Below are 57,671 nucleotides of genomic sequence, written 5' to 3'. Positions count from 1 at the left end.
TTAAAAACAGAATTGCTCGTTTATGTTTCACGTGAAACAAAACGAGCGGTTTCTTCTTTATATAAAGGAGATTCACAGCTATGACCAGAGAAGAAAACGAGAAAAGATTAGCCCGTTTGAAGAATATTGTGCTCAATATGCCCGACAAACCTGGCAGCTATCAGTTCTATGACGAGCAGCATACCATTATATATATAGGAAAAGCCAAGCGACTCAAGGCACGGGTATCTTCCTATTTTCACAAGGAAGTGGATCGCTATAAAACAAAAGTTCTTGTTTCCAAGATACAAGACATTAGCTACACGGTTGTTAATAGCGAAGAGGATGCCCTCCTATTAGAGAACAATCTCATCAAGAAATATAACCCAAGGTACAACGTTCTGCTTAAAGATGGGAAGACCTATCCCAGCATTTGTATCACAAATGAGCACTTTCCACGTATCTTCAAAACGCGTACTATCAACAAACATGCTGGTACTTTTTATGGTCCCTACCCCCATGTTGGGAGCATGAATGCCATCCTCAATATCATCAAACGACTGTATAAACCACGCACTTGCCATCTACTTTTAACCAAAGAAAGCATTCAGCAAGGCCGGTTTAAGCCCTGTTTAGAATATCATCTCCACAATTGTAATGCCCCATGCATCAACAAACAAAGCTACGAAGACTATCAAGAGAATATGAAACAAGCTCGTGAAATTCTCAAAGGCAATAATAGAGCAGTGGCTATGCACTTAGAGAAGCTCATGCTGAAAAATGCAGAACTCCTCAAATTCGAAGCTGCACAAGACTACAAAGAGAAACTCATCTTGTTACAAGATTTCGTCACCAAGAGCGAAGTTGTTAGTCATACCATTGACGATGTAGATGTGTTCTCGATTATAGATGATGACAACAGAAAGAATGCTTACATCAATTACATTCACGTACGCCAAGGAATGATCAACCAAAGTTTCACCTATGAATACAAAAGAAAGTTAGAAGAGAGCGATGAAGAATTGCTTCTCATGGCCATTACCGATATTCGTTCACGCTTCAACAGCCAAGCAAAAGAAATTATTGTGCCTTTTGAAATGAGTTGGAATATCAAAGAAGCCTCCTTCACTATACCGCAAAAAGGTGATAAAAGACATCTCTTAGATCTCTCGGAGATGAATGCCAAACAATATAAATTCGACAGGTTGAAACAAGCAGAGAAGCTCAATCCCGAACAAAAGCAAACGCGATTGATGAAAGAATTACAGAACAAATTGCAATTAGAAAAACTTCCTTTTCACATCGAATGCTTTGATAACAGCAACATTTCTGGCACAGATGCAGTAGCAGGCTGCATTGTTTACAAGCGGATGAAGCCCTCTCGCAAAGATTATCGCAAGTACAACATCAAAACAGTGGTTGGTTCCGACGATTATGCCTCGATGCAAGAGGTCGTCAGACGGCGCTATTCACGCATGATAGAAGAACAAACGCCCCTACCCGACCTCATCATTACCGATGGTGGTAAAGGGCAAATGGAAGTCGTTAGAGCAGTAGTTGAAGACGAACTCCATCTTCATATTCCCATTGCTGGCCTTGCAAAAGACAACCATCACCGCACCAATGAGTTACTCTTTGGCAACCCTCCCGTGGTTGTTGGCTTAGATATCAAGAGTGAACTCTTTCATGTGCTCACCCAAATACAAGACGAAGTGCACCGCTATGCCATCACCTTCCACCGCAACAAACGCTCTAAGCACGCACTACACAGCGAACTTGATGATATTAAAGGACTCGGTCCGAAAGGAAAAGAAGCACTGCTGAAGCAATTAAAAACCATAAACGCGATAAAAGAAGCTGATAATCAAGAGATTAACAAGATATTAGGTAAAGCAAAAGGCAATCTCGTTTACAAACATTTTCATCCTGAAGCCACAGACAATTCATAATAAATTTGTAAATTTGTTGCATGAGAATTGTGATACAACGCTGTGCACAAGCCTCCGTAACCATCCACCATCAAGTTGAGGCTACTATTGAAAAAGGGCTTGTTATCCTATTAGGTATCGAAGAAAGTGACACCCAAGAAGATGCCAACTGGCTGATACACAAAGTTATAAACCTACGTATCTTCGATGATGAGCAAGGTGTTATGAACCGCTCCATACAAGATATTCAAGGCGAAATGCTCGTTGTTTCGCAATTTACACTCTTTGCAAGCTACAAAAAGGGCAACCGTCCGTCGTGGCTTCGCGCCGCCAAACATGAGACAGCCATCCCGCTCTACCAGTACTTTTGCGACGAACTGTCGCTCCAGTTGGGCCAAAAAGTGCAAACAGGCACGTTTGGTGCCGACATGAAAGTGGCACTCATCAACGATGGCCCCATAACGATTTGCATGGATAGCAAGGCAAAAGAATGAACCAAGACGTGCACCTGCCACCGCAACCCACCCTATAATGCAATTTAAAAGCATACAGATTAGTCAACAATACAGCACACTTTCGTGCACAATATAGTGCATTTTACATTACAATATAACCCACTTTTGTAAACTATAAAATGGTGGTGATGAAACAAGACCAAAGCTCTCCCCCTCACAACAACAAGGCATTGAAAGCATTAGTCATCTACCTGCTTGCATTAGCAGCGCTCACTTTGCTCTTCGGTATTGTCTTTGGCTTGCTTTTTCCCCTAAAAACTTTTACATAATGAACGAAGAAATCACCCTCAAAGCGCTGCAAACAGCAGTCGACGAATGGATAAAAACCTATGGCGTTCGCTATTTTAACGAGCTCACCAACATGGCTTGTCTCACCGAAGAAGTGGGTGAACTGGCCCGTGTTATTGCCCGAACCTATGGCGAACAGAGCTTCAAACCGGGCGAAAAGCCCAACCTTGGTGAGGAGATGGCCGATGTGTTGTGGGTGCTTGTGTGCTTAGCCAATCAAACAGGCATCGATCTTTCGGCCGAAATACGCAAGAGTTTTGCCAAAAAGACGCAACGCGACCACGACAGACACCAGCAAAATGAGAAATTAAAATGATAAATATCCACCCAAAAATCAATTTATTAAAATGAAAACAATCCTTCCTATCAGCGAGTCAACTCGCAGTGACGACACACAAAGCAAATATGAAGAGATGCTCAAGTTGTACGACACTCAAGTTAACGATGCCGATGTTCAGGCCGCCGTTGCACAGATTGTGGCCGAGAAAGTGCCACAAAACAACACGCACGAGGTAAAGAAATTCCTCTTGGGCAGTATCGAACTCACCACCCTTAGCACCACCGACACCGAAGAAAAGGTGCTTCAAATGGTCGAAAAAGTTAATCAATTCGACCGCGATTACCCCGATCTTCCCCATGTAGCCGCGATCTGCGTCTATCCTGTTTTCACCGAATTGGTGAGCAATAGCCTCGAAGTCGACGGCGTAGCTATCACCAATGTCTCGGGCAACTTCCCCTCATCGCAAGCCCGAATGGAAGTGAAAGTGGCTGAAACGCAATTAGCCATTGCCGATGGGGCTACCGAAATTGACATTGTTATGCCTGTAGGTAAGTTCTTAAGTGAAGATTATGAGGGCGTTTGCGATGATATTAACGAACTCAAACAAGCGTGTGGCGACGTACCCATGAAAGTGATTTTGGAGACAGGCGACTTAGAAAATGACAGCAACATCATGAAGGCTGCGCTGCTTTCGATGTATGCCGGTGCCGATTATATCAAGACTTCTACGGGTAAAGAGAAGGTAAGTGCCACGCCAGAAGCGGCGTATGTGATGTGTCAAGCCATCAAAGCCTACTACGAAAAAACAGGCATACAGATAGGTTTTAAGCCCGCTGGCGGCATTAACTCGGTCATGGACGCCATCGCCTACTACACGATTGTAAAAGAGGTTCTGGGCGAAAAATGGCTCACCAATCAATGGTTTCGCATGGGAACCAGCCGTTTGACCAACTTGTTGCTCAGTGAAATCCTCGGCAAAGAAACCAAATTCTTCTAAAAAACAACGCGAAACGCTCCGCTTTCTTATCATAGAGAGGCGGGCGTTTCTGCTATATACAACCATGCTCTCCCCCACCCTTCAACCCAATCCACTACAATGAAGAAGAAGGTCTATATAACATCGTTAATCTAAATAACGGAATTGGTATCGATGAATGATGATTTGCATTATAGATACCGATGATGATTGCATAGAACCCATCAACATTACAACGTTTCAAACCATTAAGAAATTGGACTATAACTTCAAAGAAATCAAATAAAAATGATACATCATAAAACATATAAACGTATGAAAAAGATTGCAATCCTCCTGCTCATCATGGCATGTGCAACAATAAGTGTCTATGCACAAGACATTCAAATCACTATAAAATTCATAGCAACAACCAACATCCGCCAACAAAACAATGGCAAACTCAGCCTGGACGATGCCCAAAATAGGCCCATTATCACCGATATTGACTCTATTTTCCCAACCCGTAATGTTTTCTATCACGTCATCAAGAACGGCAAACATGGCATCTATTACAAAAGCGGAAAGCAATGTATTCCCATAGAATATGATGAGATAGACGAGATAAAAGCAAGCTACTACGCCTCCCAAAACGACTATTGGCTTGTAAGAAAAGGAAAGAATGTAGGTCTTTACAGCCATGATGGCAATCAAATCCTCCCTCCAATCTACCTATATATTGAACAGAAAAGAGTAGATACATCACAAGAGACAGATTATTTCATTGTCAAAAAAGAACACTACGGAATCTGTGATGCAAAAGGAAATATCGTTGTAGCACCCATATATGCGTATATCACTTATACGAATGGATTCTGGACACTTAGAAAAGAAACACCCTGTGACTATATATTCAACGATAAAGACATTGTAAAAGGAATCACCATCAATCAAACTAAGGGTCCCATCTACTACGACTACAAACACTCAGCCTCAGATTATAGCTTCGAAAAGGATGGATTATGGGGAGTTATTAATAGTAAAGGACTGACTATTATTAAGCCACAATACGAAAAAGAACTGCTAATTATGAATAATCTTAACAATAATCGACAAGTTTATTTCATTGCCTGTCAAAACAGATGTTACGGTATGATAGACATTGATAACAACATCATTCTGCCTTTTTCATATAAAAGTATAAAACAAATCGACGATAACGGCATCGTTAAATTAGACGATATACAAGGCAAGCAAAAGCTGTTCAGCATGAAGAAAATGCAGATGCTTACCAACTCTTCCTACGACAAAGTCCAGGTGTTCCCTTCTTATTGTATCCTCGAAAAGGATGGATTAAAAGCCTTCTTTGATGCGGATGAAGAAAAAATTTTACTTCCATTAGCATACGAATCAATAACGACCAACATGTATAAAAGCACCTTTATTGTTTCAAAAGGGAAGAAATTTGGTATTGTTAACCGTGAAAATAAAACCCTTGTTCCTTTTGAATATGATAACATTTCCTCAACACCAAACGACAGTCTATTTATTGTCGAAAAGGAAAATGAGCAAGGTGTTATCGATTTGAATAACGACATACGCATCAAATTAAAGCCATGCAAAATTAAGACGTTCTTTAATCGCCTTGAAATCAGAGAGCTAACTACCGATACCATCATCCAGAAATTGGATTATAACCTCAAAGAAATCAAATAAAAAATTAGGCGTTTGGAAATTAACTCGGTACGGGCTATGCCCCAATATGCATCACTTTACACACTAATATGATGCAAATTACAAGGTAATTTGGTGCACTTTATAAACTAATTCAGCACATATTACCAAGCAATATGTGCTGAAGGGGGTATCCATTCACACCAAATATGGGTTAAACTACTATGAATTAAGGGGTTGAGAAACTAACTTTTGCGCGCAATGACATAATCCAAATAGGCAGTTAATGCGGTTTTAATGGCTGCATCCCCTACCCTTTCGTCAATAAACTGCATGCAGGCTGCATGGCGTTTAGCCATCTGTTGTTCGGCATATTCAATGCCCCCATGCGCCTTTGTGAACGCCACTAACGAGGCAATTTCAGCTGCATTCACCTCTTGTTGTTTCACTTTATGCGCTAAAGCCAACATCGCTTCGTCGCCAGTCGACTGCAAAGCATAGATAACGGGCAAAGTTAGCTTACCTTCAAGCATATCGTTTCCCGTGGGTTTCCCCACCTCTGTCTCATCATAATAATCAAAAATATCATCGCGAATCTGAAAAATTATGCCCAAGTCCTGCCCAAATTGTCGCGCAGCAACCACTTCATCGTCAGACGCTCCAGCACTCACAGCACCGATAACAGCACACATTTCAAACAAAACGGCCGTCTTTTTCTTAATAATTTCATAGTAGGCTTCCTCGCTGATTTGCGTGTTATCGATGTTGCTCAACTGCAAAATTTCACCATCAGAAAGCGTCCTTCCTAACTCAGAAAGATAGCGAACAATCAACTCGGAATGCGTATAAGAAACAGAAAGCAAGGCTGTTGACAGGATATAATCGCCTACTAACACACTCACTTTATTGTCGAAAAGCGCGTTTACACTGGCTTGTCCGCGCCGTTTATTGCTCTCATCAACGACATCATCGTGCACCAAACTGGCCGTATGTAACAGCTCTAAACCGACCGCAGCATACTGTGTTACTTCGGAAACCATGCCGAAGTTCTTTGCCATCAATAAGGTAAGCATCGGGCGCATACGCTTTCCACCGCGCTGACGAATATGCTCTAACACACGTGACAATAGGTCATTATCATGTGATAGTGACCGATTAAAGAGTGTTACAAAATCATTTAATTCCTCGTGGATGGGGCTTTTAATGAGCGATAAATAGTCCATGCGTTCATTTCTTTGTTACAAAAATACGCATTTTCTGCGGGAATAGCGCGCGTCTTAAGGGATAAATGCGTTTTTTTTCGTAATTTTACACCAAATAAGACAGCAATGAATAAATTATTTTTAATCGATGCCTACGCCCTGATTTTCAGGTCCTACTATGCACTTATACGTGCACCGCGCATCAATTCTAAAGGACTCAATACCTCGGCTATATTAGGATTTGTCAACACCCTGCACGAGATTATCACCAAAGAGCAACCCACTCATCTTGGCGTGGCATTCGATTTGGGCAAGACTTTCCGCCATGAAGCCTACCCACCCTATAAGGCACAACGTGAAGAAACGCCCGAAGCCATCCGACAAAGTGTGCCCATCATTCAAGAAATCCTACATGCATTCCACATCCCCATCCTACAAAAGGAGGGATTTGAAGCCGATGATGTCATTGGCACATTGGCCACAAAAGCCGGTCAGGAAGGCGTGGAAACCTACATGCTTACGCCCGATAAGGACTATGGACAGTTGGTAAGAGATAACGTTTTTATGTATAAACCTCGCCATGGTGGCGGTTATGACATCATCGGTCCACAACAAATTCAAGCAAAATATGGTGTCGAACACCCCGAACAAGTCATCGACTTGCTCGCACTTATGGGTGATGCTGTCGACAATTTTCCTGGTTGCCCCGGCGTTGGAGAGAAGACAGCAGTGAAACTTATCAATGCGTTTGGTTCAGTTGAAGGTCTACTCTCAAACACAACTCAACTAAAAGGTAAGATGCGATTGAATGTAGAAGCTGCCACCGAAGATATTAAAATGTCGAAATTTCTGGCAACGATTAAAACCGATGTACCCATCGAACTACAACTCGATGTTTTGGAAATTCAAAAACCAGATGAAGCAAAACTGCGCGAAATTTTTGCCGAATTAGAATTTAAGACCTTAGCGAATAAAATTTTAAACGGTAGCGCTGAAAAAGCGAAAAACAGCACTTTGCAACCCGATTTATTCTCAAGTATTCCGAACAATCCATCAGAAAGCTTAGAAAAATCGAATTTTGAAAGCATAAAGTCTATAAAACACAATTACAAACTTATTGATAATCAAGAAGAAGCAAAAAAACTTTGTGATTTTCTTAGGACAAAATCATTTGTTAGTTTAGATACAGAAACAACCTCAACCCACGCAATTGATGCCGAATTAGTAGGCTTATCGTTTTCCAACGCCGAACATGAAGCCTACTATGTAGCCATTCCTTCCGATCGTAAAGAGGCCTTACAATATGTTAATATCTTTAAACCTCTTTACGAAGACCCTGCGATTCTTAAAATTGGTCAGAACATAAAGTATGATTATGAGGTGCTACAAAATTATGGCATCACACTAAAAGGCAAAATGTTTGATACGATGTTGGCTCACTATGTAGTACAGCCCGAATTGCGTCATAACATGGATTACATGGCCGAAACGCTTTTAAACTACAAGACTATCCACATTGATGAGCTGATAGGTGCACCAGGAAAAGGGCAAAAGTCTATGCGAATGCTCGCCCCCAAGGATGTCTTTGAATATGCATGTGAAGATGCTGACATCACCCTTCAACTGAAAAATGTACTCGAACCACAGCTCAAAGCCACTGAGACAGAGGCTCTTTTCTGGAATATTGAGATGCCCTTAGTGCCTGTTTTAGCTGAAATGGAGAGAACAGGTGTGAGACTTGACACAAAAGCATTAAGTGAAACATCGGTTGCTTACACCGAGAGAATGCAGCAAATTGAACAGCAAATCTACGAGATAGCAGGCGAATCGTTCAATATTTCAAGCCCAAAACAAGTAGGCGACATCCTCTTTGGCAAGCTCAACATCATGGAAAAGCCCAAAAAGACAAAGACTGGCCAGTATGTTACCAATGAAGAGGTGTTACAATCGCTAAGCAATAAGAACCCCATCGTGGCGCTTATCTTGGACTATCGCGGCTTAAAGAAGCTCCTAAGCACCTATATTGATGCGCTCCCAAAGCTCATTAATCCACGTACAGGCCACATCCATACCTCTTTTAATCAAGCGCTTACGGCCACAGGCCGCCTCTCTTCGAGCGACCCTAACCTGCAAAATATCCCCGTGAGAAGTGAAGATGGCAAAGAGATTCGAAAATGCTTCATTCCCGAACCCGGCTGCTTGTTCTTTTCAGCCGACTATTCTCAAATCGAACTTCGCATCATGGCGCATCTCAGTGGCGACGAAAACATGCAAGAATCGTTCAGAGAAGGCGTAGACATTCATGCGGCTACAGCAGCAAAAATAGCCCATAAACCCGTCGAAGAGGTAACCCCTTTAGAGCGAAAAAAGGCCAAACAAGCCAATTTTGGCATTATCTATGGCATCACAACCTTTGGGCTTTCACAACGCATGGGCATTGACAACAAGGAGGCAAAACAACTCATTGAGGGTTATTTTGCAACCTATCCCAAAGTGAAATCCTACATGGATCAGGCCATCGAAGAGGCCAAAAAGACAGGTTATGCCGTGACATTATTCGGTCGGAAACGCTACCTCCCTGATATCAATTCGCGCAACAACACCGTGCGAGGTTTTGCCGAACGCAATGCCATCAATGCCCCTATTCAGGGCTCTGAAGCCGACATCATCAAAATAGCGATGATTCATATTGCGGAAAGATTTAAGCAAGAAGGCATCCGTTCGAAGATGATTCTCCAGGTACACGATGAACTTAACTTCTCGGTGTTGCCCGAAGAGAAAGAGAAAGTGGAACGCATTGTGCTCGAAGAGATGCAAAATGCCTACCCCCTCAGTGTGCCCTTGCTGGCCGATGCGGGCTGGGGTGCCAACTGGTTGGAGGCACACTAAGGTGCAACATGTCAAGAAATGGTGCCCAAAAGCTGGCAGCATGCCTATTTCTAAGCGCCCTCTCCCACTCGATTTTACAGGCACCCAACAGACAAAAGCACATCCATCTCACCACAGCCCACCATCATAAAAGGGCTTATGGCTGCACGATGCCGCAAAAGAGGATAAGTTATCTTCGCCCGACTACGATGTGATGGCCACAATAAGTCGGCTACAAACACAAATAAAATGGCATAGATTTCCCTGTAATCTATGCCTTTTTGCTTGACAATATGCACCTTTTTATGCAGTAATCTCTATCATTTTATTTGATGATACAGAACATGCGATAAGATAACAGAAAAGATAGGGGGCGCCAATCCATATCCTATGTGCGAAAAACGCGATGCCTTTGCAACCATCAAGCAGGCAAACCACGCCGTAACAAACGGTCTCACGCCCTAAACCTGATGGTAGAATGTCTCAAAAGGCAGGCGGAACCGCTCACCCCAGACACCATCTTCAACTCTCTTTCCGCAAGCAATCACCATGCAAACTTGGCTTCCGCGTGGCAATTTTAACGCCTTCTTCACCAACTTGTTATCAAAACCTCCGAGCGGACAGGTGTCATATCCCACTTCGGCCATGGCCAAAAGAAACGTTTGTATAACCAAAGAGCAACTCTGATGCACCGTCACACGCATGTCGGTTTCGCTCACATCGCGCAAAATTGGCCGCCTTAGACCGATGCAAAAGGCAAGCAGCTTGCGCACCATACCCCACACCCGACAACCACGTGAATAGAGAAACGGCGCGAGTTTCGTGTAATATTGCGTCACTTTTTGGATACGCTTCTCCTGTTTTTCGGCCGGTGCGGTGCGCCTAATATGCTCAACCTCGTGTTCCAGAATGGCCTTAGCATGCGCCTTATAATGGTCTTGCCGCGTGACAAACACCACAAACTGGTCGGCCGACTGTGCCGCAAGCTGATCCAAACAAGCATGCGCCAACTGGCCTTTCAAGGCGCTATCTGTAACATGATAGGCTTCCCAAAGCTGCATATTAGAACTCGTTGGCGCCAATGTGGCCAACTTCACACACGCTTCCACGCGCGAAGGATCAAGAGATTGCGTTTCGTCAAAATGACGAACAGCACGCCGATAATTCAAAAGTTCTACTAAACTCATACCCAATAGAATGATAAATTAATGCTATTTATAGTCATCTCGTGCACCATTTAGGATACAACAAAATAACTCCTCTCGTGCAAAAGTAGGTAATAAATCATAAAAAGCACCTTTTTCTACAATTTTTAGACTAAAAATTAGGAAGCAATTGATATTTTTGGTAGGTTTGTATCACAATAAAAACTGCTATATATAAAAAGAGAACTATGTTGACGTAAATAGTTGCCTTGTCACTTTGTGGTGAGAATAGAGAATGGGCAACCATCCACTGCATCTTGAATGGGCTACAACTTCAGGGGATTAGCACAAAGAAAGATAAGTGCATGCTGCTCCACGGAAGCAACAACAGAACAGGTGTTAGCACAAATTTTATAGGTAAAAAGAAGTTGGATGCGGGAGAAAAGAACCTCGAAGCAAGCCTACAAACTTGTTTCGGGGTATCTGATAATATCATGTTTAAAGCCTTTTTCTACAAGCTTTTTATGCTGCTAATCGTGTATTACTGTGCAAAGCTGCGCCACCAGTTTTTCGAAATTGTCTTTATCGAAAGCCTTTGCCCGCATTGCCGAACGATAGTTGTAAATGGTTTGTGGTGAATAGAATAACAGGTTGGCTATCTCTGAGCTCTCGGTTACCCCCAAACGCACTAAAGCCATGATACGTTGTTCAGTAGTCATGGTTAGCTTGTCTGGCTGTAAAATTTGATCTCCAGGACGCAGAAGAGCATTCAATTCGGCAGGGAAAGTAGGGTAGAGGTCAAGGAAGGCCTTGTCAAAACGTAAAAGGAAAGTCGCTGCATCCTCTTCAGAAAGTCGATCTGAAGAGAGCTGTGTGAGGAGTTCCTGCGCTTGATTGGCTTTAATCTTACGCTTTACTAAAGTTTGTTGTTTCTTTAATCGGTTGATGAAACGTGAACAAAGATCTATATAAAGCTTCACTAATCCCTCACGTTTCTTGTTTGTGACCACCAGCTTCTCATTTAATTCATACAATTGTTCGTTAAGCAAGCTCTGACGTTCATTCATCTCTGAAAGCCGATGATTGGACTCTTGTAGCTTTCTTCGGCTATGCGTGAGCCGATTATTTTGCTTGAAAATGAAGCCAATAGAAATAAACAGGAAAATGGCAAAGACAGAAATAACCAACAAACTATTACGGAAGAAGCTATTGGTTTGCTGTAACTGGCGCTGATAACTATTGACAATAATGGGCAGACGATTAGATACTTCTATGATGCGTAAACGACTATTATAAAACTTTGCATTGTTAAGTGATATATTAATGTAGCGCTGTGCGTCTTCAATAGCCAACGTTCCTTCGCCATGTTCGAGCGTGTACATCGCCAAGTTTTGCAAGGCCATGTTCTCCATTGTGAGACTCTTTGCATCGCTGATACACGCCATAAGAAGATAGTTTTCATAATCATCTGTGTCGCCGGCAGCATTATAATTGCAAGCTAAAGCAAAGCAAGCCATGGCATGAATGCGTGTATCTTCGGGCATCGTAGCAACGCTTTGCAGATAATATTTCCGTGCCTCTAAGGGATTGTTGAGAATATACCCGCTATATTCGCCCATGTAATAGCTGTAGCGTTTATCACGCTTATTCAAAAAAGGCATTGCTGAAACCAAATTTTGTCGTCCTATCTCACGATATCGAGGTGCGTAAATGGCATCACTACAATAGTCAGCCCAATAAACATAAGTATGAAAAAGTGTCAGATAATAATTAAACTTCAGTGTATCGGGAAGCGCGGAGGGCTTGAGCAAACTGAGGCTTTCAAGTGCCTGACTATACAATCCACCAATAGAAAGTAAGTCGGCTTTTTGAATGACATTCTGTGCATAATAGCTTGTTTGGCCAGTCTTCACAGCATATTCAATGCTCTCATTGATATACTTCATAGCCGAATCAAACTGAAATACATAATAATTTTGATAGATTTCATTATAGAGCCGCAAGCGTTGCTGCACACGTTGTTCATGCTGAAGGTGTATTTTTAACTGTTCAATGTGTTGCTCACGCACTTTCAAATAATAGGGTTGACGTGCCAAAACACTATCTAAGCGGGCTAATTCTGCCGAGCGATTATTAGCATTAGCCACAAAAGTAAGACCTAAAAAGAAACCTATAAAGAACTTCCTAATCATTGATTTTCCCTTGATTAAATGCAAAGATAATCAATTATAACGAATAGATATATCTACTTATATAGATTTTTAAAATACTTTTTTAGTTTGGTAATCAGTAATTTATAGCAGATAAAAGATACTATACATCTACTTTCATACTACTTGTAGGCATAAAGCGGTAAAAAAAACATTATCTTTGTCTCAAATTTATTAAAAAGTAAGACCTAAATTTACAATTATGCCAAATTCAACTATTCGGCTGACAAGATTGTATCTTGTTATTCTTTTTGCGCTATGCATGCCGCTTTATGGCTTTGCACAAGGCGTATTTAACGTAGAAGGCGTGGTTAAAGATGCGGCTGGGGAGCCCATTATCGGCGCAAATGTTGTCGAGAATGGAACGCAAAACGGAACCGTATCAGATATTAATGGTGTCTTTACGCTCAAAGTAAAAAATGGTAATGCTGTGTTGAAAGTATCCTATATAGGATATGTGACACAGACGATTAACATTAAAAGTCAAAGTAAAGTTAATGTGACATTAAAGGAAGACGCAGCTAATTTGGGCGAAGTTGTGGTCATTGGTTATGGCACAATGGACAAAAAAGAATTGACTTCTGCCATCTCACACGTGTCATCTAAAGACTTTACTAAGGTTGCAACAGTAGACCCTTCAATGATGATTCAAGGCAAAGTCCCTGGTGTAAGCATCACGAATACGGGGGCAGGTGACCCCAATAATCAGGCTAGTATCCAGGTGAGAGGAGTCTCTTCACGCGCTGCAGGCTTAGGCCCTTTGATTGTAATCGATGGTATTCCTGGTGGCAATTTAACCAACATCAACCCCAATGATATTGAGAGTTTCGATATCTTAAAGGATGGAGCAGCCAGTGCTATCTATGGAACACGCGGCTCAAATGGCGTTGTTTTGGTAACGACAAAGAAAGGATCGCGCGATGGAAACTTGCACACGAGTTACAATGGAACAATTTCCTTTGATGCCATAAAGAAAGAGTTGGACATGCTTGATGCCGATGAATATCGCGCTAATCGCATTGCTTCTGGCACAGGTTATGACCTCGGAGGATCAACAGATTGGATGAAAGAGATTAGTCGTGTGGGCGTTCGTACACAACATACACTAACACTTAGCGGAGGAAATGCCAAGTCAAACTACCGCGCTTCTGTGGATTATCGCGATGCAAAGGGTATCGACAAATACTCTGGTCGACAGGAATATGGTGGGCGTATTGCACTGAACCACACTACAAAGAGTGGGCTATTTACATTCAATTTGAATATCGCTCCACGCATAGCTTATCGCAAAAATGCACAATGGGACGTGTTCCGCAATGCCGTAGAAGCCAATCCTACGACCCCAATTCGTGATCTTCAGAATCCCTATTTATACTATAACTTTAAGGGACAAACTGCAAGTTATAACCCTCTTGAGATGCTTAACCTTGAGAAGCATACTGGTACAACGAAATTGTTGGATTGGGATGGAACGGTGAAATTAAATCTTTTCCCACTCCTTCTAACGAATCCAGGCAAACAAGTGCTTACAACTCAGCTAACATTTGCCGATCACCAATATGACAATTACAACCAATGGTTTCGCCCATCAACTAGCACATTGGCCATCAATGGTGGTCATTTGGGGGAAGCAAGTCAGGACTATTCAAAGTCATCTCTACATAGTTTAGAGTGGATCACTAACTATAGTAACTCTTTTGGCGACCACAATATTAAAGCTATGGTGGGCTATTCCTATCAATATGATAAATATTCGGGCTTAAATGCTGCAAACAAAGACTTCCCAAACAATGCGCTACAAGACAACAATCTCGGCACAGGTACCTATGCAAAAGAAGAAGGTGAGGTTGGAATGGGTAGCTATATGAACGATGCTAAGCTGATAGCTTTCTTCGGACGTGTTAGCTATGACTGGAAAGGGCGCTACATGTTGACCGCTTCTTTGCGCCATGAAGGGTCGTCAAAGTTTGGTAAAAACCACAAATGGGGTAACTTCCCTGCTGTTAGTTTGGGCTGGAGAATCTCTGATGAACCCTTTATGAAGGATACAAAGAGTTGGTTAACTGACTTGAAGTTGCGTGCGGACTTTGGTGTAACGGGCAATCAAAACTTTGATAGTTACAAATCACTGAACACCATGTCGGGCTTTGGTTATTACATGTACAATGGCAAATATTATCAAGTTTGGGGCCCAGGAAAGAATGTAAACCCTGATCTTCGTTGGGAAAAAGGAAAGAACTGGAACATTGGTTTGGACTGGACCTTGCTGCAAGGTGCCCTCTTTGGCTCATTCAATTATTATAATAGACGACAACAAGACCTGTTAGGTGATTACAATGTATCCGTTCCTCCTTACTTGTTTACATCTACATTTGTCAACGTAGGAACGATGCGTAATAGTGGATTTGAGTTCGATATTACTTGGAATGCCATCAAGACTAAAGACTTTAATTACACGATTAATGTCATAGGTTCTACCATGAGCAACAAGTTTGTGGACTTTAGTAACTCACAGTTTGTTGGTCAAAACTACTATGATGTGGTTAGTCCTGAAGATCCATACCCATTCCATACACTGCAAAGAATCGAGAAAGGAAAACGCATTGGCAACTTCTACATGCTCAAATATGCAGGCGTTAATCCACAAGGACAATGGATTGTTTATGACAAAAACGGCGACCTTGTCTTAGCAGATAACGCTACTGATGACGACAGACAGTATGTAGGCAATGGACTTCCACGTTTTACGGGCTCTATGACACATACTTTCCGCTACAAAAACTGGGATGCTTCGTTCTTCTTCCAAACAGCTTTAGGCTTCAAAATTTTCAACATTCATGATTTTTATTATGGAACAAAGAGCTTCCAAGGCAACGTGATGGACAAAGCATACAGCAAGAACTTGATTATTTCTCAGAACCCTATTGTCTGTGATTATTTCTTAGAACCAGGCGATTATCTCAAGCTTTCGTCTATTAATTTAGGCTATACGCTGAATCTAAATAAGAAGTATATCGATGCTATTCGCATCTTTGCAACAGCGGGTAACTTATTTACTATCACAAAGTTCTCGGGCATTGACCCATCAAACTATCAGGTAAATGGGTTAAATCCAGGCGCAACTGGATCACGTACTTACTATCCCTCGACCCGTCAATTTATGTTAGGTGTGCAGATAGATTTCTAAGATCAATCAACGATTAATAAACGATTATGAAAAAGACTATAAAATATGTAGCGTCAATGCTGCTGGCTTTCAGCCTTGTTGGGTGCACCGATTTAGGCGAAACACTCTATGATCAGATTGACTCTAACAACTATTATAACACCAAAGAAGACGTCATTCGCTCCGTCTTCCGCCCCTTTGAACATGGATTTTGGAGCGTTCAAAGCCGCCATGTACTCAATGAGGAGACCGCAGACCAATTAATTACGCCCACAAGAGAAGACTGGTGGGACGATGGAGGACGCTGGGCTCGCCTGCATAGACACAAATGGTTGGTAACAAATGGTGAGGCACAAACCGAATATAATGGTTGCTTCCAAGGCATTATGCAAGCAAACTTGGTCATAGAGGACCTCAATAGGCTCAGCGCTTCACAATTTGGTTTCTCTGAAACAGAGTTTAATAACCTCAAAGCACAGAACAAAGTGTTGCGTGCTTGGTTCTATTTACGCCTCTTAGATGCCTTCCGCAACATCCCATTTGCTACGAGTTATTATGATTTAAGCAAGAATATTCAAACACAAGTTCCACCCAAACAAATCTATGATTTTATTGAAAAGGAACTGAAAGATGCCATCCCTCTATTGGCTAAAAAAACCACATTGGGCGGCAATCAAGGCCATCAAGGCTCGTGGACACAAGCTGCAGCAGCTGCTTTGTTAGTGAGGTTGTATCTCAATGCTAAGATCTATATCAACGAAGACCATTTCAATGATTGTGCAAATGTAGCACAAGACATCCTCAATGGCACTTATGGCACCTATCAGATAGGTAGCCGTTGGGATGAAGCCTTCGATTGGAACAACCAAACCAGCGATGAGGTTATCTTCGCATTCCCCGGTTCTGAAGGCTATTCTCATTGGCACTATGGTGGTGATATGTATTGGTGGTCGGTACCTTCTAAGGCGAGTGACTGGCTGAAAGATACTAAGAACAAGCAAGGTTCACACAACATTAAGTATTCGGCATCGCCCAGTTTGCGTCCCAATGGCACTGCTTACACCTTCGAACTCGGCCGTCCGATTGCCCGTTTCAAACAATATCCCTCAGACTATCGTTTGCAGAAATACACCAATTTGGGCAACAACAAGCGCGAAGGTATGTTTGTCTATGGCAAGATTGCCTACCAAGATGCCAACGGAAACACCGTTTATTTGAAAGATCACAACGGCAAATTCACGCTCGATTTGCGCGATGCTGTCGGCAAGTTTGGCGCAACAGACGGTTCGCAATGGCTATCAACCAGCGAAAGTTCTTTAGAGAATGGCGACGACAATTCGGGATGGATGTTTGCGAAATATCCCCTCTATTCCGACCAAGAGAAAGGCATGTTGGAGGCCGATTACTGCGAAATCCGTCTGCCCGAAATCATCTATAGCTTGGCCGAATGCAAGCTCCGCGCAGGCGATACCACAGGTGCTGCGCAACTGTTGAATTCCGTTCGCAAGCGCAACTATCCTGCTTCCGACTGGTCAACCGTGCTTTATGCACCCACAGGTAGTGCCACACTCGACATGAACGAGATGCTCTTTGAATGGGGACGCGAATTCTTTGCCGAAGGACGCCGCCGTGTTGACCTCATCCGCTTTGGCAAATTCCAAGATGCTTGGTGGGATAAGGAAGCCGATTCTGACAAGCATACCGAGATATTCCCCTTCCATACGGACATCATTGGGGCTGCACGGGGCAACATAAAGCAGAACCCCGGCTACGGAGAATAAAATTAATTCAACAGCACAAAAGGTCTTATGCAACAATGGTTCAGAAGAAAGTCAACCGCGAAGGAGAGGGTACAAGCAACCCTTTCCTAAGCCGTTGAGCAGCAACGCAATAAAGATTGGAAAATAAAAGCATGCAGATTGTCGCGCAAAATGGTGCAGTTTCACACGCAATATGCACGCTATTACAGCCCAAAATGCTATCTTTTGCAAATCCTTTCCGCGCCATTTGCCATTCTGCTTCAACCGCTTTAAGCAATCATGGATGCAAAGACCCTCATAAAAAAATATTGATGATATGAAGAAACTATTTCAATATGCAGCCTATGCACTGCTTGCCTTGGTTGCACCCACGGTACTTCAATCGTGCAACGACGACAAAGATATTGTCGTTATCGAAGGCGAATTGCCTTTAAAGTTAAATCATCTCTACATGGTTGGCGATGCAACTCCGGCCGGATGGAACATTGGTGCGCCAACAGAAATGACGCTATCGCCCAACGACAAATTCATTTTCACCTACGAAGGCAAGCTCAAAGTGGGCGAAATGAAATTGCCTTTAACCAAAGGAGACTGGGGTGGAACCTTCATTTTTGCGCCCGAAAGCGGCACCGAAATCAATGAAAATGGTGTGGCAAAAGATGGTATTGAGGTGCGCAAAGAGAATGGAAACGATGCCAAATGGAAGGTGACAAAGGCGGGCATGTATAAGGTTTTAATCAACCTTCGCAACTATAAAATTCAAGTAACCTATAATGGTCCCGAGCCCGTTACGCCCATCGTCTCTACAAAATTAGGTATGATTGGCAGTGCAGCTCCTTGCGGATGGACCGACAATGAAAGCAATGTTACGATGTTTACTAAGACATCTGACACGCCACTTCAATACACTTACACCGGCCATCTCAACACAGGCGAATTGAAATTGGTGTACAGTGGCACCACAGTTGCAGGCTATGCTGGTCCTTATCTGCAAGCACCCGATGCCGGTGTAACACTCAATCACACGGGTGTTTCGAAGCAAGGCATGGAAATAGGTGGTGCCGATAACAAGTGGAATGTGACCGAAGCGGGAACCTATAAGGTGGTATTCGACCTCACCAAACGTGAAATCAAGGTTGAATCGTTCCAACCCTAAGTGCAATTCAACAAACAGAATAGGGGAGGGGAGACCCACTTTATAATAAGGTGTAAGGGCTTTCGCCACCCTCCCCACCCAACATCAACCAAAAATGAAGAAAACATTTATACTCTACATGGCAGCAATCTGTCTCTTGACAAGCTGCAACAGCAACGAATGGGATGTGACAAGCGACCTTAGTGTCGACAAAGTTGATCCCACAATAGGACTTACTCCGCTTGCAGAAGCACCCAATATGGATCATGCTCCCTTATATTGGAGCGTGTATGGTGCGCTGCGTCAGCAAGAGAAAGATAATTCTTTTCCCAACATCTTCACCGAAACCGATTGGGATAACGCCATTGATTATGTGGCCAACAACTTGAAATCCCACGGCTATGACATGCTCGTGACCGACGGATTTGCCTCTATGAGTGGCGATAACGGCTATATGACGCGCTACAGTCACACGCAAAAAAGCGACAATTCTCCCGAGGTACAACTATCAACTATCATTAGCAAACTCCATGCAAAAGGGTTGAAATTGGGAGTCTATGACAGCCCCTTTTGGCTGCATTATACCAATGCCGATGCCATAATTCCCGGCACAGACAACATCACTGTGGGCAGTTTGCGCTACGATCCCAAGAAAGATAAAGACGTAAAGCACCCTGCAAAGAACGATTATTTCAGCTGGGTGGTGACCGATCATCCCGGTGCTGAGCAATATTTTGAAGGCTTCTTCAAACATTATTCGGATATGGGTGTGAAGTTTATCCGCATGGATTTCCTCTCATGGTATGAGGATGGCATGAACTATACCGACATCATTGATAAAGGTTATGGCCGCGAACGCTATGTGAAGGGCATGCAATGGATTAACAAATATGCACAGAAATATGGCATATACGTGTCGCTTGTGATGCCACATCTCAAGAATAATGCCATCATTGAGAAGTATGCGGGCAACATGATTCGCATTGATGCCGACGCATTGGAAGGCGGATGGTATCGCTTTTCCGAAAACAATCGCGGCAGTTTGCGTGGCGGATGGCCCAATTCCGAGAATGCTTTCGATGGCTTTATCAACTGGTCTAAGATTTCAGGTCGCAAGAAAGTGCGTCTCGATGGTGACTTCATTCGTATTGGAAGCTATGCCGATGACAATGAAAAGATGAGCGTAGTGTCGCTGCCTTTGATGGCAGGTGGCCCCATTTCCGTCACCGATATGCCCACAGGACACGACTTAACGTTCTTCCAAAACGACGAGATGCTCGCTCTACAAAAAGATGGTTTCGTTGGAAAACCATTGAAAAGGAACCTTTGGTCGGTAGATGGTGAGCTGTGGTATGGCTCAATGAAGGACGGATCTTGGGTCATTGGACTCTTCAATCGAGAGAAGAATGCCGACACACGCAAGCTCGATTTAAACCAAATCGGTTTGCATGACACTTACAATGTACGCGACTTATGGGAACATAGCAATAAGGGAACGGTCAAAGGTACTATCGAAGCAAACGTTCCTGCACATGGTTGTAAGATTTATAAACTTACAAAAGCCAACTAATGTTTAAATAGAAAAGCAACCTATAAGATATGAAAAAGAAAGCATTTAGCGCTGCACTCGCAGCCATTTTCCTGTCACTTCCCGCATCACTCGGTGCACAAACAGTGACATCGCCTAATGGAAACATCGTTGTAAAGTTCTCTCTTCAAGAAGGAGGTGTTCCAACTTATGAGATGACCTATAAGAAAAAGCCAGTCATTTTGCCGTCACATTTGGGTTTAGAACTGAAGAAAGACAAACACGTAAGCAAAGGCATGAATGAGACAAACCTCATGGATGGCTTCACAGAAACAGCTCATAAGACCACCACTTTCGATGAAACTTGGAAGCCAGTGTGGGGAGAAACGGCCACTATTCGTAATCATTACAACGAACTTGAAGTGGATCTCAACCAACCAGAGAGCAAAAGAAATATCGTTATTCGCTTCAGAGTATATGATGATGGCATGGGATTTCGCTATGAATTCCCACAACAAAACGAACTGAACTATTTCATTGTGTCGCGTGAACGCACACAATTTGCTATGGCAGGTGACCATACTGCCTACTGGATTCCAGGCGATTACGATACACAGGAATACGAATCTGTCATCTCTAAACTATCCGAAATACGTGGAAAGATGAAGGATGCAGTGACCGAAAACTCGTCACAAACACCCTTTTCACCCACAGGTGTACAGACATCTTTGCAGTTAAAAACCAATGATGGCCTCTACATCAACCTGCATGAGGCTGCATTAATCAATTATCCTGCTATGCATCTCAACCTCGATGACAAAAACTTTGTCTTCGAAAGTTGGCTTACTCCCGACGCAGTTGGCAACAAAGCCTACGTCCAAACGCCATTCAATACACCATGGCGTACAGTGATGGTGAGCGACGATGCACGCGATATGTTAGCCAGCAACCTTATCTTAAACCTCAACGAGCCTTGCAAAATTGAGGACACAAGCTGGATACATCCCACGAAATATTGTGGTGTTTGGTGGGAAATGATTGCGGGAGGCAAGCCCTGGGCCTACACCTTTGATGTACCTTCTGTGCACCTTGGCGTGACCGATTACACCAAAGTGAAACCCAATGGCATTCATCCTGCCAACACTGCCAACGTGAAACGCTACATCGACTTTGCTGCAAAAAATGGTTTTCAGCAAGTGCTTGTCGAAGGATGGAACATTGGTTGGGAAGATTGGTTTGGTCATTGGAAGGATAATGTCTTCGACTTTGTCACCCCATATCCTGATTTTAACATCAAAGAACTCAACGAATACGCACATAGTAAGGGTGTGAAACTCATGATGCATCATGAGACTTCGGGCTCAACAGACAACTATGAACGTCGCATGGACGCTGCATATAATCTCATGAATCAGTATGGTTACGATGCTGTTAAGAGCGGCTATGTAGGCGATATTATCCCCCGTGGCGAGCATCATTACAGTCAAAGCACCAACAATCACTATTTGCGTGCCATCCAAAAGGCCGCTGAAAAGCATATCATGGTAAATGCACACGAGGCTGTTCGCCCCACAGGTTTATGCCGAACCTATCCTAACTTGGTTGGAAACGAGAGTGCACGCGGCACCGAATACGAAGCTTTTGGTGGCAATGCACCCTATCATACGCTCATCCTTCCATTCACTCGTCTGCAAGGAGGCCCAATGGATTACACACCAGGTATCTTAGAAACCAAACTCAACAAGTGGTGTGACAATCAAAGTTATGTACACACTACGTTGGTAGGCCAGTTGGCTTTGTACCTCACCATGTATAGTCCATTGCAGATGGCAGCCGACCTTCCTGAAAATTATGAGAAATATAACGATGCATTCCAATTCATTCGCGATGTGGCTTGCGACTGGGATGACTCGAAATATCTTGAGGCTGAACCTGCAAAGTATATCACAGTAGCACGTAAAGCCAAAGGAACCAATAACTGGTTTGTAGGTGGAAAGTGCGACGCAGATGGCCATTTATCGACTATCAAGTTCGACTTCCTCGACAAAGGACGCACCTATACGGCCACCATCTATGCTGATGCAGCCAACGCTCACTATGATAAAAACCCATCAGCCTACACCATTACGAAACGAAACATTAAGAAAGGCGACACGCTTAAAATAAAAGAAGCACCAGGAGGAGGCTTTGCTATTAGCCTCATCGCTAACAAATAACCCCTCAAACAACACAAAAACGACGAAGCAGGAATGCGGTTTCATACCAGCATTCCTGCTTTTTTATATCCTTTTTGCTACAAAGCCATTCTATCCGTAACAACGATATGCCCTAAAAGCCCGTTTAAATTCTCTCTAAAAGGCAATTAAAGTTACCAGTAAAATCCCATAGAAAAAGGTGAGAACGAAGCCCTACACAAATCATATAGCCCTGCTCTCACCTCGTTTTGCTATGAAAGTCTATGCGCTCTTTCGCTTAGAGTTGTGCTTCTACAGCCTTTTCTACCTCTTTCATATCCACGGTAGGTTCAAAACGAGCTACAACCTTTCCCTCACGATCAATCAAAAACTTCGTGAAGTTCCACTGAATATCATTCTGTTTGCGTGGCTCTGTATTAGCTTTATTATAAAGCTCTTCCATCACCTTTGCCAATTTCTCCTCATAGGCACCACCGGCATAGCCCTTTTCTTCTTTCAACCAAGTGAATAAAGGCAACGCATTTGCGCCATTCACATCGCTCTTTTTAAACTGAGGGAAGTCGGTTCCAAACTTCATTGTGCAAAATTCTGTCACTTCTTCATCGCTACCTGGCGTCTGATGTCCAAACTGATTGCAGGGCACATCCAATATTTCAAAGCCCTTATCACGCAGCCTTTTATACATTGTTTCCAATGCTTCATACTGCGGTGTGAAGCCACATCCCGTTGCAGTATTCACAATCAAAAGCACCTTTCCTTTATAATCAGCCAAACTAACGTTGTTGCCCTTCTTATCGGTCAAACTGAAATCATAAACTGTCTTCATTGTCTTTTGCTTTTTATTTGTTGTGATGTTAAACATATTCCGTGCCAAACGACCATCTTTTTCAAAATCTTCGTCCAACCCGTCTTTGTCATAATTCAATGCCATCTTATTGTAATTTTAATTTTATTCGTGAAAGAATCTTTTCCTCGTTTGCAAAGATAGTATTTTTGTTATCCCATACCAAGAAGGCATTCAAAACTTTAATACTTTTTAAACTAAAATCGTTTGCGATGTAGTTTTGCGCATTTTGAATGACTGTTTTGTGATAACAGGCTATCTTTCAAGCTGAAAACAAGAATTTCTCCACATTGCCTTCCCATACAAAAAATGATATTTCTCCCTCCTAATTCACAGAAGGACCAATGCAAAATGACAGACAGCGCCCTAAAAGCACACCATCTATACACCCCATTATTGTAAATAAATTCTACCAAAAAACACCCCATCAAAACTCCTTCAAATAGAAAATCTGACACACCAAAACATGCCTTTTCGCGCAAATCTATCCACCTTTACACCCAAACCCTATGCTTTTCGCGAGTAAAGTCTATCACTTTTGTGCACAAACACAGCCGTTTTACTCGCAAATCCAGCCTAAAAAGCAAGGCAAAACAGCCCCTTTTTCCCTCTTTTTCACCATCAAAATCACCGAAAAAACCATTCCCTTTCATTATCATATTGATTATAAGCCAATTAGAACACGCGCTTCTATTTCGCCCATACGCCATCCATCGCCTCGCCATTTGAAATAAACAAACTACAGAAAGCCTTTTGTAAAGGAAAGTGATTGCACCACCTGCCCCACAAACAAAAGAAAGATTTAAGCCTCAGCCGTCAACCAAAAATGAGCTTTAGTGAACCAACAATTCAGAAAAAAAACCTACCTTTGCACAGATAGCAAAACAAACAAGGACATGATTTTATTAAGCTTCGACACCGAAGAGTTTGATGTGCCGCGCGAACATGGCGTCGACATCTCCTTAGAAGAGGGCATGCGCGTGTCTATTGCGGGCACAACACGCATCTTAGACATCCTGAAAGCCAACAGCGTGCAGGCCACATTCTTCTGCACCGGCAACTTTGCTGTGCACGCACCCCACATCATTCAGCGCATCATCAACGAGGGACACGAGGTGGCTTGCCATGGTGTCGACCACTGGCAACCCAAAGATGACGATGTATTTCGGTCGAAAGAAATCGTTGAACGCGTGGCTCAACAGCCCGTTTATGGCTACCGACAGCCCCGCATGTTTGCCGTTTCCGACCACGATATTCAGACCGCCGGCTTTCAATACAATTCATCTTTGAACCCAGCCTTTATTCCCGGGCGCTACATGCACCTGCGAACGCCGCGCACATGGTTTATGAAAGATGGTGTCATGCAGATACCAGCGAGTGTCAGTCCCAAACTGCGTATTCCGCTTTTTTGGCTGGCTTTGCACAATTTCCCCGAGCGTTTATACCACCGTTTGGCACGACAAGTGCTCCGCCACGATGGCTATTTCGTTACTTATTTTCATCCTTGGGAATTTTATGCACTGAAAGAACATCCCGAATACAAGATGCCTTTCATCATCAAAAACCATAGTGGCGAAGCGCTATCTGCCCGACTTGACCGCTTCATCAAAGCCATGAAGCGCGACCATCAGCCATTTATCACCTTTAAAACATTTGTCGATCAACAGCGCAAAAACAATGATTAAACTCGCAACCGTTTCGCCCTGCTTCAACGAAGAAGAGGGATTGGCGCAGTCGGTGGCCAAACTCACCGACCTTTTTCAAGCGCTGATTGCCGAAGAAAAAATAGCTCCCGACTCGATGATTGTGCTGGTTAACGATGGCAGCCGCGACAAAACCTGGGATATTATCAGCCAATTACACCGCGACAATCCGCTCGTTCGGGGCATCAACCTTTCCCACAACGCCGGCCATCAGAATGCCATCATGGCCGGAATGATGACGGCTAAGAACTGGGCCGATGCCGTTATCACGCTCGATGCCGACCTGCAAGACAACTATCGCAAATGTATTCCCGAAATGGTCGATGCTTTCTTGGCAGGCCACGACATTGTCTATGGCGTGAAAGTGTCGCGACAAGCCGACCCATTGCTCAAACGCATGTCGGCCCAAACCTTCTATCATCTGCAGAAAACCATGGGCGTTGACAGCATTTTCAACCATGCCGACTTCCGCCTGATGAGCCGAAAAGCCCTGCTGATGCTGGCCGATTACAAAGAACGTAATCTCTATCTACGCGGTTTGGTGCCCCTCATTGGTCTGCCATCAACCACCGTTGACGACGAAATCAGTGCGCGCGAAGCAGGCCACTCCAAATACACGGTGCGCAAAATGATGCACTTAGCGCTCGATGGCATCACCTCGTTCTCGGTGAAACCCATCTATTTCGTGGTCTATTTAGGCCTGTTCTTCCTGCTCATCAGTTTGGGCATCGGCGGCTATGTCATTCATTCTTTCGTGGCACACACCGAAGTTGCAGGCTGGGCTTCTATCATTTTAAGCATCTGGTTGGTTGGAGCTATGCTCATGATGGCTATCGGTGTGGTGGGTGTTTACATCGGAAAAATCTACGAAGAAGTGAAACACCGCCCACTTTATCACATCAGCGACATCTTAGATTAAGCCACAACACATGCAAAAGACACTTCAACCCCTGTGGAAACGCTGGCAAAACGACTTCTGGCGCGTGGCACGTTTCGGGCTCACGGGCACACTTTGCTCGGCGCTTCACTATGGTATTTATTGCCTTTTTCTGTTGTTCTGCTCGGCCACATTAGCCTATACGGCCGGCTATGGCGTGGGCTTGGTAGCCAATTATGCCCTCACCACCTACTTCACCTTTCAAAAAAAGCCCACGAAACACAATTTCTTGGGCTTCGTGGGCAGTCATATTTTAAACTATTTTTTAGAGATAAGTCTGCTGCATTTGTTCCTATGGATGGCCGTAAATCAATGGCTTGCTCCCATTTTAGTAATGGCTATTGCCGTGCCTGTCAACTTTCTGCTGTTGCGTTTCATATTCGTTCGTAACAAGAAATGATTTGCTCAGCCACGTTTTGGTTCTCAAATCGTTTCACATACTGCCGACTCTTTTCCACCATTTCTGTGCGGTTCTGCATGGCTTTTTCCACCGCTTCGGCCAACCCTTTGGCATCATCGGCATCCACATAGAGGCTATCGGGGCCACCAGCTTCTTCCAAACAACTACCCTTTGCAGCCACAACGGGCAAACCACTCTGTATGGCTTCGATAATAGGGATGCCGAAACCTTCATAACGAGAGGGATAGATAAAGGCCTCAGCTTGCCTGTAAATGGCAGGCAAAAGGTTGTTGGGAATGCCTTGAATGAAATGCACTCTGTCGCCAATACCCAAAGATTGAATGGCACTGTCGAGCTTCTTTTGGTAGGAAGTCTTCCGTCCCACCACCACAAGGTGCATGTCTTGGGGCAAGAAGGGGAGCGCTTCAATGCCCAAAAGAATGTTTTTGCGCACCTCAACCGTGCCCACATTCAAGAGATAGCGTGCCGGAAGCTGATAGCGTTGGCGGGCTTCGGCCAACGCATCTTCACCAACAGGCTGGCTGAAATAGCTGCCACAACTTTGATAAACCAAATCGATTTTCTCGGCAGGAAAGTTGCTATAGTGCAGAATGTCGCGCCGAGTACACGCGCTAATGGCAACAATACGCGTGGCTTCCTGCAACATCTGATAGAACTTCAGCTTGTAAATAAAGGCATCTATCGCGGGATAGAACTCGGGATGACGCAGAAAAATCAAGTCGTGCACCGTCACAATGCCCGCAATTCCCGCCTTCTTAAGTCCGAAAGGCAGCTCACCCGAAAGGCCATGATAGAGCGAAACGCCATCTTGTTGCAACCGTTTCACCACACCATGCATGCGCCATAGGTCGCGTTGCAAGCGCAGATGCAAATGAGAAGGATAAACAAACGTCACATTCTCTGCCGGCAAAACTTGTTCGCGCAACACCGCTTTTCCGTCGTCGGGTGCATACAATCGCAACTGCGTTTGGGGCAAAAGGGGCGCCAAATCGTTAATCAACGTGCGGCCATAACTACCCAATCCGGTGCCATTGCGCACAATGCGCTTGGCATCATAACCTATCCTTGCATACTTATTCATGACTGTTTTCATTTAAAGGAGCATAATCTTTCGTGTATAACTCATAGCAAAGGCAAAACCAAAGTAGGCTAATGGGCAGCGCACGCAGTGCATAAGGTTGGATAATGGCTGTGCGAATGGCTTTCGGAATGAGGTCACTGTTGCCCATTCCCGACAGGATAAACACAAAAACCATGAGCCAAACAGCCCATTTGCCACGCTCGAAAGGCGCCGAAACATACCATATCGCCGCACCTAACAGCGCAATAATATAACCACTTGACTCGCTTCCGGTGCTGAAAAGAATGATAAACATAAGCACAGAGGCTAAGATGGCCTCACGAAAAGCGAGATGCTTGTATTGCGAAAAACGCAGATAGGGGAGGGCAAAGAGCACCATTCCGGGCACAATGAGCCACAAATCGGAATAGTTTTCGCAACCGGTTGTGCGGCGAACCATCCCCAAGAGCGAAATGTTCTGCATCAATGCGTGCAGGTTTTCGGTGTTCTTTTCGGCCAAACAAACCCACCATTCGTGGTATTGTGCCACAACATAGTGGGGCGAACTGATGAGCATCGGCAGACAAAACAGCACCACCGACCACAGCAACAACCAAAGAACGAACCGCCCTTTGTGACGAGAAAAGAGGAAAAAGGCCAGCCCTACCACGCCATAGAGCTTCACCAATGTGCCCAAAACAATGAAGAAGGCCGCCCAAGGCTCTTGCTCTTTCTCCACTAAAAAGAAGGAAGAGAGCACCATTGCGGCAATGGCAATGTTGAATTGTTGCATAAACAAAGCCGTCAACAAGGCAAAACCACAAAACCAATAGATGAAAACTTGCTGGCGATGGGCGAGCGTTGATCGATAGATAGCTGCGTAAAGCCACAACGTTAAGCACAACAACCAAAACAAAAGTCCCACCCAATGGGGCAGCAAAGCAAAGGGAGCAATGATCAAAGAAAATAAAGGTCCATAATGATTGACGTCAAAATATTCGGCCGGATAGGCGGCATAGAGCGACGTTTGCTGCCAAGTGTGCCAAAAAACGCCGCGGAAAATCAGGAAGTTATTATCACTTCGGTGATATTTCAGCATGCCAACGAGGGCTAAAATCGTCCAGATGCCTAATAAAAAATAACGGTTTTGGAAAATCGGATGGCGCAAAAAGGCCTTCAGTTTGTCGTATATCATCATTGTTTTTGTTGTTAACATGCACCTATTCCAACCGCTTTGCAGGGCAAAGAGCAAGCCAATGGGGCATGGTTTGAAATGTGATAGTGCAAAGTTAAACATTAAATTTGGTTCTATTCCGCAGGAATGCAAAAAATAAATCATTCGCATAGAGAACGATATTGTAGCCTTTTCCACCATCATTTCTTCGCACTGATGACAGCAAACCCTACAAACAACTTGCGCTTTAATTTGGTTTTCGCTGCAAAAATGTGTAACTTCGCAAAAGAATAGAAAGATTAAAGTTCGAAATGAAGCATGTTTTGCAATCGAAATGGGGCAGTAGCGTTGCCCTGATATGTAATATTTTGGGAGCTTATGTGCTCTACTTCATCGCACGACTCATCTATGTTTTCAGCAATTGGAGCTATTTTTCGGAAGGGTTTTCAGGGGCCACTATCGGACAATGGATAAAGGGTAGCTTACTGTTTGATACCACAGCGATTGTCTATACACATATACCTTATGTGTTGTTGATGCTCTTTCCGCTTTGGATGAAGGAGCAACTGGGCTATCAAAAGCTATGCAAATGGGTGTTTGTTGTTGTCAATTCCATTGCCTTAGCTATCAATTTAGCCGATGCAGTTTACTTTCCTTTCACCCTAAGGCGCACCACAATGAGTGTGTTTCAAGAATTTAATAACGAGCATAATCTCGGGAGTATAGTGCTCCATAACGCCTTAACACATTGGTATCTTGTCGTGGCTTTTGTTCTTCTTGTGGCCCTCATGCAACGGCTTTATGTGATGCCTCGCACCACGATTGCCACGTTTCCAACGCCCAAAAGCCGCTGGATGTATGGATTGCAGCAGTTTGTTTGTCTTGCCATTGCTACCATAGGTATCGTCGCTGGCGCACGAGGTGGCTTGCAATCTGGTGTGCGTCCCATCACCATCAGCAATGCAAACCAGTTTGTTGAGCGCCCAACTGACTGTGCAGTGGTGCTCAATACGCCCTTTGCTTTGTTGAGAACGATAGGTAAAGCCGACTTTGTGGTGCCGAATTATTATCCGAACGTGCAGGCAGCAGCGCAGGTTTTCAGCCCCATTCACATGCCCGATAGCACACAACCGCACAAGAAAAACATTGTGATTTTGATTGTTGAGAGCTTCGGAAGAGAATATATCGGTGGCTTTAACCGTGACTTTTTCGACGGAAAGTACAAGGGTTACACGCCCAATGTGGACCGCCTCATCGAGAAAAGCTTGGTTTATCGCTACTCATTTTGCAACGGACGAAAGAGCATTGACGGCATGCCTTCCATTCTTTGTAGCATTCCTCGCTTCGGAGAACCGTTCATTTTAACGCCCGCTTCGATGAATGATTACACGGGAATGCCTGGGCTTTTGAGTCAATGGGGCTATCAAACGGCCTTCTTTCATGGTGCCAATCGTGGGTCGATGGGCTTCTTAGCATTCTCGAAAAAGATAGGTTTTCAGCACTATTATGGTCGACAAGACTACGACGATGATAAGCGATTTGGGGGCGATGAAGACTTCGATGGCAACTGGGGAATATGGGATGAGCCCTTTCTTCAGTACTATTGTGCGAAAATGAGCGAGATGAAAGAGCCCTTTATGACGGCACTTTTCACCGTATCGAGCCACGATCCGTTCGTCGTTCCCGCCCAATATAAGAACATTTACAAGGAAGAACATCTGCCGATTCAGAAGTGTATTCGTTACACCGACATGGCGATTGGCAAATTCTTTGCAACAGCCAGCAAGCAGAAATGGTTTAAAAACACGATTTTTGTGCTCACCAGTGACCATACAAACCAAAGCGATCATGCACAATACATGACCGACATCGGTGGCTTTTGCTCGCCGATTATCATCTATGATCCATCGAATGAAATCAAAGCTGAACGCAAAAACGCCATCGCTCAGCAAATAGATATCATGCCAACGCTGCTCCATTACGTGGGATTTCCTAAGCCTTACATGGCTTTTGGCGCTGATTTATTCAACACTTCTGACGACAATACGTGGGCCGTTAACTACCTCAATGGCATCTATCAATACGTGAAACATGGTTATGTTTTGCAATGGGATGGCACGCAAACGAAAGCCATTTACAAGCTAACGGATTTGCTTATGCAGCATAATCTCGTGGGAAAAGTGAAAGAACAACAGCAAATGGAAACCGAACTCAAAGCGATTATCTATCAATATATGTACCGCATGGTCAACGATAAACTTCGCCCCAACGCTACAAAAGAATGAAGAAATTTTTTCAACACACCGCTTATTTCATCGCCTATGGCATTTGGTGGTTCCTCTCTTTGCTGCCATTTTGGGCACTTTATCTGCTATCCGACGCACTTTACCTGCTCATATCGCATGTTGTTCGCTATCGACATCGCGTGATTTGGCATAATCTTCGCACCTCTTTCCCCGAGAAATCGGAGGATGAACTCCGCCAAATTGAAAAGGATTTTTACAAGTGGTTTTGCGATTATATCGTGGAAACCGTGAAACTCATCACGATGAGTAAGGAGCAATTATTGAAGCGAATGACCTTCACCGGCGTAGAAAAACTAAATCAATATGCCGCTGAAGGGAGGTCAGTAGGCGTGTATTTAGGTCATTTAGGTAACTGGGAATGGATTACTTCGCTGCCCTATTGGACCCAAAATGCCACTTGTTGCCAACTTTATCACCCTTTAGAAAACGAATATTTCGACCGACTTTTCCGCTATGTTCGTGAGCGAAATGGAGCTTATTGCATCCCTATGCAAGAGTCATTGCGCAAGATTTTGGAGTTCAAGAAAGCCAATAAACCCGTCATTGTAGGATATATCTCCGACCAAACTCCCTTTTGGTGGAACATTCATCACTGGCTAACTTTCCTCAATCATGATACACCTGTGCTCACAGGAGCCGAGCGAATTGTGAAACATACCGACCAGGTTTTCGTGTATGGCGATATGAAACGTGTGAAAAGAGGCCATTACAACTGCGAGTTTAAGGTGCTTAGAGAGGACACAAAGCAAGCCAAACCATTCGAAATCACCGATGAATATTTCCGCAATATGGAACTATCTATCCGTCAACAACCCGAAATTTACCTCTGGAGTCACAACCGATGGAAACGCACAAGAGCCATCTTTGACGAACATTTTGAATATGTTGATGGCAAAGTGCGCTTGCAAAAAGGGAAAGATATGATTTGGTGAATCAGCTTATAAGATTGTTTTTTAAGGATAATAGGATCGCTTTTAGTGCACAAAGCATCATTTCTTCTGCCGCTCTTCCATTAACTTAGCCACAATTTCAAACTGATAACCCGCATCAAGCACAGCGTGAATCAGCCCCGGACAGCCATCCAAGAAACCACGTTTCAGCAGATAGGACTTCACAAAACGATAGAGTGGGCGATAGAATAGCGCCATCTTGCCATAGTTTTTCTTACGCCTACGCGGCACTTCATAGTCAGAATAGGTGTTATTTTTACGGATAATGTCGGCCACACTATCATTGGCAAGGTGTTCAAATGCAAGATCCCGCTGGGCAGAAGGAATGCGAATAATGCGTCCTCCCACCTCAGGTGAGGCATGAATGACGGGAGGCCAGTTGCATTTCTCGCGCTTTAAGAACCGAAGAATATAGTCGGGATAACAGCTATGCATCATCTTTCCCATGAAATAATTCTTGCGTGGGATGGCTATTGCGGCGAAATCGGCCTCGGTTTCGATAGCCTTGTAGAGATAGTTGCGCAGAGCTACCGGCACAATCTCATCAGCATCGACCACCAACACCCATGGGCAACGTGCCTGGTTGATGGCAAATTGCCGAGCTGGTTCTACGATGCGATGCGCTCCTTTGGGAAAAATCACGACCCTACACCCATAGGCTTTGGCTATCTCGAGCGTATTATCGGTGCTTTCCATATCGCAAACGAGTACTTCATCAAAACCCTTTACCGCTTCAAGCACCATGGCAAGATGGCGCGCCGCATTATAAGTGTTGATTACAACTGTAATCCCTTCTGTCCGGTTCATGATTGCAAATGTACACATTATATTTGTGCTTTAGCAACGAAGGCATATAAAATATGACGCACATCATTTCTTTTTATCAAAACGCTTGCACTGGTTATGAAAGGAAAATAGCGCAAATTCAACGATAATCTATGCTGAATTATCCGATAATATAGCCCATATTACACCACAATTACTACTATTTTTGTAAGCCTACACAAAGGGACTACAAACACAACAGCCAGCACTTCAATACTGAAGTGCTGGCTGTTGCCATGTAATCCCCTTCACAAACTACACGTTATAGCCTTCAAGGATGCGACGGGCACCACGATATTTGCGGGCATAATAGCCTTCATCAATGTCGCTTATGGTGACACCACGACCACAACTGGAATGAATGAATTTGAAACCACCATCATTTTCTACTTCACAAACAATGCCTACATGGCCGATGTTATGGCGATTGGAGCCGAAAAACACTAAATCGCCCACCTGAATTTCATCTTTATCGATAGATAATCCTTGTTTCCATTGGTCACGACTCGAACGCCCCAACGAAATATTCATACATTTATAGATGTAACTTGTGAAGCCCGAACAATCAAAACCCTTAGGGCTTGATGCACCATAACGATAGGGTGTGCCTAAAAAATTGCGTGCCTTGGCTATCAAATCAAAGCCCGAGACATTGAAAAGGGCTTCAAATTCACTATGTCCTTCATCATCATTTGCCAGCTCAACTTCAGGTTTATGTTGCGCACGTCGATGTGCAACAACGATAGAAGCCGAGGTTACGAAGAGTAAAAATACAACTAATATTTTTTTAAAATTCATTCGAAAGGATTTTTATATGTCAAACAAAGATAGTGATAATGAGCTACATAGACAAACCAACATGACATAAATTAAGAGAACAAGGTGCCTCACCTCTTTCTATTAAGGTCTTTTAATTCCGTTTAACCCACACTTAAACCCCAAAAGAGAGAAAAACATCGTGATGAAATGAAAAAGAAATGCGAAAAGAGGAAGAACCGTTTTTTTTCTGTAATTTTGCAATATTATTCCGTTTATACAGCATATGAAAGTTCTAAAAGCAGTTATAAAACTTATCCGTCCTGAGCAATGGCTAAAGAATGCATTCGTGTTTTTGCCTATCTTCTTTAGCCAACTTCTCTTCACAACAAGCTATTTAATTGCTGTTGTGTACACGACGCTTGCGTTTTGTTTCATTGCAAGTGCCATCTATTGCCTCAATGATATTATTGATGTTGAGCGTGATCGCAAACATCCTAAGAAGTGTTTGCGCCCCATAGCAGCAGGGCTCATCAGCCCTGTTGCAGCCTATTGCATCATGATGGTGTGCATCGCTCTATCCATACTATTTGGTTATCTGTCGGGAAGCAATCGTTTTGCCGTGATAGGTGTTTTGCTTTTCTACCTCATCATGAACATCGCTTACAGCCTTAAGCTCAAACAATATGCCATCGTCGATGTGTTTATCATTGCCATTGGCTTTGTGTTGCGTGCCTTTGTCGGTGGAATATGCTGCGACATCATGCCCACACACTGGTTGTTACTGATGACGTTTCTTTTGGCACTCTTTCTTGCTTTTGCCAAACGTCGCGATGATGTGGTGCTCTATGAAACCGAGAATATCCTTACACGCAATAACATTACGCGCTACACCCTTAGCTTTCTCAACCAGGTTATCGGCCTCATTGCAGCGATAACAATGGTGTGTTACATCATGTACACGGTGAGTCCTGAGGTGATTGCGCGCTTCCATTCTCCCTATATCTATTTCACTTCCATCTTCGTTTTGGCGGGAATCATCAAATATTTACAACTAACGATGGTCGATGTGAAGAGTGGAAATCCCACAAAGGTGCTGATGAAGAATCGATTTATCCAATGTTGCGTGGTGGGTTGGATTGTGAGTTTCTTCCTTATAGTTTATATCGGAGAATGGCATCTATAATTATATCTCACGCGAAGCGGATGCAAAATGAGCAAAGATGGACAGTTTATGATACCCATTTCTTCGAATAAAAGCAAAGAAAAATCAATTATTAACAGCCCATATCGCTTAATAACAAGGAAATATAAGAATGACCTATAGATGTTATGAACATAAAAGTCTCGCAGAATTTGCGAGACTTTTCATTTCTATTTGCCCATGTTTTGCAAGATAAAGCTGTAAATATCGGCTTGCTCTTCAATCTGTTTGCTCAAGGGTTTGCCGCCACCATGGCCGGCTTTGCTATCAATACGAATCAAAATAGGTGCTGTGCCACCTTGTGCCTGCTGCAAAGTTGCAGCAAACTTAAAGCTGTGTGCGGGCACAACACGGTCGTCATGGTCGGCCGTTGTAATGAGTGTTGCGGGATAGTGCACACCTTTTTTAATATTATGCAAAGGCGAATAGCCCCGCAAATAATTAAACATTTCCTTTGAATCTGCCGACGTTCCATAGTCAGGAGCCCAGTTCCAACCAATCGTAAAACGATGATAACGCAACATATCGAGTACACCTACCTGTGGAATACACACGGCATAAAGGTCTGGACGCTGCGTCATACAGGCGCCAACCAATAGTCCTCCGTTGCTTCCTCCTACGATAGCAAGATGCTTTTTGTCGGTATATTGCTGTGCAATAAGCCATTCAGCGGCGGCAATAAAGTCGTCAAACACATTCTGCTTCTGCATCTTTGTTCCAGCCAAATGCCACGCTTCGCCATACTCACTTCCACCTCTTAGGTTCACTTGTACATAGATTCCACCTTGCTCAAGGAATGGAATTCGCAGGGCAGAAAACGATGGATAGAGCGGAATATTGAACCCTCCGTAGCCATAAAGGAACACGGGATTTTTGCCATTGCGCTTCAAACCTTTTTTGAATGTGAGGAACATGGGCACACGTGTGCCATCTTTACTGGTGAAAAACACTTGCTTCGTTTCGAAATTTTTACTATCAAAAGCCACCTTAGGTGCAGCATAAACCGATGCTTTTCCACTATTCACATCCAACTGATAAATGCTTCCTGGCGTAGTGAAAGAGCTGAAAGAATAGAAACATTCTGCAAGATCTCGCTTGCCATAAAAGCTTGCTGTGCCCGAAGGTAATGCTATTTCTTTCCGGTTTTTGCCCTGCATATCACACCAATAAGCATGTGTGCAGGCATCTTTGTTATAGCTTAAAATGAGCTTTCCATTGGTAAACGTGACATCTTCCAACACACTTTCTCCCTCAGGGATAACCTCTTTCCATGCCGATACACCCGGATTTTTCAAATCAGCCACCATCAATCGGTTCTTAGGAGCACCCCAATTCGTGAAGATATAAATGCTGTCTCCGATGTTTTCTTGCGGTGAATATTGACACGACATGTCGTTAGTCATCTGGATAAATTGTGCATCGGGCTGGCGTAAGTCGCGCACAAAGAGGTTGTTTCCATTGCCTTCTCCCGACTCAATGAGGTACATAAGCGTCTCCTCTTTGTTAACACTTACATGATAAAAGCGCAGGGGATGGGCTGGATTTTGATAAAACAACACATCGTCTTTCTGCGGCGTTCCCAACCGATGATAATACACTTTGTGCACTTCATTCTTACCACTAAAGGCATGTTTTGTGGGTGCATCGTAGGCACTATAATAGAAACCATCGCCTTTCCAAGCCGCACCACTGAACTTTGCCCATTCAATATGATCGGACAAATCGCGTCCAGTCTGCAAATCTTTAACATAGATTTCTTGCCAATCGCTGCCACTTCGGCTAATGATATAGGCCATATAACGCCCGTTATGCGAAAAGTTTATCCCCTTTAATGCCACTGTTCCATCGGCACTTAACTTGTTTGGATCGAGCACTTCGATAAGTTTTCCACCCAAATGCTCCATCTTATAAAGCACACTTTGGTTTTGCAAACCATTGTTTTTATACACATACCACGTGCCATGCACATGAAAAGGTGTGCCAATCTTTTCATAATTCACCAGCGTTTTCATGCGCTTCATCAACCGTTCACGCTGTGGAAGTTTGTCCAAATAACTACGCGTTAGCTTGTTTTCTGCCGCCACCCATTGCTGCGTTTCAGCACTATTATCGTCTTCAAGCGGACGAAAAGGGTCGGCAATCTCTACATCAAAGTAACGGTCTTTTGCGTCACTCTGCGGTGCCTTAGGATAGTGAAAAGATTGTGCCTGTGCACTCATTGTTGCCAAAGTCATGGCGGATAACATAACCATTTTAAATTTCATGATGAATTATAATTTGTAAAACGTTCCACGAAAATACACAAACTTCTGAGCCATCGCTATGAATCATGCGTTAAAAGAAAATAAAATAGCACCCTTTTGGCACATTTGTTACCCAGTAAACCTTGCATTAGCATGTATCTTTGCATTAAAAATCAGAACAAAATAAATAAAACAATTATGGCACATGGACATGATATTCTCCACATGATGGAGGGCAATAACTATCAAAACAAAGAAGAATTGGTGAACGCTATCATCGAAAAGTTTGGCCCAAACGAGCGATTTCACACTTGTTCGGTCGATGGATTCACCGCAAAAGAGATGGTTGATTTCCTCGAAGCACGCGGGAAATTCAAGCCATCACCAACAGGTGGTTTCACAGTTGACATGACACAGATGTGTCATCACTAAGTTCACACGTTGTAAATCGCACACAACAACACCGTTTTCAACCCCAAATAAAAGGAGGAAATGCACATGGATAAGAAGATTGACCTTTCAAAACCGGTTTATGATTTAGTGAAACAATATCCCGAACTCACCGACATCATGGTGGAATTAGGATTTTCTGAGATTACAAAAAAGGTGCTACTCAACTCAGTAGGCAAGTTTATGACCATCCCAAAAGGCGCAGCCATGCGCGGAATTGCCATGACCGACATCGTGATGGCGTTGCAAAAGCATGGGTTTACGCTGACAGGTGAGCAGCTATCGGGCGCACAATCGGGCATGACGGGCTTGAAATATGCACCCAACGAGCGCAACGAAAAGCTGAAATCCTATTTAAAACGGTTGGGAAAAGGCGAATCATTAGAGAGCGTTCGCGCTGACTTTAAAGCCGAATTCAGCGATGTTGAGGCGGCAGAAATCATGCAAGCCGAGCAAGAACTCATGGCCGAAGGCACACCTTTGCGCGAGGTTCAGCAACTTTGCGATGTGCATTCAGCACTCTTCCACGGTGCAACCCGCGAGGAACAGATTATGAATGCCGAGCGCGAAGTGGCTGCTTCGGTCGACAGAACCGAGCAAGCTCACGCCATGGCAGCATCACATGCACAAGAAGCTGCAGCGCTTTTGGCGGTCGATGGGCACCCCGTTCAAACCTTTATGCGCGAGAATCAAGCCTTAGAAACCTTATTGGCTGAGGCTTTTAAAGCCGCAGAAAATCGTACATCGGTAGACGAACTCTTGCCCCGTTTGCGCGAGATTGGCATACATTATGCCAAGAAAGGCGACTTGCTTTTCCCCCATTTAAAGGTGAAATATAACATCTCAGGGCCTTCGCAAGTGATGTGGACCATCGACGATGAGATACGCGATGAGCTTGCATCCTTAGCCAAAAACGCCAACCATGACGATGCTTGGTGGCAACGATTCAAAGATGTTTGCGTGCGCATGAAGGAGATGATTTATAAGGAAAACAACATCTTGCTGCCCATTTGCGTGGCAAATTTCACCGAAGATGAGTGGCACAATCTTTATCAAGACAGCAAAGATTACGCCCCATGTTTTGGCATAACGCCCCACGAATGGCCGGCTGCTGAGGCAAAGAAACACGCCATTCCACAGCACGAAGGCGAGATTGTTATGCCTGGTGGGCACCTCACTTTAGAGCAATTAACAACGATGTTGGATACACTTCCCATGGAGATAACCTTCGTTGATGCCGACAATTTCAATCGCTATTTCAACGATGGTGAAAAGGTATTTAAACGTCCTTCAATGGCTATCGATCGCGAAGTGTTCAGTTGTCACCCACCAAAAATAGAACCCATGGTACGTGCCATCATCAGCGATTTGCGTGCAGGTAAACGTGATCAGCTACCCATTTGGATGGAAAAGAATGGTAAACCCTACTTGGTTAACTACATGGCTGTGCGCGATAAAGCAGGTAACTATGTTGGAACAGTAGAGGTGGTGCAAGATATGTCATTTGCAAAAGACCACTTCCTGCCTTCAAAATAAAAGGGCTTGATACCCATAAAACATGATGAAATCTTGCAGAAGAGGGTGCTATAGTCTCAAACATAAAAGACTATAGCACCCACACTGCACAAAAATGGAAACGGATAGACGCCTAAGCATCTACCCGTTTCTCTTGTTTATCATTACCAATCTTTACCTTATAAGCTTCTCTTATAGTAGTTAGCAGCCTGCGTTGATTTTGCTATAAATATTCACTGCTTGTGAAACTACTGCTGCTACAACTACTGCTACAATCATCAATGTTACCATAATCTTTTTACCTTTTAAAAAACTAATTGATGTCCCTTTGACATCTTGTTACTTATTATCCTTATTTTTACGATGCAAAGGTAGCACTTTCCTAAACAGATACGAACCAAAAAGGACTTGGAAAACACAAAAAGGCACAAAAAATTGCGATAAATCAAGACGCACGAAAAGACTTCTATGAAGATTAATAGGTAAAACACACTTAAAAACCCCCTCTTCATACTGAGCAACTAAGTACTTATAGCTTCTTTATGCTACTGCAATAGCATACCACAAACACGCTATTTCAGTACCACCTAATTATCAGGTTGTTACAGATAGACTCATAAAATGGCCTATATTATCTTGCAAAATAGCCCTTTTTAGGCACTAAAGTAGTAGCTTTTAGTGGCTAAAAAGATAGCTTTTAAAAAACAAGAGATGGGCTATTCAATTCAAACGCCTTACGAGAGGCTAAATAAAAACGATAAAGCCTTCACCAAAAGATTTAGGGTAGTAATAAAACTATTGATTTATATACGAAAAAAGCATAGCTACAACGAACGCCATAGCTATGCTTTTTCAGTCTAAAAACATTCAGCTGTGCCAGTAAAAATCCTCTTAATGGCTATTCAGCCTTTTCATATTGCTTGCGAATACGCTTAATTTTGGTGAGCAAATTGCTGTAATGCAAAGCATTGATGTCGCCACTTTGAAGTGCCTTTTGCTGCTGCATACAATAGCTTTCCACCTTATTTAAATGTTGCAAAGCATAGAGAATGACATCGGCTTGCACAGCTTTTGCATTCTCACCCTTCGCTACGTTATCCACATTGATGAGCGTTCCCAACAATGAGACATATTGATTTTCAATGCTACGACGGAAGTTACTGTCGTGCTTATCGGCTGCATTGATGGGCTTCCACACGGCAGAAAACACATCATTCAAGTAGTCTTCAGTGGGATAAGGCTGCGAGGCTTTCAAACTGTTGCTAATGTTATTGTTAATCGTTGTGGGCGCTAATAAGAACGATAAAAAGCCATTTGCACGATTTACTTCGGGCTCATCCATGTCAATATTCAACTTCTGTGTGACGGATTGTGGATACAACCAAGTGGGCAACTGGAACACATGCCGACCCAACCACGCCACGGCTTCTTTCTGAAGTGCCGCCGGAACGATGTCGTTTTGCCGCTCAGAGGGCCAGTTATCGCTGTATTCGCCGTTGATATAGCGTTGCACATGTCCCGTGTAGCGTTGGAATTGCCCCAACACTGCCCGATAAATCATATTCAAATCATCGGTTTGTCCATCGGGCTGTACCGTCCATTTTTCAATGTTTTGCATCACCCTTTTGAGATTCTTAATGCCATATTCGTTGGCCACCATGTTGTTATCGCCCAAATCTTCGGTCTGCGAACGCGGGTCAAGTCCACGCCCTTCGTCACCTTTGTAGCGCAAACGGTGGTTGGCTGTGAGCGCCTTTGTCACCTCACTGCGCAGGGCTTGCTTCTCGGTGAACTCATCTTTAAACTCCGGACGATACTGATAACCCCATTTAATGGCCCACATATCATAATCATTGATGCGCGGAAAAAGTCCCTTTTCGCTGATATGATCTTCGGGTTGTGCCACATAATTGAAGCGTGCATAGTCCATGATGCTGGCCGTATGACCATGTTTCTCCACCCAAGCCTTGTCGCGTAGCTTCTCAACGGGCGTGGAATGACTGGCTACCATGTTGTGACGTAACCCCAGAGTGTGCCCCACTTCATGACTCGAAACAAAGCGAATAAGCTCGCCCATGAGCCGCTTATCAAACTTCATTTGCTGTGCACCTTTGTCCAAAGGGCCACATTGTGTCATATACCACTTGGTTAAAAGGTTCATCACATTGTGGTACCAGCAGATGTGACTCTCTATAATTTCACCACTTCTTGGGTCAACAATGCGCGGACCATATGCGTTTTCTTGCTCTGAAGGCAAATAACGCAGGAACGAATAGCGTGCATCGTCGGGACTGATGTTGCTGCCTTCGGGCACCTCTTTGCCTACAATGGCATTCTTAAATCCTGCGGCTTCAAATGCTTTGTTCCAGTCATTGATGCCCTGAATGAGATAAGGCACCCACTCTTTTGGCGTGGCAGGGTCGATATAGTAAACAATTTGCTGCTCGGGTTCGACGAGTTTGCCGCTCGCATAAGCCTTTTTATCCTTCGGAACCAAGCGATAACGCGAAACGATGGCATCGTGCTTGCTGGTCTCTCTGTCGCTGAATGTCACCAAACGCTTGTTGAAATAACCCACACGTTCGTCGGCTAAACGCGGCTGCATGGGTGTTTCTGGCAGCTCAACAATGCTGGTGTTGAGGCTTAATGTAAGGAAACCTTTCTGTGAAGCCAGCGTCCTTTCGGGATTACTTGAATAGGTTCGCAGGGTCGACACCTCTACATTGATGGGGAAAGTCTTGATGGTGTCGATAAAAGTACGATCGTCTTGCAAGCCACCCACCTTGAGTTGAGTGCGCGCTTGCTGTGAAAAAGCCGAAATAGTATTATCACTTTTGAAAAGCTTTGTCACGTTAACGAGCATCGTTTTCGTTTGCTTGTCGGTGCCAATAATATCAAATTTATACACAATAGGGTCGATAGTTGACTTCTTAATCAATGCCGATATATTGTCTTTTGCATCAGCTTTCTGAGTATGTGCCCACGAACGCACCAACAATGTCTTGTCATCATAGCGCTCAAAATAAAGCGTATTGCTGTTCACTTCCTCACCACTCAGCTGAGGAAAACCTTCAGGAACCGACACAAAACGTGTCACAGCAAGGAACAAACGCGATAATGCTGCCTCAGGAATCTCAAAATACCAGTCCTTTTCTATGTGTCGAACATTGAATAATCCTTGCTGAAAAGAGCCTCCTTTCTTAATGAGTTTTTCATATTCATCCTCTTTCTTATCGCTTTTTGAGGCACCTCTTTCATCGGACTTCAATTTCGTTGAATCGGCATTTTGTTTCACTTCTGTTGTGTCTTTCACCTGCTTCACTGGGAAAAGCGGTGTAGCGAATGTCATAGTTGCAGGCAAAACCAACAACGATAGTGTGGCAATGATTTGCTTCATAGGTTATAAATATATTTAAAAGTTAGAAAAACATTGAATACAACACGATACTAATTCTTCCCCTTTAATATTTTCTTAATGTCATTGAGCTTATTCAAAGCCTCGACAGGAGTAAGATTATTCACATCAAGCTCTAATATTTCATCACGTATTTGCGTCAAGATTGGATCGTCTAATTGAAAGAAACTCAGTTCCATTCCTTCGCGATGTGCTGCTATTTTGGCCGTGTTTGGCTTGGCAGCAGCACCCACTTCGGCATTATCTTGCTCCAATTCTTTCAACACAGTATTGGCACGTTTCACTATAGAACGGGGCATTCCAGCGATCTCTGCCACATGAATTCCAAAGCTATGTTCGCTGCCTCCGCGTTGCAGTTTGCGCAAGAATATCACCTTTCCATCTACATTTTTCACGCTCACATTATAGTTTTTGATGCGCGAAAAATGCTTCTCCATCTCATTTAGTTCGTGATAATGCGTGGCAAAAAGCGTACGAGCACGAGCCTTTGGCTGCTCATGAAGATACTCAACAATAGCCCATGCGATGCTAATCCCATCGTAAGTGCTCGTGCCTCTGCCCAATTCATCGAAGAGAACTAAACTCCTTGGCGACACATTATTCAATATATTAGCCGCCTCAGTCATCTCAACCATGAACGTAGATTCGCCTAATGACAGATTATCACTGGCACCAACGCGCGTAAATATCTTGTCAACAAGACCTATTTCTGCATGCTCTGCCGGCACAAAACAGCCCACTTGTGCCATCAAAACAATGAGTGCTGTTTGTCGAAGCAATGCCGATTTACCGGCCATATTGGGCCCCGTTATCATCATAATTTGTTGTTTATCGCTGTCCAATGTCACATCGTTGGGCACATAAACCTCACCCAATGGCAACTGTGTTTCTATCACAGGATGGCGTCCTTGCACAATCTTTAATATGTTATCATCATGGATAATGGGGCGAATATAATGGTTTTCGCGCGCTATTTTGGCAAAACCCAACAGCACATCTAATTGTGCTAAGAGATTAGCATCGGCCTGAATACGCGGTATATCATCTTGAACGGCCAGGATAAGTTCGTTAAAGAGCTTGGCCTCCAACGCCAAAATCTTCTCTTCTGCACCCAGAATTTTCTCTTCATATTCCTTCAATTCGGGGGTGATATAGCGCTCAGCTTGCGCCAATGTCTGCTTTCTAATCCACGTTTCAGGCACATTTTCTTTGAATGTATTACGCACTTCCAAATAGTAACCAAACACATTATTGAAACCAATCTTCAGGCTATTAATGCCCGTTTGCTCAGCTTCTTTCGCTTGTAATTCCAACAAATAGTCCTTACTATTGCGACTAATGGCACGCAAATCATCAAGCTCTGCGTTAAAACCATCGGCTATAACATCGCCCTTATTCACCAACTGTGGTGGGTCGTTCTGTATTTCTTTCTCAATTCTTTCGCGCACATGCTCACACAGATACAACTGTTTTCCCATGCGCTGAATCACTGCATTATCGGCCGAAAGACATGCTTCTTGGATGGGCTTCAACGCCGATAGCGCCCATTTCAATTGCACCATTTCACGTGGAGTGACCCTTCCTACAGCTATTTTTGATGCGATTCGCTCCAAGTCTCCCATGCGATGGAGTTGCTCATCAATGACAGATTGGAAGTTGAGGTCTTTGAAAAAATAATCCACCATATCCAATCTTTCGTTAATAGGCACTACTTCTTTCAACGGAAACACCAACCAACGACGCAACATGCGCCCTCCCATTGGCGTCACAGTGTGGTCGATAACCGAGAGCAACGAGCGTCCTTCTTCCTGCATAGGCGCCAATAACTCCAACGAACGAATGGTAAATCGATCCATACGCACATATTTATCGGCCTCTAAACGCGCCAGCGATGTGATGTGATTAATATGCGTATGCTCTGTTATTTCTAAGTATTGCAGAATAGCACCACTGGCAATAATACCCTCTTTTAAGTGCTCAACGCCAAAGCCTTTCAACGACTTTGTACCGAAATGTTTCAGGAGTTTCTGCCGTGAATTCTGCTCCGTGAACACCCAATCCTCCATCTCAAACACACAGAGTTTGGTTCCAAAATAGCGCTGGAAGTCAGCTCTTCGCTCATGATTATAGAGCACTTCCTTGGGTGAAAAATTAGCCAATAGCTTCTCAACATAGTCATACGACCCTTCGCCTGTGAGGAATTCGCCCGTCGAAATATCCAAGAAACTTACACCACAAGCTGCTTTTCCAAAATGAACCGCCGCCAAAAAGTTGTTTTCTTTATTGTTAAGAATATTGTCGCTAATGGCAATTCCTGGTGTCACCAATTCGGTAATGCCGCGCTTCACCATCTTGTCGGTTTGCGAAAGTCCTTTCTTTCCTTTAATCTCTTCGCGCTTTTTCTTGGGGTCTTCCAACTGATCACAGATGGCAACTCGCTTACCTGCCCGAATCAATTTCGGCAGATAGGTGTCTAAAGCATGATGGGGAAAGCCCGCCATCTCTATAGAATTTTCGGCACTGTTGTTGCGTTTGGTGAGTGTAATGCCCAAAATACCTGCAGCAACCACAGCATCTTCGCCATAAGTTTCATAAAAATCGCCACAACGAAACAACATGAGGGCATCAGGATGTTTTGCCTTCATTGAAAAAAATTGCTTCATCATGGGCGTAAGCCCTTTATCTTGTATTGCCATATTGATGTGCTATTGTTTTAAAAAGTGTGCGATATTGCCCTGAAAAATGCACCATATTGTTGTGCAAAGTAGGCCATATTGTTGACTAAAATGACCCACTTTTCTATACGAATACTAACTCCTTGTGGGACAAGCTCTTTCAAGAAGCTACAAACATAATCAGCACCTGGGCGATGATGACCCGCAAAAACATGCCCAAAGGATAAACCGAAGCATAGCTAATGCTTGGTGAATCGCCCTGGATCGTATCGTTGGCATAGCCCAAAGCCATAGGGTTGGCCATGCTTCCACAAAGAATACCACAGAGTGTTCCGAAGTCAAACTTGTGCAAACGCAAAGCTATCAACCCCACAACGAGCAGTGGAACGACTGTAACCAAGAAGCCTACACCCACCCATATTAAACCTTGTGGTTGCACAACCGTACTGAAAAAATGCTTACCAGCATCCAAACCCAAGCACGCTAAATACAGACTTAATCCCAATTTGCGCAGCATGAGCGAAGCCGAAACCGTGGTATAGGAATTGAGTTTAAGCTTAGGTCCGAGCGCACCCACGATAATTCCAATAATAATAGGTCCGCCTGCAATGCCCAATCGCACAGAACCTTCCATGCCAGGCAATTGAATAGGAATAGTTCCTATGGCCAAACCTACGATAATTCCGATAAAGATACTGCCAATATTAGGTTCATTCAACACACGAATAGAATTGCCAAGATAGCCTTCTACATGGTTAATATCTTCATGTTGTCCCACCACTGTGATGCGATCTCCATACTGAAGTCTGAGGTCACGTGTAGCTAAAAGTTTCAAATCTCCACGGATAACACGTGACACATTCACATTATAAGAGTTACGAAGATGCAAATCTCCAAGACGCTTTCCGCTGAGTTCACCGCGCGTAAGCACCAAAATTCGACTCTCTAATTGTGTGTCAATATGATTCCAATCAATGGCATCTTCGTTCCAATCTTTATTCACCCGCTTACCAAAAAGCATTTCCATAGCAGGATCATCCTCACGATTGGTCACTACTAAAAGACTATCATTGGGCTCTAAAACAGTGTCACCTGTGGGCAAAATCACCTGACTATTACGCCAAATGCGAGAGATGATAAACTTTAAATGCGTCATATGTGAGATGTCAGCAATGCGTTTATGCTCTACAGCAGGGTTTACTACTTCAAATTGTGCAATATAAGTGTGGTCGTGATTGTCGTTGCTTTTAGGTTCTAAATTCTCAGCCTTCACACAGCATTTACGCAAAATAAGCATTGCAATAATCACCCCTAACACACCCAAAGGATAGGTGACCGCAGTGGCAAGTGCCACTGTTTCACTGGGCAATCCCATATGTGCTAAGGCCTGAGTTGCAGCACCTAAAGCAGGAGTATTGGTAGTAGCACCACACAAGATACCCACCATATTGGATAAGTTAATACCTGTTAGTGGAATAAGTAACAAAGAAAAGAGTGTCCCTGCAATAATAATGATGAGGCTCCAAACGTTCTGTTGCATTCCTTCATGGCGTAAAGAACCGAAGAAATTTGGACCAACATGTAACCCTAAGCAATAGACAAACATCGACAATCCAAAGGTTTCTATATACCCAAGTGCCACAGAATCAATGCTAAAACCTAAATGCCCCGCCAGAATTCCTACAAAGAATACGAAGGAAATACCCAACGAAACACCCATGATTTTTATTTTTCCTAAAGCTAAACCACCTGCAATGATAATCGAAATGATAACGATGGTTTGAATGGAAGAGTGTATATTGAAAAGGTTGTTTAGCCAGTCCATAACGCTAAAGTATGCTTAAATATTGTTCAAGAGGAATACCTCGATTCTTGTCTTCATTGCTTTTATTGGCTTCTATAAGCTGATAAACACCCGACATAGCCTTAGCTGTAGCCAACTTCAAAGGCATATCGTTGAGCAAATGACTGATGAGAATAGCTGAAAAAATATCACCTGTACCAGGAAAATGTACGGGAACTTCTTCATAACTCAACATAAAATGCTCGTCATGTGCAGCGTCATACCCTACAACAGCATGTGTTTCATTCACCTTTATACTCGTAATAATGACCGATTTCGACCCCATATCGCGCAACTTATCCACCAATTCATAGGCTGTTTTCAAATCAATTTCATCAGTAGTATATGGGTGATTGGCAAGATAACATGCTTCGGTGTAATTGGGATAACATAGATGTGCCACAGCAATGAGTTTACGCATGTGATCGATAGTAGCAGAGGTTATCCCATTATAAAGCTTTCCTTCATCACCCATAATGGGGTCAACATAAATTGTTGTGCCCTGCATTGCTTGCAATTGACAATAGTTTGAAATGAGTAAAGCTTGCTCTTCACTTACAATAAAACCAGTTGCAATGGCATCAAAATGAAAGCCTAAAGCCTTCCACACAGGGAAAACTCCCTTGATATAAGCTGTGGTATCCAAGATATTGAATTGACCATAGTCGAGCGTATTGGATACTAATGCTGTGGGAAGATTATAAGTTGGATGACCAAAATACGACAGAATGGGAAGCATTGCCGCAGTAGCTACCTTGCCATAGCCAGCCATGTCGTTAATCAAAAGTATTTGTTTCTTACTCATTATCTTGCTATTTGAGTAGGCAAAGATACTAAAAAGTTAAGATAACAAACGGGCAATACAAAATTATTATGTATCTTTAGAGGTTGAATCCAACAATATCATTTTAGCATTTAAGAAAACAAAAAACATCATATTAGTTTTTTTATTGTTCTTTTTTATATACCTTTGCAGCCATACCTATCGTGTTATGCAAACGTTTTTACACAACTCCATACTACATTTGCAAAGCAATTGATGAACAGAATATCAGACAATAACAATGAAAAAAATATGTTGTATTGGGCACATCACCCGAGATAGAATTATAACTCCACAGCAAACTATCGACATGGCAGGTGGAACTTCTTTCTATATGGCACATGGTATGCACCATCTTTCACAAGATTTTCCCTTTCAATTGGTTACTAAAATAGGGCAGGAATCGCAGGAAGAAGTCGACCATTTGCGTCAAATGAATATCGATGTGCTCAGCTATTCGAGCCCACATAGCGTATTTTTTGAAAATCATTATGGCCTTAATTCCAATCAACGTACGCAGCGTGTATTGGCTAAAGCAGCCCCTTTTACGATAGAAGAGATGGAACCTTTAGTGGCAGAAGTGTTTCATTTAGGTTCGCTTTTAGCAGATGATTTTTCACCAGAAATTGTGAAATTTCTTGCTCAAAAAGGTTGCATCTCAATTGATGTTCAAGGCTATTTACGTGAAGTACGTGGTAAAAAGGTGTATGCTGTGGACTGGAAAGACATGGATGCTGTGCTTCCTTATGTTGATATTGTTAAGCTTAATGAGCATGAAATGTATGCTATCATGCATACAAATGATCCAAAAATAGTAGCAGAAAAGTTAGCTTCTTATGGTGTTCGTGAAGTCATCATTACGTTAGGTAGCTATGGTAGCCTTATTTATGCAAATAAAACGTGCTATGAAATTCCTGCTTACACTCCACAAAAGATTGTTGATGCTACTGGATGTGGCGATACTTATTCTACTGGTTACCTTTACATGCGCAGCCAAGGTGCAACCTTTCAAGAAGCAGGTAGGTTTGCTTCGGCCATGTGTACCTTGAAATTAGAACATAATGGACCCTTTGAAGGGAGTTTAAAAGATATTGAAAAACTTTCATCAGCCCCTAGAAAGGCACATGAAACAATAACAAAAGGATGACACTGCACCACCAAAATATGCCCTTTATGAAATGAGGTTTGAACACACGTGACAACAAAATGCCTATTGTAAACGGACAAAGCATGCGCAAACTTCCACCCAACATGTTGATCATATCAAATGTCCAACCCACTCCTATCGATCCATATTGTGACTGATTTGTAATGGCAAACCATGCCCATACACATGAAAGTAGTGCTGTTAACAGCGCTAATAGCCGTGTAGACAGGCGATGAATGAACACCGCATAGAGTATATTACCAATGTATTCAAAGAATAATGACCATGAAGGACCATTCAATGGGAACAATTCTCCATTGCCTCTTACCTCGCGAGGCATACCAGGAAGGGCCGGAATCATAAGCCATGCTGCAGCAAGGGCTATTAAACTAAGGACTAATGTGGTATGCGTTCCATCCCAACGTTCAAAACCTGTGAGAGCAAAAGAGGTGAAACCTATCAATGAACCCATAATAACCATGGGATGAAGACGAATTAATCGACGCTTGAAAAATGCTGCTATACTTAGGGATTTGCCCAACCTATCGCCATAAACATACCCTATTACAAAGCCCGAAAGCATGAAAAAGAAATCAACTGCCAAATAACCATGGTTGATAAAACGTATAAAAGGCTGATTACCTGCAAACTGAAAACCTTCAAAAACATGATACTACACCACTAAAAGTGCTGCTACTTCTCGTAAACCATCCAACAACTCATAATGCGGTTTTGTTGCTATTTGCATCATATTTTTATCCATTTACCTTTTACATCTTTCTTCTTTAAAACTCAAAAATACGGACAAATTATCACAATCTGCCCGTATTAAACCTTAATAATAAAATTTTTTGTTATGCAAACTAATCTTATTTCTTTTATTTCTGTGCTAATTTTTCTGTAAAATGCTTTGGTAAAATGGGCATAGCACCATTTTGTGTGCACACATAAGCACTCACTTCAACAGCCAATTGATGGGCTTCTTCTATCGATTTTCCTGAGAGTATAGCAGCAGTAAAGGATGCTGTAAAGCTATCTCCAGCACCAACTGTATCAATAACATCAACAACTGGCGTTTCAACAAATGATTTCATAGCAGGTGCAAACACATAACTTCCGTTCACACCACATGTTAAAATCAACATTTTTAGGTTATATTTACCCAAAATAAGCCAACACTTATCCTCTATATCTAAGCCTGGATAACCAAAAAGACGACCGATAGTAATTAATTCTTCATCATTAATTTTCAGAATATCACAAGCTTTTAAGGACTCTTTTATCACTTCTTTGGTGTAAAAAGTCTGTCGAAGATTGATATCAAAAATCTTTAAACACTCTTCAGATGTTGCTGCAAGGAATTGTTGAATGGTTACTCTTGATTCAGGTTTACGTTGTGCTAAAGTACCAAAACATACTGCACAAGCCTGCTTTGCAGCCGATTCTATCTCGGGTGTAAAGGGAATATTGTCCCAAGCCACATTCTCTTTAATCTTATAAGTGGGCACACCCTCACCATCAAGTTCCACTTGTACAGTGCCCGTTGCATAGGGAACAATAGGCATTTCATACTTCAATCCAACAGCATCAAGTTCTTTTCGAGTTTGATCACCTAACACATCATTACCTAATGCACTAATTGCCATAGCGTCAAAACCAAACTGATGGGTATGAAAAGCAAAGTTAGAAGGTGCGCCTCCTATCTTAGCTCCTTCAGGAAGGATATCCCAAAGCACTTCACCTATGCCTACAATTAATCTCTTTTCCATTGATTTCTTGTCCTTTTTAAGTTTTTATTTGTTTTTATTTTTTTATTTCTTTATCTTGATAATCATCCACTTACATCATAAACATCCATGAAAAACACAATTCTATCTATTCATCAACATGCAACTTATCATGCTAAAAGATAATCATAACAGCTATTTTTTATCACCATTATTTATTTTCTATCTCATAAATAGGACAACAACAATGCTCTACGCATTTTATTTTGCTTTTCAAGAATGTGTGAAATGGTTTGTACAAAGATAATAGAAAAAATCTAAGAATAACTCCTTTTTAGCCCAGCATTTTTAAAATCTGCGAAATTTTGATATCTATAGTCCCTTAATCTACCAGTCAGGATTCATCTTTATATTTCATTCTAATCTATAAATAGTGCATGTAGCTAATCCTATCAACTTCATTTCATCATAACTTTCGGTGGGGAAAACGAGATTTGTCATAACCATTTTACCTTCAGCATCAAAGATTTCTATACTACATTTATCTATAAAAATGCGCAATTGAGTGATTTTTCCCAATGTAGGTGCTTCTATTTTTTTTGCAAAAGTGCTATGGAATGAAACATTTCCACTATGCTTTCGATCAAAAGAAAAAGTTTCATGCTGTGGTTTGTATTTCATAATGACCCGCTCTTTCAAATGATTTTGGAGAACTATCTCCAAGTCTGCTTGCTGTGAAGTGATATCTATAACCAATTCACAAGCTGGCATTGGTCTATCAACTATCTCCTTTCGCATGTGCAAAAGCTCTTCAGAAGGAATTGAAGAAACATAAGTTTCACCATCATAAACAAATAAACTAAGGTCGCGAGGCACTGTGTTGGCACTCCTAAATTGTTGCGTTGGTACTTCATTTGCATATTCCCAATTGCTCATCCACGCTATTCCTACTCTTCGATGTTCAGGCGCATTGTCGAAAGTAACCATGGCATAATGATCTTTTCCATAATCCATCCATTTACTTTTTAAAAGATTACTTTCACAATTAAATTCATATCCATTAAACGATCCTACAAAATACTTGGTTGCACTTCCACCGAAAGGACCACCAGGATTAATATTACAAATGAGCAACCATGCACACCTATCTGTTCCTTTTATAGGTAACTTCATCAAATCAGGACATTCCCAAACTTCGTCATCCGTATCATATCCAAAACCAAATGAACTTTCGAAATGCCACACTTTAAGATTTTTTGAAGTATAGATAAACATCTCTTTACCTGCAGCTAAAATTAGATTCCATTGCTGAATGTCTTCATTCCAAAACACATGTGGGTCGCGAAAATCAGCTATTGGCGCTGTTATGATGGGATTATCACTATATTTTTGAAAAGTTTTTCCTTCATCATTGCTAAAAGCAATACATTGTGTTTGATTATCGCCTGCAGCAGTATAGAATGCAACTATTGCACCTTCACCAAAACCAGCTGTGTTATGATGGTCTACAACCGCACTTCCACTAAACATCATTCCTAAGGCATCGGCCAGAAGAGGTGTGCCCTCATGTTGCCAATGCACAAGATTTTCAGATGTAGCATGTCCCCAAGTCATATTTTCCCATTGCGAACCATAGGGATTATATTGATAATAAAGATGCCAAATTCCTTTATTATAAAATAAGCCATTGGGATCATTCATCCAACCATAAGAAGGTGTATGGTGATAAATAGGGCGGAATTTTTCACGATTTTCAGTATCAAATGTTTCACTATATTGCAATAGTTCCCAACAAACATAGTCTTCAATAGACTTAAGAACAGAAGTATTTTCTGAAAAAACAATATCCAAAAGTACTGTCTTTCCCTCCCACTGTTGAAGGGCTAAAGGCACACTATAATCACTGTTATGGATGGCTAATTTTACATTTAGCACTTGTTTCACGTCTCCATTTTGAATAACTTTGATGCGCACTAAACCTTGATTTTCTTCAACAGGCAGTAACAAATAGCGATGAGTCAGTGTAACATGCAACATAACATGCTGCTTACTGAGTATCTGCAGTGAACACTTTTTCGCAGAAAATTTCTCCATAATCAATTCAATGACGCAAAAAATAGAAGTTTAAACCATTAGTATGCCATCAGCCATTAACAACGCTTGATGAATACACCCATTCCTTTGCAAAGATACAATTATTCATTTGGTTATATGTAATGAAAACTTATCTTTCTTCATAGCCATAAATTTTCTACTAAGAAGATAAGATAAATAGCTAATAAATTGTCATAAAAAATTATCAAAAAACTACCCTTTTCAACTTGATGAAATAGCGTCTGTTATCCTTGTCAACAGCTTTTAAAAAGTGAACTCACCGACTTTATATCATGATTGCTATAGAATGATGCAACAAAGTGGCCTACTTTAGGCATTAAAAACATCTTTATCATAGCTTATTTTACAAGTAAAATAAGCCCTTTCTAACTATAAATCATCCTTTTCTTATATTTTTTTTAATGCAAAATCAACAATTCTTTTTATAACTATCTGATTATAAATAGAATTCTAAAAAACAGTGTATGTGCCCTCATTTACATCTCATCTTTTATTTTTTTGTAGACGAAAAATACAGAAGACCTTTTGTAAAATTAAACGATAACACATAGAACTTTGTTTTGCCGCTTATTTCTTTTTATTTTTCTATATATTTTAAATCAAAAAATAGGAATAATAAAAAGAAATGATGTGGATATGTGGATAAAAAGATAGGCATTTTTTTTATCCATATGCAATCCACATCTTTACTATTTTATCCACCTTTCTCTTTATATCTTTCCATTGATTTAAAATGAGATAGTATGCTTTTCCACAAATCTTTGAAAGATGGAGAATATCAATGTGTGCATAAAGAAAAAATAAAAAATAGTGTGGATTTTGACGTTATAAAGGGTGTATAATATTGTGTATATCCACTTTCCATAATAAGTGATGGGGGAATTGTGGGTAATGCCATACTTTTTTCAGGCGTTATGATGACTTTTTCCACAGATTTATCCACACATATTGTGTATAAATATTGGTGGGTTAAGAAAAAATAATTACTTTTGTAATGAACCAATCAACATAAAATCGTATGTCATTTACCAAACATTGCAATGAAATTTTTAATCGTGTGATTCGTGATTATCATGTAAACGACGATATTGATGCACCAATTCAGAATCCATTTGAGGAAGGAAGTATTGAAAACCGATTGTATTTGAAATGCTGGATTGACACTGTGCAGTGGCATTTTGAAGATATTATTCGTGATCCTAACATCGACCCTGTTGCAGCGTTGGCATTGAAACGCAGAATAGATAAGAGCAATCAGGATCGCACTGACTTGGTAGAACAGATTGATTCTTATTTTAGAACGTTATATAAAGAGGTGCATGTGCTGGACAATGCACGTTTGAACACTGAAAGTCCTGCATGGGCTATTGATAGATTAAGCATTTTAGCATTGAAAATTTATCACATGAAGGAAGAAACATTGCGTGAGGATGCTACGCCAGAACATGTTGCAAAATGCAAGGCTAAATTGCAAATTTTGCTTGAACAACAGCAAGATTTAAGCACTGCCATCGACCAATTGTTGGAGGATATAGCAGCAGGGAAAATCTATATGAAGGTGTATCGGCAAATGAAAATGTATAATGATGCTGACACCAACCCTGTCCTTTATAAAAAATAGCATTGTAACAATCCAATAGATTATAAACCATCATATTTTAATTTTTTCTTTCCATGGAACATCTTTTAATTATACGCTTCTCGGCAATGGGTGATGTTGCGATGACAGTACCTATTATTTCGGCCTTAGCAAAGCAATATCCTAAGTTGCATATCACGGTGTTGAGTAGGCCTTTTGCACGTGCTTTTTTAAAAGACTTAGCACCCAATGTGAGCTTTATGGGTGCCGATTTAAAGCATGAGTATAAGGGTTTGTTGGGATTACGTAAGCTTTCGAAACGTCTTCAAGCAAAACAATTCTCTGGAGTAGCAGACTTTCATGATGTACTCCGGTCTAAATTGTTGCGCTATCGCTTTCTATTAAGTGGTGTTCCCGTTGCTTCTATCAACAAACATCGGCGTGAAAGGCAACAGCTTACAGCACGTGAGCATAAGGTTTTAAAGCCACTTCCTACGTCATTTGATAACTATATTGAGGTATTAAAGCAGTTGGGTTATCCTGTCAAAAGTAATTTTACATCGCTGTTTCCGCCTAAGGGTGGAGATTTTTCGGTGCTACTTTCGCGTATCAAAGCAAAAGAAGAGGGTGAAAAGTGGATAGGCATAGCGCCTTTTGCAGCCCACAAAGGAAAGATGTATCCCTGGGAAAAGATGCAGCGTGTAGTAGAAAAATTGATAGCAGATGATGCACATGTACGGATATTTTTGTTTGGTGGCGGTGAAGATGAGTTGCAAAAGTTAGATGAATTTGCAGTGCGTGTTCCTAAAGTTACGAATGCTTCGCGCCTGTTAAATGAGCTGAAAGAAGAACTTATCCTGATGAGTCATTTAGATGTAATGGTGAGTATGGATAGTGGAAATATGCACTTTGCTTCGTTAGTGAACACACCTGTAGTGAGTATTTGGGGTGCAACCCATCCTTATGCAGGCTTCATGGGATGGCATCAGCAGATGGAAAATGCAATTCAGATAGATTTATCGTGTCGCCCTTGCAGTATTTTTGGGAATAAACCATGCTTTCGTAGTGATTATGCTTGTATGGATTTAATAGATGAGGCAGCGATTATTGCGCGCGTAAAAGCAATAGTAGCCGAGGGAAAGGAGTATGAAAAAAGCCGTTAAATAGCATTGAGTGCTATTTAACGGCTTTTAGATTGTTGTCCCAGGCGGACTCGAACCACCACTGACAGAACCAAAAACTGTAGTGCTACCATTACACCATAGGACAAGCAATGAAAAGCTTTGCAAAGGTAACGCTTTTTTATGCGCTTACCAAATATTTGTAATTTTTTCTATAGTTGCAAGCTATTTTCTTAGCGGGGCGTATAGACAGCGCGGATAGTGATGCTGGCTCTCTTTTCTTTATCGCTGGTATTAAAGGTTCCTCCCCAGCTATAATCTTCACTACTATCAAGACCTACGATTTGGAAAACGCCCATAGATGATGATTGTAACGCACCAACTTTGGCATTACATCCCTCAGCTATGGTCTCAGCTCGCTTGTAAGCATCGAGACTTGCATTGTGGAGTAGTTCCATTTTGAGGTCGTTTAAGCGTGTATAGTAGTAGAGTGGGTCGTTGCTACTGAAATCTATTCCGCGGCTATAGAGTTCAGAAATCTTTTGATAAACGCGTTCTACGGTGTTTAAATCGTGCGAACTAACCGAAATATTCTGCGTAACACGATAGCCATTATCAACTTCTATATAGCGTTCTGATTGCGAATCATAGAAGCTTCGGGTTAATTTTTCAATGCTAACACTATTGGTTGTAATCGCAGAATCAGGGATATTATTAGCACGGAGATATTGTTTGATGGCACGACTCGACTGATTAAACTCTTTATAAGCTTCGCCTCTACTACTCGCTTCGCCGTTAACTGTGATGTTCCAAACGATAAGATCGCTCGTAATTTGCTTTTCGGCCATTCCCGTAACTTGTATTTTATTAGTGCCTTTTTTGAAGTATTGGAGACCATTACTTAGTTGGTGGCAACACATAATAGCAGCAATACCCGCTACAACTACAATACAAACTTTGATAAGTTCTTTTTGATCGATTTTCATTTTTTCTTTTTTAATGATGCAGTTTCTAATTCAAGCACACGCTTTATATCAAAATATATTTCGGGTTTATCCCAATATTCACTCTTCTCTGATAAGTAAAGGACATCCATAGGCGCTTTATTCTTTTCACCATAAATTAGCGATTGTTGTTTCACCTCACATATATCAAGGTAATAACAAAGGAAATTATACTCATCACTCACGCTGGTTACGCTAAACGGATGGTCGCTTGTTCCATCACCTGTGGTGGCAATGGTGTTGAAAAGTCGCATAGCGATATGGATATAATATTGTGCAATGGAATCGAGTTTTGTGGAATCTTGTGGGTTTATTTTCTTCTTTTTGAGTAACAAATCAGCTTTCTCTATCAGCGCTTTTGTATTAAAAGGGTTGATATTTAGCACTCTATCGGCCCACGAAAGCGCAGCAGAAGGGTTGGTTTTACGTGTGTCCATCATCTTTCTAACATCGTCATATTCAAGACTCTTGCTAAAATAAGTTTGACCATAAAAGGCTAAAATGCGTTCTGGCATGGTGAGCGTGGTGTCGAGTTTAGGCAGTAAAAGGCGTTTGATGAGGCCTTTAACGCTGTCGGGATGCTGCAGAACATTTTGTTCTATTGCCTTCCAATCTACGGGAATGATAACCCTTTCTTGTTGTGAAAAGGTCAGTAGGGGCAACAGAAAGAACAGAAAAAATAATAACTTCTTTTTCATTATGTTTGGCTTTATGTGTAGATTCTGTGGACAAAAATAATGAAAATATGAATGAGTTGGACAAAAAGACGGAATATTTTTATGTTTTTCTTGTTTTTAGCATGTAAGATAGCTGATGTGCTTTCATGGCAGTTGTTTTAGCATAGCACCGTAGCCGTGCAACAATTAAGCCCATATTGCGTGATGATTTGGGCTATATTGTGTGATGATTTAATAGTAATCGTTGTGGCATGGCGTAGAAAGGGTCTTACGATGGGGTATGAAAAAAGCCGTTAGGCAGGTTAAAACCTTGCTCAACGGCTTTCATT

General features: G+C 42.4%; 42 protein-coding genes, 1 tRNA gene and 1 pseudogene (1 of these 44 only partly in view). 24 read left to right on the top strand and 20 right to left on the bottom strand.

Features of this window, described 5'->3' with window-relative positions; translation table 11 throughout:
* The 7 genes from X919_RS0109125 to X919_RS0109090 all read left to right on the top strand — a co-directional run.
* A protein-coding gene (locus X919_RS0109125) for an adenine phosphoribosyltransferase (RefSeq protein ID WP_028899848.1) crosses the window boundary here: on the top strand, positions 1-4 show its end. The gene continues 527 nt to the left of window position 1, outside the view; 4 of the gene's 531 nt are visible here — the last part of the coding sequence; the start codon falls outside the window, past its left edge; the stop codon is at positions 2-4.
* Between the two features lie 76 nt (positions 5-80).
* Positions 81-1,928 carry an excinuclease ABC subunit UvrC gene (gene uvrC, locus X919_RS0109120; protein WP_028899847.1) on the top strand — a complete coding sequence of 616 codons (1,848 nt, stop codon included), beginning with the start codon at positions 81-83 and terminating at the stop codon, positions 1,926-1,928.
* Between the two features lie 20 nt (positions 1,929-1,948).
* Positions 1,949-2,401, top strand: coding sequence for a D-aminoacyl-tRNA deacylase (gene dtd, locus X919_RS0109115; protein ID WP_028899846.1), 453 nt, complete (start codon positions 1,949-1,951; stop codon positions 2,399-2,401).
* Between the two features lie 149 nt (positions 2,402-2,550).
* Complete coding sequence (locus tag X919_RS16630) at positions 2,551-2,691, top strand: hypothetical protein (protein ID WP_155949707.1); 141 nt, start codon at positions 2,551-2,553, stop codon at positions 2,689-2,691.
* An 11-nt stretch (positions 2,692-2,702) separates the two neighbouring features.
* Positions 2,703-3,026 (top strand): nucleotide pyrophosphohydrolase, encoded by a 324-nt coding sequence (locus X919_RS0109105; protein WP_028899845.1) that lies wholly within the window; start codon positions 2,703-2,705, stop codon positions 3,024-3,026.
* 31 nt (positions 3,027-3,057) lie between these two features.
* Positions 3,058-3,987 (top strand): deoxyribose-phosphate aldolase, encoded by a 930-nt coding sequence (gene deoC, locus X919_RS0109100; protein WP_036917759.1) that lies wholly within the window; start codon positions 3,058-3,060, stop codon positions 3,985-3,987.
* Between the two features lie 294 nt (positions 3,988-4,281).
* Complete coding sequence (locus tag X919_RS0109090) at positions 4,282-5,661, top strand: WG repeat-containing protein (protein WP_028899843.1); 1,380 nt, start codon at positions 4,282-4,284, stop codon at positions 5,659-5,661.
* Between the two features lie 203 nt (positions 5,662-5,864).
* On the opposite strand, the gene X919_RS0109085 is transcribed toward X919_RS0109090, so the two are convergent.
* The gene (locus X919_RS0109085; protein ID WP_028899842.1) at positions 5,865-6,842 is read right to left on the bottom strand and encodes a polyprenyl synthetase family protein; all 978 of its coding nucleotides are present in this window, start codon (positions 6,840-6,842) and stop codon (positions 5,865-5,867) included.
* Between the two features lie 105 nt (positions 6,843-6,947).
* Here X919_RS0109085 and polA point away from each other — a divergent pair, with 105 nt between their 5' ends.
* On the top strand, positions 6,948-9,710 hold the full coding sequence (gene polA, locus X919_RS0109080; protein ID WP_028899841.1) for a DNA polymerase I: 2,763 nt from the start codon (positions 6,948-6,950) through the stop codon (positions 9,708-9,710).
* 74 nt (positions 9,711-9,784) lie between these two features.
* Here polA and X919_RS16625 read toward each other — a convergent pair whose 3' ends face one another.
* The 3 genes from X919_RS16625 to X919_RS0109070 all read right to left on the bottom strand — a co-directional run bounded on the left by X919_RS16625 (position 9,785) and on the right by X919_RS0109070 (position 13,026).
* Positions 9,785-9,988 (bottom strand): hypothetical protein, encoded by a 204-nt coding sequence (locus tag X919_RS16625; RefSeq protein ID WP_155949706.1) that lies wholly within the window; start codon positions 9,986-9,988, stop codon positions 9,785-9,787.
* Positions 9,989-10,150: 162 nt separating this feature from the next.
* Positions 10,151-10,876: a nitroreductase family protein gene (locus tag X919_RS0109075; RefSeq protein ID WP_028899840.1), complete on the bottom strand. Its 726-nt coding sequence runs from the start codon at positions 10,874-10,876 to the stop codon at positions 10,151-10,153.
* Between the two features lie 488 nt (positions 10,877-11,364).
* Complete coding sequence (locus X919_RS0109070; protein ID WP_028899839.1) at positions 11,365-13,026, bottom strand: DUF6377 domain-containing protein; 1,662 nt, start codon at positions 13,024-13,026, stop codon at positions 11,365-11,367.
* Positions 13,027-13,246: 220 nt separating this feature from the next.
* On the opposite strand from X919_RS0109070, the gene X919_RS0109065 reads away from it, so the two are divergent.
* The 5 genes from X919_RS0109065 to X919_RS0109040 all read left to right on the top strand — a co-directional run bounded on the left by X919_RS0109065 (position 13,247) and on the right by X919_RS0109040 (position 22,849).
* Positions 13,247-16,231: a SusC/RagA family TonB-linked outer membrane protein gene (locus X919_RS0109065; protein ID WP_028899838.1), complete on the top strand. Its 2,985-nt coding sequence runs from the start codon at positions 13,247-13,249 to the stop codon at positions 16,229-16,231.
* A 26-nt stretch (positions 16,232-16,257) separates the two neighbouring features.
* Positions 16,258-17,991, top strand: a complete 1,734-nt coding sequence (locus tag X919_RS0109060) for a RagB/SusD family nutrient uptake outer membrane protein (RefSeq protein ID WP_028899837.1) — start codon at positions 16,258-16,260, stop codon at positions 17,989-17,991.
* 295 nt (positions 17,992-18,286) lie between these two features.
* Positions 18,287-19,126 (top strand): SusF/SusE family carbohydrate-binding protein, encoded by an 840-nt coding sequence (locus X919_RS0109050; RefSeq protein ID WP_028899835.1) that lies wholly within the window; start codon positions 18,287-18,289, stop codon positions 19,124-19,126.
* Positions 19,127-19,220: 94 nt separating this feature from the next.
* The gene (locus tag X919_RS0109045) at positions 19,221-20,675 is read left to right on the top strand and encodes an alpha-galactosidase (RefSeq protein ID WP_028899834.1); all 1,455 of its coding nucleotides are present in this window, start codon (positions 19,221-19,223) and stop codon (positions 20,673-20,675) included.
* 29 nt (positions 20,676-20,704) lie between these two features.
* Positions 20,705-22,849 carry a glycoside hydrolase family 97 protein gene (locus X919_RS0109040; protein ID WP_028899833.1) on the top strand — a complete coding sequence of 715 codons (2,145 nt, stop codon included), beginning with the start codon at positions 20,705-20,707 and terminating at the stop codon, positions 22,847-22,849.
* A 256-nt stretch (positions 22,850-23,105) separates the two neighbouring features.
* Here X919_RS0109040 and X919_RS0109035 read toward each other — a convergent pair whose 3' ends face one another.
* Positions 23,106-23,654 (bottom strand): glutathione peroxidase, encoded by a 549-nt coding sequence (locus X919_RS0109035; protein ID WP_028899832.1) that lies wholly within the window; start codon positions 23,652-23,654, stop codon positions 23,106-23,108.
* Positions 23,655-24,508: 854 nt separating this feature from the next.
* On the opposite strand from X919_RS0109035, the gene X919_RS0109025 reads away from it, so the two are divergent.
* Genes X919_RS0109025 through X919_RS0109015 form a run of 3 tightly spaced genes read left to right on the top strand, consistent with a single transcriptional unit; the run spans position 24,509 to position 26,712 of the window.
* Positions 24,509-25,357 carry a polysaccharide deacetylase family protein gene (locus tag X919_RS0109025; RefSeq protein WP_256380403.1) on the top strand — a complete coding sequence of 283 codons (849 nt, stop codon included), beginning with the start codon at positions 24,509-24,511 and terminating at the stop codon, positions 25,355-25,357.
* Complete coding sequence (locus X919_RS0109020; RefSeq protein ID WP_028899829.1) at positions 25,350-26,294, top strand: glycosyltransferase family 2 protein; 945 nt, start codon at positions 25,350-25,352, stop codon at positions 26,292-26,294. The genes X919_RS0109025 and X919_RS0109020 overlap by 8 nt, the downstream gene beginning before the upstream one ends.
* Before the next feature lie 10 nt (positions 26,295-26,304).
* On the top strand, positions 26,305-26,712 hold the full coding sequence (locus tag X919_RS0109015) for a GtrA family protein (RefSeq protein ID WP_028899828.1): 408 nt from the start codon (positions 26,305-26,307) through the stop codon (positions 26,710-26,712).
* On the opposite strand, the gene X919_RS0109010 is transcribed toward X919_RS0109015, so the two are convergent.
* Positions 26,687-27,814 (bottom strand): glycosyltransferase family 4 protein, encoded by a 1,128-nt coding sequence (locus X919_RS0109010; RefSeq protein ID WP_028899827.1) that lies wholly within the window; start codon positions 27,812-27,814, stop codon positions 26,687-26,689. The genes X919_RS0109015 and X919_RS0109010 overlap by 26 nt on opposite strands.
* Positions 27,807-28,991 carry a glycosyltransferase family 87 protein gene (locus X919_RS0109005; RefSeq protein WP_371212587.1) on the bottom strand — a complete coding sequence of 395 codons (1,185 nt, stop codon included), beginning with the start codon at positions 28,989-28,991 and terminating at the stop codon, positions 27,807-27,809. Before X919_RS0109005 ends, X919_RS0109010 begins: the two co-directional genes overlap by 8 nt.
* A gap of 287 nt (positions 28,992-29,278) precedes the next feature.
* On the opposite strand from X919_RS0109005, the gene X919_RS0109000 reads away from it, so the two are divergent.
* Together X919_RS0109000 and X919_RS0108995 are read left to right on the top strand one after the other, a co-directional pair.
* Positions 29,279-31,252, top strand: coding sequence for an LTA synthase family protein (locus tag X919_RS0109000; RefSeq protein ID WP_028899825.1), 1,974 nt, complete (start codon positions 29,279-29,281; stop codon positions 31,250-31,252).
* Positions 31,249-32,205 carry a lysophospholipid acyltransferase family protein gene (locus tag X919_RS0108995; protein WP_028899824.1) on the top strand — a complete coding sequence of 319 codons (957 nt, stop codon included), beginning with the start codon at positions 31,249-31,251 and terminating at the stop codon, positions 32,203-32,205. Before X919_RS0109000 ends, X919_RS0108995 begins: the two co-directional genes overlap by 4 nt.
* Positions 32,206-32,262: 57 nt before the next feature.
* Here the strand turns inward: X919_RS0108995 and X919_RS0108990 are convergent, their stop codons facing one another.
* Both X919_RS0108990 and X919_RS0108985 read right to left on the bottom strand, forming a co-directional pair.
* A complete protein-coding gene (locus tag X919_RS0108990) occupies positions 32,263-33,030 on the bottom strand; it encodes a glycosyltransferase family 2 protein (protein WP_028899823.1) in 768 nt (255 codons plus the stop codon).
* 273 nt (positions 33,031-33,303) lie between these two features.
* Positions 33,304-33,846, bottom strand: coding sequence for a C40 family peptidase (locus tag X919_RS0108985; protein WP_028899822.1), 543 nt, complete (start codon positions 33,844-33,846; stop codon positions 33,304-33,306).
* 244 nt (positions 33,847-34,090) lie between these two features.
* Between X919_RS0108985 and X919_RS0108980 the strand changes: the two genes are divergently transcribed.
* Complete coding sequence (locus tag X919_RS0108980) at positions 34,091-34,990, top strand: UbiA prenyltransferase family protein (protein WP_028899821.1); 900 nt, start codon at positions 34,091-34,093, stop codon at positions 34,988-34,990.
* A 188-nt stretch (positions 34,991-35,178) separates the two neighbouring features.
* On the opposite strand, the gene X919_RS0108975 is transcribed toward X919_RS0108980, so the two are convergent.
* Positions 35,179-37,272: a prolyl oligopeptidase family serine peptidase gene (locus X919_RS0108975; protein WP_028899820.1), complete on the bottom strand. Its 2,094-nt coding sequence runs from the start codon at positions 37,270-37,272 to the stop codon at positions 35,179-35,181.
* Positions 37,273-37,449: 177 nt separating this feature from the next.
* On the opposite strand from X919_RS0108975, the gene X919_RS0108970 reads away from it, so the two are divergent.
* Positions 37,450-37,683 carry a YecH family metal-binding protein gene (locus tag X919_RS0108970; RefSeq protein ID WP_028899819.1) on the top strand — a complete coding sequence of 78 codons (234 nt, stop codon included), beginning with the start codon at positions 37,450-37,452 and terminating at the stop codon, positions 37,681-37,683.
* A 66-nt stretch (positions 37,684-37,749) separates the two neighbouring features.
* Positions 37,750-39,237, top strand: coding sequence for a DUF438 domain-containing protein (locus X919_RS0108965; RefSeq protein ID WP_028899818.1), 1,488 nt, complete (start codon positions 37,750-37,752; stop codon positions 39,235-39,237).
* A gap of 877 nt (positions 39,238-40,114) precedes the next feature.
* Here X919_RS0108965 and X919_RS0108955 read toward each other — a convergent pair.
* The 4 genes from X919_RS0108955 to X919_RS0108940 all read right to left on the bottom strand — a co-directional run bounded on the left by X919_RS0108955 (position 40,115) and on the right by X919_RS0108940 (position 47,954).
* The gene (locus X919_RS0108955; protein ID WP_028899816.1) at positions 40,115-42,613 is read right to left on the bottom strand and encodes a zinc-dependent metalloprotease; all 2,499 of its coding nucleotides are present in this window, start codon (positions 42,611-42,613) and stop codon (positions 40,115-40,117) included.
* A 50-nt stretch (positions 42,614-42,663) separates the two neighbouring features.
* Entirely contained in the window at positions 42,664-45,327 is a 2,664-nt protein-coding gene (gene mutS / locus X919_RS0108950; protein WP_028899815.1) for a DNA mismatch repair protein MutS, read from the bottom strand.
* 139 nt (positions 45,328-45,466) lie between these two features.
* Positions 45,467-47,131: a putative transporter gene (locus tag X919_RS0108945; protein WP_028899814.1), complete on the bottom strand. Its 1,665-nt coding sequence runs from the start codon at positions 47,129-47,131 to the stop codon at positions 45,467-45,469.
* A 4-nt stretch (positions 47,132-47,135) separates the two neighbouring features.
* Positions 47,136-47,954, bottom strand: a complete 819-nt coding sequence (locus X919_RS0108940) for a pyridoxamine kinase (protein WP_028899813.1) — start codon at positions 47,952-47,954, stop codon at positions 47,136-47,138.
* Between the two features lie 259 nt (positions 47,955-48,213).
* On the opposite strand from X919_RS0108940, the gene X919_RS15195 reads away from it, so the two are divergent.
* Positions 48,214-49,119, top strand: a complete 906-nt coding sequence (locus tag X919_RS15195) for a PfkB family carbohydrate kinase (protein WP_051502491.1) — start codon at positions 48,214-48,216, stop codon at positions 49,117-49,119.
* On the opposite strand, the pseudogene X919_RS16185 reads toward X919_RS15195, so the two are convergent.
* The 3 genes and pseudogenes from X919_RS16185 to X919_RS0108920 all read right to left on the bottom strand — a co-directional run.
* Positions 49,088-49,882, bottom strand: a pseudogene (locus tag X919_RS16185) (acyltransferase family protein); the annotation flags it as partial. The gene X919_RS15195 and the pseudogene X919_RS16185 sit on opposite strands and share 32 nt — an antisense overlap.
* 115 nt (positions 49,883-49,997) lie before the next feature.
* Positions 49,998-50,888, bottom strand: a complete 891-nt coding sequence (locus X919_RS0108925) for a carbohydrate kinase family protein (RefSeq protein ID WP_028899812.1) — start codon at positions 50,886-50,888, stop codon at positions 49,998-50,000.
* Between the two features lie 372 nt (positions 50,889-51,260).
* On the bottom strand, positions 51,261-52,940 hold the full coding sequence (locus X919_RS0108920; protein ID WP_036917754.1) for a DUF4980 domain-containing protein: 1,680 nt from the start codon (positions 52,938-52,940) through the stop codon (positions 51,261-51,263).
* Between the two features lie 1,039 nt (positions 52,941-53,979).
* Between X919_RS0108920 and X919_RS0108915 the strand changes: the two genes are divergently transcribed.
* Positions 53,980-54,582: a DUF4254 domain-containing protein gene (locus tag X919_RS0108915; RefSeq protein WP_028899810.1), complete on the top strand. Its 603-nt coding sequence runs from the start codon at positions 53,980-53,982 to the stop codon at positions 54,580-54,582.
* A gap of 53 nt (positions 54,583-54,635) precedes the next feature.
* Entirely contained in the window at positions 54,636-55,703 is a 1,068-nt protein-coding gene (locus X919_RS0108910) for a glycosyltransferase family 9 protein (protein WP_028899809.1), read from the top strand.
* Positions 55,704-55,738: 35 nt separating this feature from the next.
* On the opposite strand, the gene X919_RS0108905 is transcribed toward X919_RS0108910, so the two are convergent.
* The 3 genes from X919_RS0108905 to X919_RS0108895 all read right to left on the bottom strand — a co-directional run bounded on the left by X919_RS0108905 (position 55,739) and on the right by X919_RS0108895 (position 57,363).
* Positions 55,739-55,809: transfer RNA gene (locus X919_RS0108905), tRNA-Gln, on the bottom strand.
* Between the two features lie 85 nt (positions 55,810-55,894).
* Positions 55,895-56,647: an SIMPL domain-containing protein gene (locus X919_RS0108900; RefSeq protein ID WP_028899808.1), complete on the bottom strand. Its 753-nt coding sequence runs from the start codon at positions 56,645-56,647 to the stop codon at positions 55,895-55,897.
* Positions 56,644-57,363, bottom strand: coding sequence for a DUF4919 domain-containing protein (locus X919_RS0108895; protein WP_028899807.1), 720 nt, complete (start codon positions 57,361-57,363; stop codon positions 56,644-56,646). The genes X919_RS0108900 and X919_RS0108895 overlap by 4 nt, the downstream gene beginning before the upstream one ends.
* Between the last annotated feature and the right edge of the window lie 308 nt (positions 57,364-57,671).

The sequence above is a fragment of the Prevotella sp. HJM029 genome (assembly GCF_000599605.1).
Classification (GTDB): Bacteria; Bacteroidota; Bacteroidia; order Bacteroidales; family Bacteroidaceae; genus Prevotella.
The sequence above is the reverse complement of the archived record's forward strand: the minus strand, read 5'-3'. Positions and strand labels throughout refer to the sequence as shown.

Excerpts from the sequence above, each read along its gene's own strand:
- X919_RS0109020 (WP_028899829.1), top strand. The coding sequence starts at position 25,350 with ATGATTAAACTCGCAACCGTTTCGCCCTGCTTCAACGAAGAAGAGGGA.
- X919_RS0108945 (WP_028899814.1), bottom strand. The coding sequence starts at position 47,131 with ATGGACTGGCTAAACAACCTTTTCAATATACACTCTTCCATTCAAACC.
- X919_RS0109090 (WP_028899843.1), top strand. The coding sequence starts at position 4,282 with ATGAAAAAGATTGCAATCCTCCTGCTCATCATGGCATGTGCAACAATA.
- X919_RS0109085 (WP_028899842.1), bottom strand. The coding sequence starts at position 6,842 with ATGGACTATTTATCGCTCATTAAAAGCCCCATCCACGAGGAATTAAAT.
- X919_RS15195 (WP_051502491.1), top strand. The coding sequence starts at position 48,214 with ATGAAAAAAATATGTTGTATTGGGCACATCACCCGAGATAGAATTATA.
- X919_RS0108970 (WP_028899819.1), top strand. The coding sequence starts at position 37,450 with ATGGCACATGGACATGATATTCTCCACATGATGGAGGGCAATAACTAT.
- X919_RS0108975 (WP_028899820.1), bottom strand. The coding sequence starts at position 37,272 with ATGAAATTTAAAATGGTTATGTTATCCGCCATGACTTTGGCAACAATG.
- X919_RS0108995 (WP_028899824.1), top strand. The coding sequence starts at position 31,249 with ATGAAGAAATTTTTTCAACACACCGCTTATTTCATCGCCTATGGCATT.
- uvrC (WP_028899847.1), top strand. The coding sequence starts at position 81 with ATGACCAGAGAAGAAAACGAGAAAAGATTAGCCCGTTTGAAGAATATT.
- X919_RS0109035 (WP_028899832.1), bottom strand. The coding sequence starts at position 23,654 with ATGAAGACAGTTTATGATTTCAGTTTGACCGATAAGAAGGGCAACAAC.
- X919_RS0109070 (WP_028899839.1), bottom strand. The coding sequence starts at position 13,026 with ATGATTAGGAAGTTCTTTATAGGTTTCTTTTTAGGTCTTACTTTTGTG.
- mutS (WP_028899815.1), bottom strand. The coding sequence starts at position 45,327 with ATGGCAATACAAGATAAAGGGCTTACGCCCATGATGAAGCAATTTTTT.
- X919_RS0108910 (WP_028899809.1), top strand. The coding sequence starts at position 54,636 with ATGGAACATCTTTTAATTATACGCTTCTCGGCAATGGGTGATGTTGCG.
- X919_RS0108925 (WP_028899812.1), bottom strand. The coding sequence starts at position 50,888 with ATGGAAAAGAGATTAATTGTAGGCATAGGTGAAGTGCTTTGGGATATC.
- X919_RS0108895 (WP_028899807.1), bottom strand. The coding sequence starts at position 57,363 with ATGAAAAAGAAGTTATTATTTTTTCTGTTCTTTCTGTTGCCCCTACTG.
- X919_RS0109050 (WP_028899835.1), top strand. The coding sequence starts at position 18,287 with ATGAAGAAACTATTTCAATATGCAGCCTATGCACTGCTTGCCTTGGTT.
- X919_RS0109010 (WP_028899827.1), bottom strand. The coding sequence starts at position 27,814 with ATGAATAAGTATGCAAGGATAGGTTATGATGCCAAGCGCATTGTGCGC.
- X919_RS0109075 (WP_028899840.1), bottom strand. The coding sequence starts at position 10,876 with ATGAGTTTAGTAGAACTTTTGAATTATCGGCGTGCTGTTCGTCATTTT.
- X919_RS0109060 (WP_028899837.1), top strand. The coding sequence starts at position 16,258 with ATGAAAAAGACTATAAAATATGTAGCGTCAATGCTGCTGGCTTTCAGC.
- X919_RS0108965 (WP_028899818.1), top strand. The coding sequence starts at position 37,750 with ATGGATAAGAAGATTGACCTTTCAAAACCGGTTTATGATTTAGTGAAA.
- polA (WP_028899841.1), top strand. The coding sequence starts at position 6,948 with ATGAATAAATTATTTTTAATCGATGCCTACGCCCTGATTTTCAGGTCC.
- X919_RS0109005 (WP_371212587.1), bottom strand. The coding sequence starts at position 28,991 with ATGATGATATACGACAAACTGAAGGCCTTTTTGCGCCATCCGATTTTC.
- X919_RS16630 (WP_155949707.1), top strand. The coding sequence starts at position 2,551 with ATGAAACAAGACCAAAGCTCTCCCCCTCACAACAACAAGGCATTGAAA.
- X919_RS0108990 (WP_028899823.1), bottom strand. The coding sequence starts at position 33,030 with ATGAACCGGACAGAAGGGATTACAGTTGTAATCAACACTTATAATGCG.
- X919_RS0109045 (WP_028899834.1), top strand. The coding sequence starts at position 19,221 with ATGAAGAAAACATTTATACTCTACATGGCAGCAATCTGTCTCTTGACA.
- X919_RS0109015 (WP_028899828.1), top strand. The coding sequence starts at position 26,305 with ATGCAAAAGACACTTCAACCCCTGTGGAAACGCTGGCAAAACGACTTC.
- X919_RS0108940 (WP_028899813.1), bottom strand. The coding sequence starts at position 47,954 with ATGAGTAAGAAACAAATACTTTTGATTAACGACATGGCTGGCTATGGC.
- deoC (WP_036917759.1), top strand. The coding sequence starts at position 3,058 with ATGAAAACAATCCTTCCTATCAGCGAGTCAACTCGCAGTGACGACACA.
- X919_RS0109000 (WP_028899825.1), top strand. The coding sequence starts at position 29,279 with ATGAAGCATGTTTTGCAATCGAAATGGGGCAGTAGCGTTGCCCTGATA.
- X919_RS0108900 (WP_028899808.1), bottom strand. The coding sequence starts at position 56,647 with ATGAAAATCGATCAAAAAGAACTTATCAAAGTTTGTATTGTAGTTGTA.
- X919_RS0108980 (WP_028899821.1), top strand. The coding sequence starts at position 34,091 with ATGAAAGTTCTAAAAGCAGTTATAAAACTTATCCGTCCTGAGCAATGG.
- X919_RS0109065 (WP_028899838.1), top strand. The coding sequence starts at position 13,247 with ATGCCAAATTCAACTATTCGGCTGACAAGATTGTATCTTGTTATTCTT.
- X919_RS0108920 (WP_036917754.1), bottom strand. The coding sequence starts at position 52,940 with ATGGAGAAATTTTCTGCGAAAAAGTGTTCACTGCAGATACTCAGTAAG.
- dtd (WP_028899846.1), top strand. The coding sequence starts at position 1,949 with ATGAGAATTGTGATACAACGCTGTGCACAAGCCTCCGTAACCATCCAC.
- X919_RS0108915 (WP_028899810.1), top strand. The coding sequence starts at position 53,980 with ATGTCATTTACCAAACATTGCAATGAAATTTTTAATCGTGTGATTCGT.
- X919_RS0108985 (WP_028899822.1), bottom strand. The coding sequence starts at position 33,846 with ATGAATTTTAAAAAAATATTAGTTGTATTTTTACTCTTCGTAACCTCG.
- X919_RS0108955 (WP_028899816.1), bottom strand. The coding sequence starts at position 42,613 with ATGAAGCAAATCATTGCCACACTATCGTTGTTGGTTTTGCCTGCAACT.
- X919_RS0109040 (WP_028899833.1), top strand. The coding sequence starts at position 20,705 with ATGAAAAAGAAAGCATTTAGCGCTGCACTCGCAGCCATTTTCCTGTCA.